This is a genomic window from Ruoffia tabacinasalis, from assembly GCF_005864045.1.
GTDB lineage: Bacteria > Bacillota > Bacilli > Lactobacillales > Aerococcaceae > Ruoffia > Ruoffia tabacinasalis.
This window is the reverse complement of sequence record NZ_VBSP01000003.1, coordinates 1-57,671: the sequence shown is the minus strand read 5'-3', so window position 1 is coordinate 57,671 and position 57,671 is coordinate 1. Positions and strand designations below refer to the sequence as shown.

Here is a 57,671-nt window from a genome sequence, read left to right as displayed (position 1 = left end):
TCATGAACAAATATCTCGAAACCTTCGACAGATATCGCTTGAACACCCACACCTTTATTGCTTATTACTGTTGCACTAACTTCCTGATTCATCATACGGGCTGGTGCTTTGCGTTTTAATTTATTAAAATCCTCTTCTTGTGCTAGAACACCCCAAAAACGGTCTTTATTATCAACTTGATATGTTAAGTATAACTTATCTCCGTGACGAGGCCATTTTTTATTATCTTCTGGTAAAACATCCAGAGATACTACGACGTCTTTATTAATTAAACCAACATCAACGAAAATTCCAAGACTATATATTGATTGAATGACTCTTCCCCAACCATAATAACCTGGACGAATATCTGGTAATTCTACTTGCAAGATGTTCGTCTCGTCTTTATCTTGATAGATTAATCCCTCTACTATTTCACCATTTTCATAAGTTTCTTCAGTAGAATCCTTTGGGATAGTAAATGTAATCCCGTCTTTTTGGGCAAAATAATTTAGATCATTTTCATCTATAATTTTTGCTTCAATTATTTCTCCAAATTGAACCATTTAAGCCCTCCTTCTTATAATTTTTACTGCTATTTAATTTCTATTTTAACATAAAGTCGACATGGATTTCTTCTTAAACATCCATTATATATCCTTTATAATCTTTGTTACTTGTATTTTATGCGCAAATTCATAAAAAATGAGCACCATCAAATCGAAGTTAAAATACGTAGATTTGATGGTGCTCTTAATTAAAATGTAAGATTAGATACTTACTGTTGCTCCACGGTAAATGCGTCCACGACGAGCATCTACTGTAACTAATTCGTCAGCTTTAATTGAAGATAATGCTCCTTCAACTGCAACAATAACTGGAATTCCACGTTCAAGTCCAACAACTGCAGCGTGAGAAGTAATTCCACCTTCTTCAACAATAATTGCTCCAGCTTTATTGATTGCTTCAGAGTAATCAGCATCTGTGTTTTTAGCAACTAATACTGAACCAACAACTGTTTTAATATTTGCTTCTTCAGCAGAGTTTGCAATAACAGCTTTACCGATGTAGTTTCCGCTACCAACACCTTCACCTTGCGCTAACAATGTTCCGATTAATTGGATCTTCATTAAGTTAGTTGTACCAGATTCAGTTACTGGAACACCTGCAGTGATGATAATTAAGTCACCTTCACTTGCAAAACCTTTTTCTTGAACCAATTGAGTTGCTGAGTCTAACATCTCATCTGTTGATCCTGGTGCTTCGATTTCGAAAGCTTGTACTCCCCATGTTAATGTTAATGAACGACTAATTTCGTTATCGAATGTCGCTGCAATAATATTAGCTTGTGGACGGTATTTAGAAATCATTTGAGCAGTATGTCCAGAACTTGTCGCTGCTACAATTGTATTAATAGATAAGTTACGTGCAGTATGTCCTACAGCTTGACCAATCGCTTCAGTTAAGTCACGTTTGTCATATTCTTTAAGAGTAACCGCATCTTGACCAACTAATGCTTCTTCAGTACGTAATGCAATACTTGACATTGTTTTAACAGCTTCAACTGGGTAATCACCTGCGGCAGTTTCACCTGATAACATGACAGCGTCTGTTCCATCAAAGATTGCGTTCGCAACGTCTCCGGCTTCGGCACGTGTTGGACGAGGATTACTTTGCATTGAATCTAGCATTTGAGTTGCAGTAATTACAACTTTACCTGCTTCATTACATTTTTTGATGATGTGTTTTTGCACAATTGGAACTTCTGGCGTTGGGATTTCTACCCCTAAGTCACCACGTGCAACCATGATACCATCAGAGACTTCTAAAATTTCATCTAAGTTGTCTACACCTTCTTGGTTTTCAATCTTAGAAATAATCTTAACATTAGGACGTCCTTCTTCTTCAAGTACTTGACGAATTTCCATAACGTCTGATGCACGACGTACGAAACTTGCTGCAATAAAGTCAGCTCCTTCGCGTACTCCGAAACGAATATCTTTTTCATCTTTTTCAGTAATACCTGGTAAGTTAAGTGAAACGTTAGGTACGTTTACACCTTTACGAGATTTAAGAATTCCGTTGTTTTGGATTTCTGTTACGATGTCGCCATTTTCATGGTCGATTTCAGTAACTAATAAATCAACTAAACCATCATCTAATAAGATGTGTCCGCCAACTTTAACGTCATTAATTAATTGGTCGTAAGATACAGAGAATCTTTCTTCAGTACCGGCAACTTCTTCCATAGAAATGCGAACTGTTTTACCTTTTTCTAATGTAACAATATCCGTTGCCATTAAATGAGTTCTGATTTCTGGTCCTTTAGTATCTAATAAGATACCAACGTTACGTTTAGTTACTTCACGAGCAGCTTTTAAAGTGTTGAAACGAACTAATTGCTCTTCATGGTCACCATGAGAGAAGTTAAAACGAGCAACGTTCATTCCTGATTCGATTAATTGCTCCATTGTTTCTTGAGCGTCACTTGCTGGTCCTAAAGTACAAACAATTTTAGTTTTTTTAATATTCATTGATATTATTTCCCCTTTTAATTAAATTTAGTTTCCACGATCAGTTAATTCTTGATTTAATTGGAATAGATCTTGTCTAACATGGTGTTCAGTTTTTTCTAAAGTTTCTACAATATCAAATACAGTTAATTGCTCTTCACGAACACCCAAGTAGATAGCTTTTTGTCCTTCGATAAGTAAGTCAACAGATCGAGCTCCCATTAAAGTTGCGAAGACACGGTCACGTGCCGTAGGTGTTCCACCACGTTGAATATGTGATAACGTAACACCGCGAACACTTTGATCCGGCGCTAATTCTTGGAATTGTTCAACGAAATTGTCAACATCCATCGCCCCTTCAGCTAGAACAACAAGTGAATAATCTTTACCTGCTGAGCGTCCTGCTTCTGTACGGCGAACAACATCTTCAATTAAGAATTCTTCTTCGGGGATAATAATTGCATCTGCACCCGCAGCTACACCCGCCCAAATTGCGATATCTCCAGCGTGTCTTCCCATTACTTCTACAACAAATGTACGATTATGTGATGCAGCAGTATCTGAAATTTTATCAATCGCGTCTAAGGCGACACTGACAGCTGAATCAAACCCGATAGTGTATTCTGTTCCAGGGATATCATTATCGATTGTTCCAGGAATTCCTACGGCTGGGAAACCTAATTTAGATAAACTTAAAGCCCCGGCAAATGATCCGTCACCACCAATAACCACTAAAGCATCAATACCAAATTTTTCTAATTGGCTAATTGCTTTTTCTTGATTCTCTTTGTGTTTAAATTCAGGATAGCGTGCTGAATATAACATTGTTCCCCCACGGCGAATGTTATGATGCACATCTGAGAGTGTTAGTAGTCGGAAATCCCCTTCTACTAAACCACGATAACCATAGTATACTCCATAAACTTCTAAACCATGATGAATCCCCTGCTCAACAACTGCACGAACAGCTGCGTTCATACCAGGTGCATCACCACCACTTGTTAAAACGGCAATACGTTTGATTTCCATTTTCCACCTCTAATTCAATAATACAGATTGGTAAGATTTTTACCACTGCCGTTATTTTATCATTATTCATATATAAAGTCATATCATTTCATTTCTTTTTTTATGAAAGCAGCGTTTTCATTTTCATTTCATTGCTTTAACATCAGTAATTCAATGATTTATTTAAAAACTACCCGTTCTTGACCGAAGATTTCTTTCAGTTGTTGTTGCACTCGGTAACTATAACTAATCGTATAGGGCGAATCTAATTGAATTGTTCGTCGATTTCGGTCCACTAAAATGATATCTGCTGGCCCAAAATTGTCCAAGGCTAATTGCTTCACATTCTCAATTTTTGCTTGGTCTTGAGCGAAATCTTCTATTTGTATAAAACAACGACGAATGGTATTCATTTGTTGCGGTGTTTTCTGATTATTTTTATATTCACTGACGGGTTTTAATGCATCAACGACGATTTGTAAATTTTCGCGCCGGTCAACACCTACCGTACCTTCGACAATTAATATATTATTCTCTTTCAGTAATTGCATACTTTTTTGATAAATCGTTGGGAAAACAACCACATCAACAGAGTAGAATTCTTCCCCAATTGTAGAGAAAGCCATTAAATCATTTTTCTTAGTTCGAATTACTTTTACATTTTGAACCATCGCAATCAGTTTTATTTTTTTCTTTAATGGTGACTTCAAGGCTTGGGAAATATTAATAAAATCTGGATCATTTTCAATAATATCTTTATAAGCGTCAAGTGGATGCCCAGAAATCGTAAATCCTAGAGCTTCTTTTTCGTAATTTAATCTTTCTATTAGTGAATAATCTTCTTTCCAATCAATTTTTGGTTCCATTTCTTGAAATAAATTAATATTTTGTCCACTAAACTCAACGGATTGAATCATGGCAGATAAATTGTGTACTAAAGTGGCTCGATTCGCTCCGAAACCATCAAAAGCTCCGGCATAAATTAATGGCGATATCATCTCTGCTTTTAATAACTTGAGTGGTAATCTTTGTAGAAAGTTTAATAGACTTTTATATGTCCCCATTTGACTTCGATCTTCCAAGATGTGGTCAATAAGCTCACCTCTCACACCATTAACTGAATTAAACCCGATACGCAATCCTTCATCAACATTAAATCCTGCCCCACTTTTATTTATATCCAATGGTAATAACTTTTGTAATCTATGTTTGGCTTCTTGAATATAATGATTATAGGATGTTGATTGTGAACGTCCATTGTTCAGTATCGCTTGATAAAATTCTTCTGTATAATTGGCTTTTAAATAAGCTAATTGATAGGCTAATGTTGAGTAAACAACTGCATGTGCTCGGTTAAACCCGTAATTACTAAATTCATATATATAATTGTAAACTTCTTTAGCAGCGTGCTCTGTATGACCTTTATTGATTGCTCCATTGACAAAGTGTTCTCGTTCTTTCTCCATGACATCTACTTGCTTTTTCCCCATAGCGCGACGTAATATATCCGCTTCTCCTAGAGAAAATCCAGCCATATCAACAACAATCCGCATGACTTGCTCTTGATAGACGATAATTCCATAAGTCGTATTCAATATAGGTTCCAGGACATCATTAACGTACTCAATTTTTTCTTTGCCATGCTTTCTTCGAATAAAAGAATCAATTTGTTTCATAGGACCTGGTCGATACAGGGCGTTAACAGCGACAATATCTTCAAAGTTTTCTGGCTTCAGTCGTTTTAAAACATCTTTAATTCCGTCTGATTCAAACTGAAACACACCATTTGTATCGGCTTCTTGAAACAGTTTAATCGTTTCAAAATCATTCATCGGAATGTCCTGGGCTAAGATATCGATGTTTTTATTTGTTTTAATATTACGGATAATATTATCTAGAATTGTTAAGTTTCTTAATCCTAAAAAATCCATCTTCAGTAAGCCCATTTGTTCGACATCGTTCATTGTAAACTGTGTGATCAACAAGTCATTCTCACGGTCTTTAACGGGAATAATCGAATCAAGCGGAAAATCATTAATCACTACTGCTGCCGCATGGGTTGAGTTATGTCGAGGCAACCCTTCGATAGTTTGTGCCGCTTTAAAGATGTCTCGATTAAATTCGCTTTCTGAAACAATTGCTTGTAAGGAATTGGATTCTTTGACTGCTCGCTCTAAGGTCATTAACTGATTTTGATCAGATGGTATGGCTTGCGACCAGCGTTTTAATTGGTCACTATCCGCTCCAATGACACGTAAAGTATCTCGAACCGAAGCTTTCGCACCAAAGGTTCCCATCGTCACAATTTGAGCCACTTGCTCACGCCCATATCTCTTTTGGATGTATTTTAATACTGATTCTCTTTTATTATCTGGAATATCAATATCAATATCGGGCATATTATATCGTTCAGGGTTTAAAAATCGTTCAAATAATAAATCAAATTCGATAGGGTCAACTAGAGTAATTTGTAATAAATAGCTGACTAATGAACCCGCTGCAGAACCCCTACCTGGTCCAATACGAATATTTTTCTCGTGACAATATTTAATAATATCCCATACAATTAAGAAGTAATCACTGAAGCCCATTCGGTCAATGACTTGTAATTCATGATTTAATTGTTGGATATATATTTCATCTTGACCCTTACCAATGGTATCTAGTTGTTTGAAAGTCAATGCTTTGACATATTTTGCTGACGTTAAATTATCAGGGGCTTGATACTTTGGTAAATAAGATTGGCTCGAATCAATAGACACATTCAATGTTGCTACGAGTTTTTCTGTATTATCCCAAACTTCTTGTAATCCGTTATCAACATACATTGATCGAAGTGTTTCTTTTGGAAATAAGAAGTTTGATCCTTTTGAATACCTTAGTGAATGATCAATCGTTTCATTGTCTTTAATGGCTTCAAGGATTTGTAAACTGAAAGCTTCATCTACATTTAATGAATTCACTAATTGAGCTGCCACTTGTTGGATATGATTTGCTTGAGCAAAATGTGACAACATCTCAACTTCGGATTTATTGTATGGATAGATGGTCATTCCCATAAATACATGATTTTTCCCGAATACTTGATTAAGATACGTCACTATTTCTCTGCCATGATTGTCATCTTCATGAATAATGGCTTGTTCCATCTCACTCAGTCTTCCCGATGATATATATACTAAATCAGTGGCTTGTTGTTCAAGATAAGTCCAAACGTCTAAATCATCGATGTGATTATTTTCAACCATTCTTGATATTTTAATTAGATGGTGATAACCCGCTTCACTCTTTGCATAGAGCATAAATGGGTAACGCTCGTCTTGTCTGATACCGCCAATTAATGTAAGGTTTAAACCTATTAAAGGCTTTAAACCCATTTTATTCGCGCGTGTATAAAATTGTAACGCTCCATGAAGCACTTGATTATCAGCTAAACCAATCGCATCATAACCTAACCGTTTCGCTTCTTTAATATAATCATTGATTCTTAACGTACTACTCAAAAGTGAATACTCACTTTGAACATTCAATAACATCGGATCACCTCCTAATCATTCTCGTCAATATCATACCATATCACTCCTATTCCCTCTATCCTCAATCTTTGAGAGAGAAAAAACGCCTTGTTGGTTTTATCCAACAAAGCGCTCTAATTTACTTACAGAATTAACATCGCATCTCCAAAACTAAAGAATCGATATTCATTGTCTACCGCATGTCTATAAGCTTGCAGTGTTCGTTCTCGATTATAGAAGGCACTGACTAGCATAACTAGCGTCGATTGAGGTAAGTGGAAGTTCGTTATTAAATGATCCACCGCTTGAAACTCATAGCCAGGAGTAATAAAGATGGAAGTCCATCCTGAGCCTGCTTTAATGTCTCCATTATTATCGTGAGCAATGGTTTCTAAAGTTCTGACTGAGGTTGTTCCAACCGCAACAATTTTTCCACCGTTGTCTTTTATTTTATTAATGCGTTTAGCACTTTCAGCACTTAAATTATAAAATTCAGCGTGCATTTCATGCTCTTCAAGCTTCTCTACCGATACAGGTCTAAATGTTCCTAAACCAACATGTAACGTTAATGGAATAATTTCGATTCCTTTTTCTTTTGCTTGATCAAATAACTCATTCGTAAAATGTAGACCCGCTGTTGGAGCTGCGGCTGATCCGTTTTCTTTTGCATAAACCGTTTGATAACGATCTGGATCTTCGAGTCTTTCTTTGATATAAGGTGGCAGTGGCATTTGACCTAATGTTTCTAATATTTCTAAAAAGACACCTTCGTATTCAAATTCAATAATACGTCCACCATGATCTAACTCTTCTTTAACTACTGCGCGAAGTTGAGCTTCTTTACCAAATTCGATGACCGTTCCAACTTTAGCACGACGAGCGTGTTTCACTAACACTTCCCATTCGTTCCCTTGAGTATTATTTAGAAGTAATACTTCTAAATGTCCACCAGTATCTGGTTTCACACCAAAGATGCGTGCTGGAATCACTCGCGTCTCATTGACTACTAAAGCATCTCCAGGGTTTAAATAATCTAAGATATGTTTAAAGTCAGTGTCTTCAAGTGTGTCATCTTCTCTATTAAGAACTAAAAGTCGCGAAGCGCTTCGGTCTTCTAGGGGTGTTTGAGCAATTAAATGCTCTGGTAATTCATAATCAAAATCTTTTGTCGTTAACATTCTATTCCTCTTTCGTTTCCATCCATGGGTAGCCTAAGTGTTCATATGTTTTTTTAGTTGCCACTCGGCCTCTGGGTGTTCTTTGGATAAAGCCGTTCTGTAATAAGTACGGCTCGTACATATCAATGACTGTCTCAGTATCTTCACTGATGTTTATCGCAATCGTACTTAAGCCGACCGGTCCACCATCATACAATTCAATCATAGTTGACAGTAATTTACGATCAACTCCATCAAGTCCGTACTCATCAATATCAAGGACTTGAAGAGATTCATCTGTCACTGATTGAGTTATTCTACCATTACTTTTAACTTGTGCAAAATCTCGCACACGTCTAAGTAAACGATTCGCAATACGGGGTGTCCCTCGGCTTCTTAAGGCAATTTCTTGAGCGCCATGATCATCAATCTCAATTTGAAAGACATTCGCTGTTCGATTAACAATCGCTTTTAAATCATCCGTATTATAATATTCCAAATGAGACACAATCCCAAATCGGTCTCTTAAAGGTTGCGAAAGCATTCCTGCTCTCGTTGTTGCTCCAATCAGTGTGAACGGTGGCAATTCAAAGTGGATTGGCTGACTTGCTAAACCTTGTCCAATAACAATATCAACAAAATAATCTTCCATCGCAGAATACAATACTTCCTCTATAATACGAGGCAGCCGATGAATCTCATCGATAAAGAGAACGTCTCCTGGATTTAACTCATTCAATATTGCTAATAAATCCCCAGGTCTTTCTATGGCTGGCCCACTCGTTGTTTGTATTCCGACTTCTAACTCATTCGCAATAATCATCGCTAATGTTGTTTTACCTAAGCCTGGAGGGCCATAAACTAAAATATGGTCTAACGCTTCTTCACGCATTTTAGCTGCTTGTAAATAGACTGATAATTCTTTTTTTAATTTGTCTTGACCAATATAATCTTTGAGTAATTTTGGTCGAAGCAGTAATTGCTCTTGCATTTCTTCTGCTTCATTTAACGGTTCGTTTTGTAAAATACGGTCTTCATGACTCATACTCTGCCCTCCTTGTTAGTTTTTAATTAATAATTTGAAAGCATAACTCAAGCCGTCTTGGGTTGAGTTAAACTGCTCAGCTTTTATCGCTTTCTCAACGCGTTTAATTTCACGTTGCGAGTAACCAAGGCCTTCGAGCGCTTCGATGACTTTCTCATTAATCTCATCTGATGCACTTGTGTTTTGTGTTGTGTCACTCTTAGCTACTTCAGAGGCAAAGTCTAATTGTCCTCTCAAGTCTAGGACCATTTGCTGGGCTGTCTTTTTACCCACACCTGGAAACTTCGTGAGATACTGGCTGTCTCCTGATTCAATCGCTTGAATTAAGCCATCATGATCATCTAAAGCTAAGATAGATAAAGCACTTTTAGGTCCAATCCCGGACACTTTATTCAACTTGTGGAACAATTGTTTTTCATTCGCATCATAAAAACCGTATAAAGTCATTGAATCTTCTCGAGTAACTAACTCAACTTGACATTGAACTGTTTGACTTAAGTAGTCTTGCCAACGAAAAGGATTGGCTGTAATAATTTTATAGCCAATCCCATTAACATTGATAACAATATATTGTGGTGTAACAGAGTATAATATTCCTTCTATAAATTCATACATAGTCTAATTACTCCACCTGGCTTTTGTATTCACTGTAACCCGCTTCATCCATCTCTTCAAAAGGAATGAATTTTAATGAGGCTGAGTTAATACAATAACGTAAGCCACCTTGATCTTGTGGTCCATCGTTAAATACATGTCCAAGATGTGAGTCAGCATCGGTACTTCTTACTTCAGTTCTAACCATTCCGTGACTTAAATCGGTATTTTCGACAATATTTGTCTTTGTGATTGGTTGTGAGAATGACGGCCAACCACAACCCGCATCATATTTAGTACTACTTGAGAATAAAGGTTCACCACTAACGATATCAACGTAAATGCCTTTTTCATAAAAGTCATCGTACTCACCCGTGAAAGGTCTTTCTGTTCCTTCGTTTTGTGTTACTTGATATTGAGTTTCATTTAAATTTTTAATTTGTTCTTGATAATCTAATTTAGCCATTATACTCACTCCTATTTTACATATTTAAGATATTCGCTATATCCTTTTTCTACCATCTCTTCTTCAGGAATAAGTCTTAATGCCGCTGAGTTTATGCAGTAGCGCAGGCCACCCAATTCCTCAATCCCATCTGGAAATACATGACCTAAATGTGAATCGGCATCGGAACTGCGGATTTCAGTACGTTTACGGTTCAAGCTGAAATCATCGTGTTCAGTAACAAATGATTCTTCAATTGGCTGTGAAAATGATGGCCAACCACAACCCGCATCATACTTATCTGAACTTGAGAATAACGGTTTTCCACTGACAATATCGACATATATACCTTTTTCATAGAAATCATCATATTCTCCAGTAAATGGTCGTTCCGTTGCGCTGTCTTGTGTCACCTTGTATTGTAATTCATCTAATTTATTAATGTTTTCATTGTATTTTTCTGCTTTACTCATCTAAATACCCCTCTCTCGTGTGTATCTTGGATTCGTTTGAATAGTTTCTCTAAAGTGTTTTGATCAAATTCGACAAACACTGGGCGTCCATGTGGACAATGATATGGATCTTCTAATCCATCCAGTCCATGAATTAAAGCAATCGCTTGTTTATCATCTAAATAATGATTCGCTTTAATCGCGCCTCGACAACTTTGCATAATAATTGACCGTTCTTTTAATTCTTGAACTGTCAAATCCGGTTGCTTATTCAATAGTTCTACTAAATCCGTTACTAATCCTTCGACCTCTTCATAATACAACCAATCCGGATAACTTTCCAACTTGTAGCTTGTAGGACCCATGAGTTCTAAATAAAGTCCTAATTTTTCAAATTGTTCTTCCAGTTCGCTAATTATCTCCATTTCACTTGTCGTAAAATTTATAATAATTGGCATAAGTAGCTGTTGTTGAATTGAAACATCGACTTCTTCGTTCATTAAGTCTTCATAACGGATACGTTCTTGGGCCGCATGTTGGTCAATTAAATAAAATCCTGTCTCATTTTCTGCAATTAAATAAGTTCCATGAATTTGACCGACATATCTTAAACTGTAAAAATCTAAGGAATATCGTTTGCTTTCTTCTACAGGCTGCTTATTTGTTGTCGAAGGATCGAAGTCAGTCGTTTGAATTGTTTCGTTCGTTGGTTCGCTTCGCTGATAGTTAACTTCAGTCGGTTCTCCAATGGAGCTACTTCGATTTGAGCCATTATTATTGAGTGCATTTTGCAATTGCTCTTTATAATCTGTCAGTTTCGCTTCGGGCTCTGTATCTTGACCCCTGTTTGGTTCGTTATTTGTTGATAATGTTTTTTGCGTAAAGTTAAACTGAACTGGATCATAATTTGTATTGTTTCTATTCACATTGGGCAAATCACTTTCTTCTAAAGAAGGGATTGGATTGACTACATCTAACGTTCTGTGCACCGCTTGTGTAATTAACTCACTTAATTCATCTTCCTTACTTAAGCGCACCGTTTGCTTAGTTGGATGAACATTTACATCGACCAGTCTTGGATCGAGTTGAATGCGAATAATGCCGATGGGGTAACGTCCAATCATCAATTGTCTACCATAAGCTTTGATTAATACTTCATCTAACATATAACTCTTCACTGAACGACCGTTAATAATCCAATGGATATATTGTTTGCTCGTACGAGTTAAAGTAGGTTTAGAAATGAAACCATTGATCGAGAAATCATCCGATTCGCTTTGGATTGGAATTAAATCTCTTGCTAATGCAGGTTGATACACACTCGCAATCACTTGTTGAAGATTATCGTTTCCATGACTGGCGAAAATCTCCTGACCATTGTGAGTCAGTTTAAACCGAATGTTAGGATAAGCTAAAGCAATATTTTGGATGAATTTTAAGGAATGACTTAATTCTGTCTTGATCGTCTTTAAATGTTTAAGTCGCGCAGGTGTATTATAGAATAAACTATTCACTTCCACCGTTGTACCGATCTTCGCTTGAGTCAATCCTTCTTCAATGATCTTAGACCCTTCTATCTCAATAAAATGCCTACTATCGTCATCTTCTGTCATTGACTCGACACGAACTTTACTTACAGAACCAATACTTGCTAGAGCTTCTCCACGGAAACCTAAGGAATTGATATTGAATAAATCTGTTGTTTCGTAAATCTTACTTGTCGCATGTGCCATAAACGCCATAGGTAAATCTTCGGCAATAATCCCTTTACCGTTATCGCTCACTTTAATTTGTTGAATACCTGCTTCGATTAATTCAACAATAATTTGTGTACTTTCTGCATCGATAGCATTTTCCACTAATTCTTTTACTACTGAGGCAGGTCGTTCAACGACTTCCCCAGCAGCAATTTGATTCGCTAAAAAGTCTGGCATTTGCTTGATAATTCCCACAATATCACCTCCAAATAAATACTATAGTTCTTGATGCCATTCATAAAGTTTTTGCATCGCTTCAATGGGTGTCATTTGATTAATATTCAACGAACGTAAATCATCCATAATAGATTGAATATTATCTGGTACCTTTTCTTGTACTAATTCAACTTCTCGCTCAGCGAATAAATCTAATTGGACTGCCCCAGATTCACGTAAGTTTTTCGCATTGGATTCAAGTTCAACTAAAATTTCTTGACTCTCTTCTAAGACGCTCTCTGGTAAGCCAGCTAGTTTAGCTACGTGGATACCGTAACTTTTATCTGCCGGTCCATCCAGCACTTTATGTAAGAAAATTAAATTTCCTTCGTATTCTTGCGCGCCAACGTGAATATTTTTTACTTCATCAATCGACTTATCTAATTCAGTCAGTTCATGATAGTGAGTTGAGAATATAGTCAGTGCTTTAACGTTTTTTGCGATGTATTTAATAATCGCTTCAGCTAAAGCCATCCCATCAAAGGTCGCTGTTCCACGTCCTATCTCATCAAATAATAGTAAACTATTCTCTGTCGCTTCTTCTAAAGCCACATTCGTCTCCATCATCTCAACCATGAACGTACTTTGACCACTTGTTGTATCATCTGAACTTCCAATACGTGTAAAGATTTTGTCTACGATTGGTAGTTTTGCTCGTTTAGCCGGAACAAAACAACCGATTTGGTTTAAAATAATACAAAATGCAATTTGGCGCATAAATGTACTTTTACCAGACATGTTAGGCCCAGTCAGTAAGAATAAAGATCGATCATCATCTGCCGATAACGAATTAGGTACAAAATTGGCTTTCCCAATTAAACTTTCGACAACTGGATGCCGTGAGTCTTCTAATTCAATTCTTTTAGCTTCATGGGTTAATTCCGCTCGCACATAGTCTTCGGACTCACTAATATTAGCAAAGTTGACTAAGACATCGAGTGTAGCTACTTCATGAGCAAGTTCTTGTAAGCCGCTCACATATTTGGCTACGTGTTCTCTCAGTGCAATAAATAAATCATACTCTAAAGACGTTGATTTCTCTTGGGCTCCGAGAATAGTTGCTTCAATTTCTTTCAGTTCTTCAGTAATATAACGCTCGGCATTTGTCAGCGTTTGTTTACGAATATAGCGGTCATCATTAAAGTTCGCTGCTTGGAGGCGACTAATTTCAATATAATAGCCAAATACTTTATTGTAACCCACTTTTAACGTTTTAAGACCTGTCTGCTCGCGCTCTCTCTTTTGTAGCTCTGAGAGCCATTTTTGGCCGTTTTCCAAGGCGTCTCTATATGTATCTAATTGTTCATTGACCTTGTCTTTTATAATATTTCCTTCAGTGATTGAAATGGGAGGATCATCCACTAATACTGAATCGACGTATTCTAATAATGGTTTATATTCATCTAATAATTTAAAAGGCGTACTATTGACATCATGAGCTAAATGATTGTTAATGACTTCTAATATTTTGTTGATTCTAGGAATACCTTGTAATGAATTACGTAATTGATTTAAATCACGTGCAGTTGCATTCCCTAAACTAATCTTTGTTACAAGTCGTTCTAAATCATAGATTTGGCTCAAACTGTCCATTAAGTCTACACGTTCAAAATAAAAGCCCATTAAGTTTTCAACTTTTTGATGTCGATCAGTTAAATCGTTCATATCAAGCAAGGGCTTATCTAACCATTGATGTAATTTCCGGCCGCCCATGGCTGTTTTAGTTTTGTCAATTAAGTCGAGTAACGAACCTTTTTTCTTTTGAGAACGTAATGAGCGGGTCAATTCTAATTGTGACTTCGCATAATAGTTCATTTGCATATAAGAACTGAGTTCGTAACGCTCAACTTCTTTTATATGATCTAAATTAGTAATATAAATACTCTCTAAATAGCCATAAAGCATATTTAAGTTCATTAATTCGTCATTTGTTGGATCAGCTATCTTCCATGAATTTGTTATTTCATGGTTACTTTCGAATAAAGTAAAGAAACTACCTAGATGTTGTTTTAATTTGTCTAATAATTCGGCATCGATTTTTGAATCTACGATCACTTCTGAAGGATTAATTCCTTTGACTTCGTTTACTAATTGATTCCAGATGGTCGTTTTTGTTAAATACAATTCCCCCGTTGAGATATCAATATAGCTTAAATAATAGCCTTTATCACCGATATGGATACATGCAAGATAATTGTTCTCTTTTGTTGGTATCGCATCATCTTCAAGAATGGTTCCAGGTGTGACTACTCGAACAACTTCTCTTTTGACCATACCTTTTGCTTGTTTAGGGTCTTCCATTTGTTCACAGATCGCGACTTTATAACCGGCTTCAATTAAGCGTTTTATATACTCTGTTGAAGAATGATAAGGAACCCCACACATAGGTATCGGATTATCAGCATTTTTATTTCTGGATGTTAAAGTGATTTCTAATATTTTCGATGCTTGGATTGCGTCCTCATGAAATAACTCATAAAAATCACCTAACCGATAAAATAAAAACGCATCCGGATAACTTTCTTTAATCTTTAAATATTGTTCCATCATTGGCGTTTGTTTCGTCTTTTTTGCCATTTACATCTTCCTATCTAATTTGCTGATATATTGTTTTAATTGATTTTGCTAACCCTGTTGATGGATTGATATCGATGACAACTGCACTAATAACTGCTTCATTCGAAATCTCTTGTTCTAATCGTGTTGGCAATTGGCTTGTAAAACGTCGAATGGAATCTTCTTTACGGAAACCAAGCACGCTATTTAAAGCACCTGTCATGCCGACATCTGATATATAAGCTGTCCCTTGTGGAAGGACTCTGCCATCATTTGTTTGAACATGTGTATGCGTTCCGACAAGTGCAGAAATTTGTCCATCAAATAAAAAGCCCATCGCTTGTTTTTCACTCGTTGTTTCACCATGAAAATCAATAAAAATATGGTTTGTTCTTTTCTTAACCGTTTCGATTAACGGCTTCAAGTAATTAAATGCATCGAGTGAGGGTTTCATAAATACATTCCCTATGACATTAATGATAGCCAATTCCTTATCATTCACTCTAACATAGTGAACACCTTTACCTGGTGTTCCTTCTGGCATATTGACCGGGCGCACTAAACACTTTGCGTCCGAAATGAATTCGTAAATATTTCGATTATCAAATGCGTGATTTCCTAGTGTAATCGCATCTACTCCAGATGACATTAGCCATTTATAAAGTGTTTCTGTAATTCCATGTCCGTCTGCAATGTTTTCACCATTTGCAATCGTAACTTGTGGTTTGTGTTCTTGTTTCAGTTGAGTTAAATATTTTTTTATTGCCTCTTGCCCACTTACTCCAACAATGTCGCCTATAAATAAAATTTTCATGCGAGTCCTCTTTCCAGTTAATCTTACCTAGTATCATATCAATATTTCCATGTAAAATAAAGCCGACAGTATTATCCGACTTCTTCTGATTATTGCTTTATATTTATCGTTTTTAGCTTTTAAAAATACATTAATACCAAAAAAAATAAACTACGAGCATTAACGCTCGTAGTTTTAACTCAATTATTTGGCATATTCGACAGATCTTGTTTCGCGAATTACCGTTACTTTAATGTTTCCTGGATAATTCATCTCAGACTCGACACGTTTTCGAATGTCATGAGCCACCTTAGCCGCTTGTGCGTCATTGATTTTGTCTGGTCTAACTGCTACTCTGACTTCTCGTCCAGCTTGAATTGCATAAGCATGAGAGACACCATCAAAACTTGTTGAAATTTCTTCCAATTGTTCAAGTCGACGTATATAATTCTCAAGTGATTCACTTCTAGCACCAGGTCTTGCTGCAGAAAATGCATCTGCTAAAGCAACTAACACTGATATCATTGAAGTTGGTTGAGTATCTCCATGATGGGAAGCAATTGCGTTAATAATAACGTCTGATTCTTTATAACGTTTTGCAATCTCTGTCCCAATCTCAACGTGTGTACCTTCGATTTCATTATCTAATGCTTTACCTAAATCATGTAGTAAACCAGCTCGTTTAGCTACGACAACGTCTTCACCTAATTCACCCGCCATATAGCTCGTTAATTTAGCTACTTCGATTGAATGTTTTAGGACGTTTTGACCATAACTAGTTCGATAAGCTAGTCGACCAATGATTTTAATCAAGTCTGGATGCAGTGAATGAATGCCTAATTCAAATGTAGCTTCTTCACCGACTTCTCGAATTTTTTCATCAACTTCTTTTCTAGCTCTTTCAACCATCTCTTCAATACGAGCAGGATGAATTCGTCCATCTTGGATTAATTTTTCTAAAGCAATTTTTGCAATTTGGCGTCGGATTGGATCAAATCCACTTAATACGACAGTATCTGGTGTATCATCAATAATTAAATCGATACCAGTTAAGCTTTCGAATGTTCGAATATTTCTACCTTCTCTACCTATAATACGACCTTTCATATCGTCGTTAGGTAATTGAACAACACTCACTGAATTGTCTGTGACAATATCGGTTGATGTTCTTTGAATTGCTTGTAGTATAATATTCTTCGCATTACGGTCTGCTTCGTCTTTAGCTTGTTGCTCTGCATCACGAACCATTATTGCTATGTCTTGAGTTAAACCATCTTTTGTTTCGTCAATAATTAACTCTCTTGCATCGTCTCGAGACAATGCTGCGACACGTTCTAATTCATCTTTTTGTTGTTGAATTATTTCATTCACTCTTGCTTCTTTATCAGTAACACTTTGTAGTCGTTTGTTCAAATCATCTTCTTTAGATTCAATATTTAATTCTCTTTTGTCTAAATTATTACCTTTTTGATCTAAATTTTCTTCTTTTTGAATTAAACGATTCTCGGATCTACTGACTTCATTGCGACGCTCTTTTAATTCCGCCTCAATCTCATTACGGTACTTTAGATTTTCTTCCTTCGCTTCGAATAGCGCTTCTCGTTTAAGATTTTGAGCTTGTTTAATTGCATCGTCAACAATGACTTCAGCATTTGCTTTCGCACCCTCAATACGTTTATTGTCTGACACTTTTTTGATTAAAAAGCCGATTATAATTCCAACTATTAAAGCAACGATCGCGAAGGCGATTGACATAAAGTCCATATGAGTCACCTCCTGATCTATGTAATTTTAAAGTATTCATTTTAGTGTTAAAATTAAGTAAAATAAATAGTGTGCAACCACACATACTATCATATGACTATTTTGTCAATTAGTCAATCAATCACAATTATAAAATATAGATATTTTCAAATTATTTTCTAATAGAAATCTCGGAGTAGGTGCTCAGGCCTATGAATGCTTAACTTTGAAGCTACCTGATGTAAATCGCTTACTATATTTTTTAGTTTATAAAATATTATTTAATTATTTTTCCTCGGAACTATCTAAGGGGATTATTCTTATGATTAAATTAAAGACCAGCCAGCCTGCTATAAAGTATAACAGGCTAACTGGTCTAAATTATTGAAATTAATTATCTATTATTATTCTTCGCTATCTAAAGGTAATTCAGTGCTTTCTTCTACTTTTTCTTCGTTAGCTTTTTCTTCTTTAACTTCTTTTGGTGTGAAGTAGTGCTCACGCACTTGAGCTTCAACAACTTCTAGAATATCTGGATTCTCTTCTAAGAATGTTTTCGCATTCTCTCGTCCTTGTCCGATTCGCTCTTCACCATAAGAATACCAAGAACCTGCTTTTTTAATGATTTCTAAATCAGCAGCAATATCAACGAGTTCTCCAATTTTAGAAATCCCTTTACCATAGATAATATCTACCATTGCTTCTTTAAATGGAGGGGCTACTTTATTCTTAACTACTTTAATACGCGTTCTATTCCCTACAAAGTTTCCGCTATCTTTAATTGATTCCGCACGTCTGACTTCTAAACGAACTGATGAATAGAATTTAAGTGCACGTCCACCAGGCGTTGTTTCAGGGTTTCCGAACATAACACCCACTTTTTCACGAATTTGGTTAATGAAAAAGGCAATTGTTTTTGTTTTACTAATTGAACCGGATAATTTTCTCAATGCTTGAGACATTAAACGAGCTTGAAGACCAATATGAGTATCACCCATCTCACCTTCAATTTCAGCTCTTGGAACTAATGCTGCAACAGAGTCAATAACAACGATATCAATGGCTCCAGATGATACTAATGCATCCGCAATTTCTAAGGCTTGCTCCCCTGTATCTGGTTGAGAAAGTAATAATTCCTCTACATCGACACCTAAATTTGCTGCGTAATCTGGATCTAATGCATGCTCAGCATCAATGAAGGCAGCTAAGCCTCCATTTTTTTGAACTTCTGCAATAGCATGTAGTGCAACTGTTGTCTTACCAGATGATTCTGGTCCGTAACATTCAATTATACGTCCTCTTGGGTATCCACCGACACCTAAGGCAATATCTAATTGTAAAGATCCAGTTGGTACAGTTGAAATACGTGTATCCGTACGATCTCCGAGGCGCATAATTGCACCTTTACCAAAGTTTTTTTCAATTCCCTTTAATGCTAAGTCTAGCGCTTTTCTTCTATCTTTATCTACCATTACTTGTGCCTCCATTTCATTTCTATTACATTGTAGCTTTACTTTTATCGTTTTGCAAGCAAAAAAAACGAACATATGTTCTATTTATTTAAAAATTCTTTTACTAAGTTTAAAACTTCAAACTCTGCCACTTCTCTTACAACATTTCTAGGTTTATTTGAGATGTTTAATTCTGCTACTTGGACTGGATGATTTTTTGCTGCTAAAGCAACAAAGACCTTGCCTAGTGGATGGCCATCTAAAGATTTCGGTCCGGCTACACCAGTTAAAGAAATAGCTAAATCACTTCCTGTTAAACTTAACGTTCTTTCAGCCATTTCTTTAGCCACCTCAGCACTAACAACTGTATGTTCTTTTATAATACTTTCCGGTATTCCAAGCATTTTGACTTTTTGTTCTGTTTGATAAGTGACGAACCCACCAACAATAACATCCCCAGCACCAGGTGTGTTCGTTAACTTTTCTAGGACTAATCCACCCGTTAAACTTTCTGCTGCCGATAATGTTTTGTTATGTTTTCTTAATTCGTCGACAATGAATTTTTCAAAAGTTTGCTCAGACCCATAACCAATAAAATTCTTCGTAAAGCGTTGACGAATTTGTTCAGCTAATTCATCTAAAACATCTTCGGACTCTTCATAGGTTTCAGAATTATATGTTAAACGAACCGTAACACGTTTAGGTTTAGCGTAAATAGCTATCGTTGGGTTTGTTTGAGTTTCAATTAAATCACTCAGTTTATCTGCAACGAAAGATTCCCCTACGCTATATAAATTAATGTATTTAGAGCTAATAACACCTTGCTTAGCCATCACACTTCTAATAAACGGTTTGACATGTTCATTTAGCATATGCTTCATCTCAAATGGAGGGCCAGGTAAAACGACGTAATATATCGTTTTATTATCTTTTTCTTTCGTGTAGATTAACCCAGCTGCTAGTCCTACATCGTTAAGAATTGTTTCTCCGCCTTTAATCGTTAAAGCTTGTCTATAATTATTCTTTGTCATCTCACGATTTTGATCTTTGAAATAAGTTTCGACTCTCTCGAGTTGCTTCTTGTCGTGATATAATTCCTCACCTAAAAATTCAGCCAAAACATGCTTTGTAATATCGTCTTCCGTTGGCCCTAAACCTCCAGAAAGAAAAATTAAATCAGATCTAGAAGATGCAATCTCTAAAGCTTCATTTATCCTGTCACTATTATCTCCGACAACAGATTGATAATACGTCCCAATTCCAATATCTAGTAATTCTTGTGCGATATCACTCGCATTCGTATTCACTATGTATCCCATTAATAATTCAGTACCTACAGCTATAATTTCTGCCTTCAAAAAAACTCCCCCTATATATATATACAAGAAAAATGGTCAATTCCATTAATTTATTTTAAAAATAAAACAATTTACCCCAGATAAGATTATCATGAAGTAAATTGTTCTAAAAATAATATGCTGTTGTTTATTTAAAACGAATTAGTTTTTAAAATTTATTGCGTGTCAGCAAAGACATGTCGACCTTTATAAAAATACTCTGCTCCAGAATATACCGTAAATATTAAACAAACGTAAATTAAAATGGTCGAAATAGGGATATTGAATAACGCAAAACCAATATCGTCAAATAAGTAGAATATTATCGCAAACATTTGAGTAAATGTTTTAATTTTTCCTGGCCATGCGGCAGCCATTACTTTACCGCTTTGAGTTGCAAGTAATACTCGCAATCCAGTAACTAGTAGTTCGCGACTTACAATAATCACGACTACCCAACCTGGAACTGTATTTGCTTGAACAAGCATAATTAAAGCAGCAATAACTAATAGTTTATCTGCCATAGGATCAAAAAACTCTCCAAATGATGTAATTAAATTGTGTTTTCTAGCTAAGTAGCCATCTAAATAATCAGTAATACTGGCAATTGTAAATACTAAACCAGCGATAAATTGAAAGACTGGAATACTCGCTCCCAATACATCAATATTGCCATATTGATTTGGTATATACATTAAAATGATGAACACAGGAATTAAAAACATTCTTGCTACGGTCAGTTTGTTAGCAATATTCATTAGCATGATTATTCAACTCCCTCCGTACCATCTTCTGGTGCTAATACAGCGGGTCCTTGAAAGTCTTCTTCAGAAGTAGCTGCATCTTCTTCTGGTATATCTAACTCGATTGTATCCTCTTCAGTTTCCGTATCAGCTTCTTCACTCTCTTCCGCTGCTGTAAAGATCATCGTCTCTGTTAAGTATTGTCCTTGAGGCTCAATTAACGTACCATTAACTGATAAATTAGCTCCCTCAGGATATCCGAAGGAAATTCTAACTTCTTGAGTACCTGGAGTAACAGTATGTTCTAACACTTCATCTTCAACAATGGTTGTATCTTGTACAATCACACCGTCTTCAAATACACCAACCCACACAAAGTTATTTCCTTCAAACTCAAAAGTATACTCTGAGAACGGTGCATTCAATTCATAAGTCGTAGCCTCACCAGGTTGTGAAGTTAATGTTAATACTTGATCTCCAACCATTATATCGTTCTCTCCAAGTGTTGGCTCTTCAGTAGTGCTTTCAGATTCAGCTCCTGATTCTGTTGCTAGCTCATCTTGTTCAACTGATTCCGGTTCAACAACACTCACAATACTTGTCGACGTCTCACTTGATACTGATTCTGCCGGCTGATCACTTTGACCGATACTATTAATCGCAAAGACTAAAGCAATCATTATTCCAATTACAATGGCTACTAGTAAGATGACCGGTAAATAAGCAACGACCGCATCAAAAGAATTATTTTCATTAGTAACATAACGTTCTGCACGACTCGGAATTTTATCGCCTTCCACATCTTCAGAATCGTTTGAATTGTCAGAACTTGAAGACAATTCATCCTCATATTCAATTAATAACTCATCACCATCTAAGCCAACCATATCAGCGTACTGCTTAATAAATGCTCGCACATAAAAACTGCCAGGCATTTCATCGTAATTACCCAATTCAATGGCTTGTAAATATTTTTTTTGAATTTTTGTCATTTGTTGTAATGTATTTAGGGTGTAACCTTTTTCTACACGCGCTTCGCGTAATTTAGTTCCCAATTCGCTCATAAAACAGACTCCTCTTTGTATCTAAATCTATACTCTTGTATTATAGCATAGAATTTAAAGTTAGTAATCTCTAATGTAAAGTATTTTGTCATGTTTTAATCTTATAAATTTAAGACATATATATCATAGAATTGCTTTTGATAATGCAAAAAAACGGCACTACAAATGTAGGCCGCTTTTTATAAGTATTATTTAGATTTAATATAAGTTTTACCATTAGCAGCTGGACCAGATGCTTTACCTACAAAGCTCACAAGTACAATAATTGTAATAATGTAAGGTGCGATTTGTAAGTATACTGGATCGATTGATTCAATGAATGGTATTTGAGAACCAACCACTGATAAACTTTGAGCAAAACCAAAGAATATCGCAGCTAACATAGCTCCTACTGGATTCCATTTACCAAAAATCATTGCCGCCATCGCCATAAACCCTTGTCCTGCAATAGTAGAAACAGAGAAGTTTAATGAAATTGATTGAGATAATACCGCTCCCCCAATTCCACCGAATACACCTGAAAGTAGTACACCAGCGTATTTCATTGCGTAAACATTAATTCCCATTGTATCTGCTGCTTGAGGATTCTCACCAACCGCTCGGATTCTTAATCCAAAGCGAGTTCTCGCTAAGAAGAACCAACAGATAAAGGCAACAATAATACCTACATAAGCTGGTAAAGAAGTTGATTGGAAGAAAATACGTCCAATAACAGGGATATCACTTAAAAGTGGGAAATTAAAATACCCAAATGATTCGCGAATAATGTCTGTTTGTCCTCTTTGTTCAAATAAAACTCGTGTTAAGAACACAGCTAAAGCTGGAGCAGCTAAGTTAACAACTGTACCTGAAATAATATGATCTGCTCTTAAATTTACTGTTGCTAAAGCATGGACTGCAGCAATGAATACACCCGCAAGGGCTCCAACCAATAAACCAAGCCAAGGAGTCCAAGATCCAAATGTTTCAGCATAAAATAGGTTGAAAACTACGGAACTGAAAGCTCCCATCACCATAATACCTTCCAAACCAACGTTTACAATACCACTTCGTTCAGAAAATACTCCACCGATCGCCGTAAATATTAACGGGGCTGAGTATACTAATGTAGATGATACAATTAATGCTAATAAATTGACCATTACTCATCTCCTCCTTGTACAATCACTTCTGTATTACTTAATTTAGATTTCTCACGACGATCCATAAAATAAGTAATAACATAGTTAGCACCTACGAAGAAGATAATTGCCGCCGTTGCAATATCAACAATTTCAGAAGGAACCCCTGCCATAAGTGGCATAATCGTTCCACCTGTTTTTAACCCACCAAATAAAAGACTTGCAAAGATAATTCCGATTGGATTCAGACCACCTAATAATGCTACAGCAAGTCCATCAAAACCAATGGCTGGAGCAACACCGTTCGTTAAGAAGACGTTTCTAAACTCGCCTAAGCCGTTCATAACTCCACCTAATCCAGCTAATCCTCCAGATAATAACATTGCTAAAATAATATTACGTTTCGCATTCATACCTGCGTAATTCGCAGCATGCTTATTGAAACCAACGGATCTCAACTCGAAACCAACGGTTGTTCTTTGAAGTAAAATTGATACAAGAACTGCAAAGATTAAGGCTAAGAAAATACCACCATGAATCGTTGACCCGTTTGTTAAATCAGTTAACCATTGCAAGCGTAATGATGCATTCTCCCCAACGAAAGGCGTTGCATCTGCGCGATCAGTGATTACGTTACGAATAATATGATCAGAAATATAAATGGCTACATAGTTTAACATAATTGTTACGATAACTTCACTGGTATCAAAGAATGCTTTTAAAACTCCGGCAATTCCAGCCCATAAAGCACCAGCAATCGTTCCACCAAGTATTGCAAGCGGTAAGACAAGCCAACCTGGTGAATCAGGTAATGATATACCAATCCATACTGATACTAACCAACCTGCTAAGGCTTGACCAGCTAAACCAATATTAAAGAATCCAGCCGTATAAGCTACCGCAAAACCTAAACCAGTAAAGATTAAGGGAGTTGCTGCACGAATTGTTTGTCCAATATTAAATGGATTTCCTAATGCTCCTGTAAGTAAAGCTTTATAACCTTCAATTGGATTATAACCAAAAACCAACATAATAATTGCACCAAAGACAAGTCCAATAACGATTGATAGTAATGGGACCATAATTTGTCTAATATTTGACTTCACTATACAACACTTCCTTCCTGACGAGCCGCTTCAATTTCTGAAAATGGTGTTCCCGCCATCATCAATCCTAACTCACGTTCATTTGTTTCATGTGTTGGAATGTCCGCAACAATCTTTCCATCAAACATGACTAGAACTCTATCAGTTACATTTAATATCTCATCAAGTTCGAAACTCATTAATAGAACACCTTTATCTTTATCACGTTCGTTAATTAATTCTTTATGAATAAATTCAATCGCTCCCACATCTAATCCACGGGTTGGGTTTGCTGCAATTAAGAATTTAGGATCACTATCTATTTCTCTAGCAATAATCGCTTTCTGTTGATTACCTCCAGATAGTGATCTAGCAAAAGCTTTCTCAGAAGTTGTTCTTACATCGTAAGTTTCAATTAATTTTCTCGCTTGTTGTTCAATTTTACTAAAATGTAATAATCCATTACTTGAATAAGGTTTCGCGTAATAGTTTTTTAATACCATATTACTTTCTAATTGCATATCTAGAATTAAACCATACTTATGACGGTCTTCTGGAATATGTGCAATGCCACTTTCATTCACATCTCTCGGTGAAAGGCTTGTAATATCTTCCCCTTCGAAGAGAATTTGACCTGACTCAACTGGCATTAATCCTGTCATTGCAAGAATTAATTCTGATTGACCATTCCCATCAATCCCCGCAATACCAACAATTTCACCTTTGCGAACATTAAATGAGAGATCCTCAACCGCTTTTATACCGCGTTCATCCAATACATTAAGTGATTTGATATCTATAATAGTATCCGATGGATTTGCAGGTGTTTTTTCAGTAGTAAATGACACCGCACGACCAACCATCATATCAGCTAACTCATTAGATGTTGTTGTTGCTACATCAACGGTATCAATTGATTGACCACGACGAATAACAGTACAGCGATCGGCAACTTGTTTAATTTCATCTAACTTATGTGTGATGATAATAATTGACTTACCTTCTTCTGCTAATTTACGCAATGTTATCATTAAATCTGTCACTTCTTGAGGCGTTAGTGACGCAGTCGGCTCATCAAAAATCAAAATGTCTGCCCCACGATAAAGCACTTTAAGAATCTCAACACGCTGTTGCATTCCTACACTAATAGATGAAATACGAGCTGAAGGATCGACACTCAAACCATATTGTTGAGAAATTTCTTCGATTTTTTTCTGAGCTGTTCCTTTATCAATTGTTAGACCTGAGACAGGTTCTTCACCCAATATAATGTTTTCAACGACCATAAAAGCATCAATCAACATAAAATGTTGGTGAACCATCCCGATTCCAAGTTGGTTGGCTTTGGTTGGAGAATCAATTTGAACAACTTCTCCTCCCATGTAAATATCACCTGATGTAGGTTCTAATAAACCAGAGAGAATATTCATTAATGTTGATTTTCCTGCTCCGTTCTCCCCTAATAAGGCATGAATTTCACCTTTTTTCAACTGTAAATTGATATTTTTGTTCGCGTAGAACTCACCAAATTTTTTGGAAATGTCACGCATCTCAATTACAGGTACATTTGTATCTGTCATAATTGCTCCTCACATTCTATACTTATAATTTTGCAATCGGTTATCATATATAATTATAGACAAGTATACTAAAAAAGCATAGTAAAAATCATATTAAAGTATTCTATAATTGCAATTTTTGTAAAAAAATTAGTGTTTGTACTTATCCAAATTAGTAATTTCACAGTGTTTTTTAATTTTCCATGTTCTATAATGGTAAATCCTCATAAAAAAAGGGCACCTCCGCGAGGCGCCCTTTACTTAAAAAACTATTAGTTTTCAGGAGTTTCTGGGACTTCAATTTCACCATCAATAATTTGTTGACGGTAATCATTTACTGTTGTTAGAACTTCTTCTGAAAGATTTCCTTCAGCTAAGTCAACTCCACCATCAGCTAATCCAAAGACATGTGTTCCAGCTTCGAAATTACCTGCTTTTGTTTCGTTTGTAAATAATTGAATCGAATCACCGATTTGTTTTAACGTAGAAGTTAAAGTTAATCCACGTTCTTCTCCATCGATTTCAATGATCCCCTCAGCGTCTTGATCCATGTCTGCACCGATAACCCAAATATTACGGTCTGGGTCAGCAGAAACTAAGTCTTTTGCTTCTGAGAAGACTCCGTTACCTGAATCTCCAGCTGCTTGGAAAATAATATCAGTATCAGCTGCATACATAGCTGCTGCTATTTGACGACCACGTGGTGCGTCAGCAAAGCTTCCAACATATTCAATTGTAATTTCAACGTCAGGATTTACAGTTTCAGCACCAGCTACAAAGCCAGCTTCGAAACGGTCAATGACAACACCTTCAACTCCACCAATAAATCCAATTTTATTTGTTTCAGTTGTAGAAGCTGCAGCAACACCAGCTAGAAAAGCTGCTTCATTGTCTTGGAAATTAATAGAAGCAACATTTGGTTGGTCCACTACAGAGTCAATAATCGCAAACTGTTGATCTGGATATTGTTGAGCAATATCATTAATCGCTGCTTCTAATTTGAACCCTACTCCATAAATTAAATCAAAACCACTTTGAACCGCCGTGTTTAAGTTAGTAATGTAGTCTGAGTCAGTTGCTGATTCTAAATAATCAAAACCAGAAGTACCTCTTTCTAGGCCATTCTCTTCTCCCCATAGTTGTAAACCTTCCCATGCAGATTGGTTAAATGATTTATCATCTACCCCACCTTGGTCAGTAATCATGATTGCACTAAAATCTTCTTGTGCGTTAGCAAAAATTGGAGAAGCTAATCCTCCGGCAAGTAAAGTAATTGTTGATAATTTAAGTAATTTGTTCAATGTATTTCCTCCCTTAGTTAATGTCTAAAGGTATTATAGGTTATAAAAAACGAGCTCTCAATAGTTTGACGTATTATCTCTTTAATTATGCCGTTATTGTTCGTGTTTTATTCTGGCGTTTCTGGAACTTCAATTTCCCCATTAACAATTTGTTGACGGTATTCTTCAATTGTTTCTTTAACTTCGTCAGTTAATTGACCTTCAGTTAATTCAACTCCACCGTCTGCTAAACCATAGACAGTGTTACCAGCGGTAAAGCCATCGGCTTCAGTTTGCTCAGCGAATTGTTTCACTGCGTCTCCAACTTGTTTTAATGTAGAAGTTAATGTTAAGTGGCGTTCTTCTCCATCAACAGTTACGATACCTTCTTCTGCTTGGTCACGGTCAACCCCGATTACCCATAAATTACGTGAAGGGTCGTTTGTTACTAAGTCTTTTGCCTCTGAGAATACTCCATTCCCTGTATCTCCAGATGCATGGAAGATAATATCTGCATCGTTCGCGTACATTGCTGCTGCAATTTGTTTACCTCGTGAAGCATCACCGAAGCTACCTGCGTATTCAACAGAAAATTCGATATCTGGGTTAATTGCTTGTGCTCCTGCAACGAATCCCGCTTCAAAGCGGTCAATAACAACCCCTTCAACTCCACCAACAAAACCTAGGTGATCTGTTTCAGTTGTTAATGCAGCTGCGACACCAGCTAAGAATGCTGCTTCATGGTCTTTAAAGTTTAATGAAGCCACATTTGGTTGGTCTACAACAGCATCAACGATTGCGAAATGACGATCTGGATATTGTTGAGCCATATCATTAATCGCTGGCTCTAATTTAAATCCAATACCGAAAATTATATCAAAGTTTGATGATAAAGCCGTGTTAATGTTTGTAACAAAGTCTGAGTCACTGTTTGATTGTAAGTAGTCATATCCACTCACTCCACGTTCTTTACCGTGCTCTTCACCCCATGCAGTTAATCCTTCCCATGCTGATTGGTTAAATGATTTGTCATCCACCCCACCAATATCCGTAATCATAATAGCAGAGAACTCTTCTTGCGCTGCCACCATCGTTGGTAATGCAACTCCTGTAGCCATTAATGCTACGGCAGATAATTTAAGTAATTTTTTCATTCAATCTTCCTCCTTTTTTATTCATTTAAGATTATACCGTAAGCTTGTCAAAAAGACAATGTAAGCGATTATGTTTCTTTTAATTTTTCAAATATTTTTATCCTTTTACAATCATTGATTTAACAACATTTCCATAAAAAATTCGCTCAAAATAAAAAAATGCCTAGTAGTAAACATTGATCTACTAGGCATTTTAATTTTAATCTATTAAGACTTGTCTTGGTTTACTTCCATCAGGTTCACTTACTAAACCTAAAGCTTCCATATCATCGATTAATCTCGCTGCTCGATTATAACCAATTCTAAATCTTCTTTGTAATTGAGAGATACTGATTGTTTCTTGTTCTTTAATAAGTGCAACCGCATCTTCAAAGTATTCGTCATCAGATGCATTAGCTTTTTCAAGACTTTCATCTGTCACAACAATCGCTTCATCATAATCAGGCTCACTTTGATCTTTGATAAAGTCTGTAATACGCTCTACTTCAGCATCAGAAATATATCCACCTTGAACACGTAATGGTTTATTCATACCCATTGGTTGGAATAGCATATCTCCTCTACCAAGTAACTTCTCAGCACCGTTTGAATCTAAGATTGTTCTCGAATCAGTCCCACTTGAAACCGCAAAGGCTAACCTTGATGGCACATTTGCTTTTATAATCCCTGTGATAACATCTACGGATGGTCTTTGAGTTGCGATAATCATATGTATACCAGCAGCACGTGCCATTTGAGCTAAGCGAATAATCGCATTCTCTACTTCATTACTAGCTACTAGCATTAAGTCTGCTAACTCGTCAATAAAGACCACAATTTTTGGCAGTCTTTCATAGCCAGTTCCTTCATTTTTGTTTTGCTCTTCAATATAGTCATTATAGCTATCTACGTTTCTTACACCAGATGCTGCAAATAATTCATAACGATGTTCCATCTCTTGGACTACATTGTTTAATGCTTGAGCCGCTTTTCTCGGGTTAGTAACTACCGGAGATAAAAGATGAGGTAATTCATTATACATAGTCAACTCAACTTTTTTAGGGTCAATCATTAAGAATTTCACTTCATTAGGTTTTGCCTTCATTAATAAAGAAGCAATAATAACATTCATTCCCACTGATTTACCACTCCCCGTCGCACCAGCAATTAGTAAGTGAGGCATTTTAGTTAAATCGGCTGTACACACTGATCCTGATATATCTCGTCCTAAAGGCACTTCTAAAAGATTTGGTGATTTTAAGGCCGCATCTACAATTTCCCAAAAAGAAACTGGGCTCACTTGAGTATTTGGTACTTCTATCCCAATTAATGATTTGCCTGGAATGGGAGCTTCCATACGAATATCTCTGGCTGCGAGTGATAATGCAATATCATCAGATAATGAAACAATTTTACTTACTTTCACACCAATAGCTGGTTCAATTTCATATTTCGTAACCGATGGTCCTAAATTTGCTTTAACAACTTTAGCATCTACACCAAAACTTTTAAATGTTCTTTCAAGTTTATCGATGTTTTCATTAATCCGTTTGTATTCTTCAGATTGATCCACCGGCGGAATTTTCGTTAATAAGTTTTTTGATGGTAATTTATACCTTTTATGCTTACTTTTTTTCGATTCTTTTTTCTGAGTTGGATTGGCTTTACTGCTTTGTTCAAGAACAGAATCTAAATCATTATCAGTTGTGTTTTGGATATTATCAGATTGTTGTTGCCAATGAGCGGCATTAGAGTGTTGAACCGTTTCTTGGTTTGTCGGTTCTTCAGGTAAGGTATCCGCAATCTCATGAGCCAATATATCATCATCTGCATCAATTTCTACGTTGTTATAAGATTCTTCTTCATAAGTCGTTGGCGCATCCCAATCAGATGGATTATTGTAATCATAATTAGGTTGCTGTGGCACATCAACAACTGATTCTGACTCATCTTCTTTTGTATGATTAGAAATTTGGTCAAAATAATCTAAATCTAAGACTAAATCTTTATCTCGTTCTAGTCTTGCACGTTCACTAGCTGCTGTTGACGCTAGTGCATCCGTATCATCATATACTTCCCAACTAGGTTCTTTATCTACTTTAATGGAAGGCTGATAACGGGGTTGCCACTGTTCGGTCGTTTCCTCAGCATCGTTGACATTAAATTTGTTCTTTATTTTATCAAATAAACCTCTTCTCTGAGGTCTTTGCTTACTTACATAAGACACTTCTTCTCTTGAGTAATCCTCATATTCATTAAATGAATCATTTTGTTCATAAATAGCTTCATCAACCACAGGTTCGATGTCTTCAGTAATTTCCTCTTCTTCTACGAAAGATTCTTTATATGTAGAACGAACTTCACTAATTGTGTTTCCAACTCGTTTAAATCCTCCATATATTAAAATGAAAAAGTGTTTAATTGCATTAATAAATGCTTCAAAAGTCACACCTGTAGTCATAAAAAGCCCAATAAAGAACACAATACCTACTAATAAATATGTTCCCCATTGTCCAAATAAATAACCAAAACTCGCATAAAAAACTGCACCGAGCATCCCACCACCAAGACTGACTTGGTTTTGACCAGTTACAAATTCATTTTTGAAAATATCAAAAGTAATCGCAAAAATGGAATCAGGTAAAGGTTCTAAAGGATAAAATTGATTAAAATGAAGTAATGTCGTCATCGCTATTAATATAAACAATGAACCCATTAATTTTAATGCGGGGATATTAACAATGGAACGCTTCACAAACATTGCTAATCCAATAAAAGCAATTCCAACTAATAATAAATCATAAGCTTCACCGACAAACAGTCGAAATGTATTTAAGACAAGTGAACCAAAAAATCCCCAATTAAATAAGGCTATTATCGATATAAAAGCGACAATCAAGCCTATAATTAAATATATATAATGTTTTGAATGATCACTTATTTGCTCTGACTTTTTTGTTTGAGCTTTCTTCTTTTTCGTCATGGACCATCCTCCTCGTTCTTCTATTCGCTAAACTTTACGCAACACTAATTATAGCATTGAATGGTGGATATATCGAATTCTTTATTAGAAATTCTGTGTTACAATGTAAACAAAAGAAAGGGAGCGATTACATGAAAACAACTGAATTAATCGTATCAGGACGCGTACAAGGTGTTGGCTTTAGAAATTATGTAAGCCAAATTGCAAAAGATCTTAATATTAAAGGAACAGTAAGAAATTTGTCTGACGGTGATGTCAAAATTATCGCTCAAACAGATGATGATACTTTGAATAAGATGGTTGAGCGAATCAAACAACCTCAACATCAATTTATGAAAATTAAAGATGTCGAGATCCACGATTTGCAACTCGATAAAGTTTATGATGATTTTTCTGTAGTATATTAACTTTTGTTAATTAAATATAGTGAGAATCTGATTGAATTCTTCATCTCTTTTCTATATTATATAAGAGTATGAATTTTAATGGAGTGATAACTTAGATGAAAAAGAAGCAAAAATGGATAAAAATTATTGGACTACTAGCTGTTGTTATACTAGTTATGTCCGGCTGTGTCTCTTACGATAGTGCTGGTAACCCTTCTGGATGGGTTTACGAGTATATTGGTCGACCTGCATCCACTCTAATGGACTGGATTGCTGGGATTTTCGGCGGTAGCTACGGGGTAGCAATCATAATTATTACAATCATCACACGATTACTTATGATGCCATCATCAGTAAATATGACTAAAAATTCAATGATTAGTCAATCAAAAATGAAGATCGCTCAGCCTGAGATTGATGAAATCAATGCTGAAATGGAAGAAACAAGCGATCAAAATGAAAAAGCAGCGTTACAACAAGAACTTATGCAAGTGTATAAGAAATATGATATTAATATGTTTGGTGGTTTAGCAGGATGTCTACCACTACTAATCCAAATGCCTATTATTTCTGCTGTATATACTGCGATTCGTTCGTCTCCAGAAATCTTAAGAAGTAACTTCTTAGGTATTAACTTAGGTGAGCAAAATATTCCACTTGTAATTGGTGTTGTTCTACTTTATGCACTACAAGGCTGGATGATGCAGAAAAATACGCCTCAATCTGATAACCCTCAAGCGCAACAAACATCGCGTACAATGATGTTAATGAATCCGCTAATGATTGGTTGGATTACTTATGCTTCCGCAGCTGGATTAGGAATTTACTTCTTAACCGGTGGTGTGTTCGCAATCTTCCAACAACTTTATATGAATAAAGTGGTAAGACCAAGAATTGAAAAAGATATGGAAGCTGAAGCTGAGAAATACGCACATGTTAAACGTACACCTCGTAAAAAAGCAACTAAAGCTAAAAATACGAACAAAGGTGATTCAAAACGCTTAGTGCCGACGAAGAACAATGTCAATACTTCCAATAAGAAACGCCGTAACGAAGGTAAACAAAGACGTTAATCAATTTTAAAACATAAATTTATACATAAAAAACGGATACGCTAATCTGTTGCACTTCCTTAATTTAGGTAGTTACAACAGACGCATATCCGTTTTTTTTATTATGGAATAAACATTATAGTTTTTTACGTTCGGCGATTTGCTTACTCTTATATATTTGTCGAGTGTCATTCAAGATTGGAAATTCAATATAAAAAATCGAACCGTGATTAATTACACTCTCCACTCGAATCGCCCCTTTATACCCTTCAACTAATTGTTTCGCAATACTTAGGCCTAAACCATTCCCACCTTTATCACGTGATCTTGCTTTATCAATTCGATAAAATCGACCAAATACTTTTTCTTTATCTTCATCAGTCATACCCTCACCAAAATCTTGTATCGCAATCTCAACTTTAGTAAAGCTCTTACTGATAGATACGTGGATTTCTTTACGGTCACGGCTATATTTAACTGCATTATCCAGTAAAATAATGAGAACTTGTTCAATATGATTTCGAAATGCTTGAATATATAAGCTTTCACCATCATCATCGGAATCAAGATAGAAATCAAAATCTTCGTGGATAATTTTAAAGTTATTGAATACTTGCTCGGTCGTCGAATAGACTTCTGTTATCTCATCTTTATAGTCGATATCCACATTTTCCGCTCGAGAAAGATCTAACATTTCTTGCACTAAGCCTTTCATTCTGGTTATTTCTTGTAAGGAAGAGGCGATGGATTCTTCAAGAACTTCGGGATCGTCTTTACCCCAACGATTTAATAATTTCAAGTGACCTTCAACAATCGCAACAGGTGTTCTTAATTCGTGTGACACATCTTCGACGAATTGTTTTTGGTTTGTGACATATTTATCAATTTTGTCTAGTAACTTATTCACGTGTAAACTTAAATCGCTCCACTCATCCTCTGAGACTGGTTTTCTAATTCGAATGTCAGATAAGTTTTCTTCTTCTACCAAATCCAATGAGTTATTAAGATAAGTTAGAGGTCTTAGGAAACGATGACTTAAAATAAACGATAATACGCCAATAATAACGATAATTAATAACAACACTCGCCAAAATAATTGATTTTGGTGTTGAATAACATTTGTATAATATTCTGGTTTCACAATTAATTGGAACGAACCAATTTTTTTACCTGTTGAATCAGAAACCACGGTGTTATAACCCATTAAAAATGTTTCGTCGTTATGTTGCACTTCTTGCAACTGATCTGAATGATTAATAGATGGTAAGTTCAATGTCATTGTTTCATAAATCAACTGATTTGATTCACTAAACAATCGAATTGTCGTATATTCATCTTCAAAATACTCTAAGTTGCTTACTGCATTACTTTGTACTTGATATTGTTCGTCCGATAATGGACGTGCTGTTGTTTCAGATTGGTTGTACACTAAAAATGGAAAAGCAAATTGCTGAAAATATTCATCAATGTTTTCGTATTTATTCTGATACGTATCATAAACCTGCTTACTTAAATTATCATTCACATCTTGATGATACCAAGTTAAACTAATGATGATAACTGGCGCAAAAAATGTAAATAATAAAATTCCCCATTTCCACTTAAGGGAAAGGGGCTGTTTTATTTTTTCTTTAAATGTTTCCATCTTAGTTTCTCATGACATATCCCGTTCCACGAACAGTTTGAATATAACTATCTTGCCCAGGAACGTCAATTTTATTACGTAAATAACGAATATATACGTCAACAACATTTGTCTCAACTTCGGATTTATAACCCCATACTTTATCTAAAAGTACGTCACGAGACATTACCATGTTAATGTTTTCCATTAAGTATAATAATAATTCATATTCACGTTTAGTTAAATCAATAACTTCTTCACCACGTTTAACAATACGGTTGGCCTTTTCTACCGTTAAATCACGATATTTAACCGTTGGTTGTTGTTGTGCACGCTGCTCATCTTCATGGTCTAAACGACGGAATAATGCACGTAGACGTGCTAATAATTCTTCGATTGCAAAAGGCTTAACAATATAATCATCTGCCCCTTGGTCTAAACCAGAAACACGGTCAATAACCGAATCTCTTGCTGTCATAATAATGATTGGTGTATCTTTAACCGGACGAATACGACGGCATACTTCTAGACCGTTTAATTCTGGTAACATTAAATCTAATAGGATGACATCCCAATCCTCATTTAATGCAGCATCTAGTCCACTACGACCGTCATATCTAATCTCAGTTTCATAGCCTTCGTGTTTTAATTCTAAGTCAACGAAGCGAGCTAAGTTTTTTTCGTCTTCAATAATTAGTACACGTTGTTTATTTTCTTCACTCATTCATTATCCTCCTTAACATATTCTAATATCTTCCTTATCAATTCTACACAATATTATCGCATATTGCTACTAATTAAGTGATTAATTCTAATATAATTAGAATATTTTCTCAATTTTTATTAGTAGTTATTAATATGCCCTGAGTTGAATTGATCTGTTGTATTTCTTTCTTTAGAAGAAAAAACGACCGTAAAGTTAATGTTTACGGCCGAAATCTCATGTGATATTAATTTGTAATGAAACATATTACCAATCGATTTCTTCTTCTTTACCTTCGTTCCATAAGAAGTGGAATGTTCCTTCTTTGTCCACACGGTTATATGTGTGTGCACCGAAGAAGTCACGTTGTGCTTGAATAATATTCGCAGGTAAAACTTCTGAACGATATGAATCGTAATATGCAATAGCTGCTGAGAATGTTGGTACTGGAATTCCTGCTGCGATTGCTTTAGAAACTACCCCTCTTACGGCACTGTTATTTTTCGTTACAATGTCTAAGAAGTAATCATCCAACATTAAGTTTTGTAAGTCTGCATTTTTTTCGTACGCATCAGTAATGTTTTGTAAGAATTTAGCACGGATAATACATCCTTCACGCCAGATCTTAGCGATTTCACCGTATGGTAAGTTCCATTCATTTTCTTCACTTGCTGCACGTAATTGAGCAAATCCTTGAGCATAACTCATGATTTTACTGAAGTATAACGCTTTACGAATCAATTCGATAAAGTCTTTCTTTTCTTCTTCAGTCACTTCCATTTCTGCTTCAATCGCAGGAATAATCTTACTTGCTTTAACACGTTCCTCTTTTTGAGCTGAGATGAAACGAGCAAATACAGATTCAGTAATTAATGATAATGGCTCACCTAAGTCTAGTGCACTTTGCGAAGTCCATTTACCTGTCCCTTTGTTTCCTGCACGGTCCATAATCACTTCGACCATTGCTTTACCAGTTTCTGGATCCGTAGTTTTTAGAATATGTGATGTAATTTCCATTAAGAAACTATCTAACTCACCATTATTCCATTCAGTAAAGATGTCACCAACTTCTTGAGCAGACATACCTAAACCACGGTGCATAATGTCATATGATTCTGCAATTAATTGCATATCTCCATATTCAATACCATTATGAACCATCTTCACATAGTGTCCTGCACCATCAGCACCAATGTATGTTACACATGGTTGCCCATCTTCAGCTTTAGCTGAGATTGCTTCTAAGATATCTTTGACTAAAGCATAAGCTTCTTCTTGGCCACCTGGCATGATTGACGGTCCAAAACGTGCCCCTTCTTCACCACCAGAAATTCCTGCACCAATAAAGTTAATGCCTGAATCTGCTAAATATTCATTACGACGAATTGTATCTTTAAAGAACGTATTCCCACCATCAATTAAAATATCGTCTTTATCTAAATGAGGTAATAAATTTTCAATCGTTGCGTCTGTACCTTTACCAGCTTGAACCATTAATAAAATTTTACGTGGTTTTTCTAATGAATTAACGAATTCTTCAATGTCATATGTTGCCACTAAATTCTTATCTGGATTTTCGTCAACAACTTCAGTTGTTTTCCAATCCGTACGGTTATAAAGTGAAACAGAGTAGCCACGGCTTTCAATATTTAATGCGATATTACGACCCATTACGGCCATACCCACTACACCAATTTGTTGTTTTGTCATGTTTATTTGCCTCCTTATGATTCCTTTACTATTTTAGCAAATATCATTAGAATATTAAAGGTTTACATCTATATTTAAATATTTGATGAGAAATATATTATTCAATACTTATTTATAGTCTATTCATAATTGTTCTCTATGATTGATTTGACGTTTTTTATATTTACAATTATAATAATGGCTACAAAAGTGAGGGATATGCAAACATGGCTAAATCGAAAAAAAGAAATTGGAATAAACTTGCGGCTCAATCGAATAAAGGTAAAAAATCAAAGATGGATCGAATTGTTAGATTTGTCGCAATTGCAATGGTAGTAATTATGCTAGCTTCAGTTGTTATAAGCTTAATGGTTAGTTTATCTACATTTAACTAAAGCAAAAGACACGTCACATCTTTTCAGATGTAGCGTGTTCTTTTTCAATAGTCGATTATAGTTCTGATTTAACTTTTCCAGTCCAACTAGAAAAGCCACCTTTTAAGATATAAATCTTATCATAGCCTTCTTTTTTTAAGATATTGGCTGCTCTTGATGCATAATTCAATGCATCATCATATAAATACACAGGTTTATCCTTACGGATTTCTCTGAATCTTTGCTTAAACTGTGACATCGGTATACTTCTTGCTCCTAAGATATGTTTAGCATCAAATTCTGGTGTTTCTCTCACATCAATAATTTGAACTTTACGGATGTTCTCCCTAATCTCATGACTTTCAGCCATTTCTGCGGATTGTTTACGCATCACCCATAATACTAACAAATAAATCCCATAAGCAACTAAACCGATAGCGATTAACGCTAAAAGAAATAATAAAATATTCATTTCCTACCTGACTCCTCTATTTTCATTTATTATCATTTATTTAAAATATTAACTTAAAATCCGATTACGACCGATAAATACTAGTATCAGTGCGATCACGAGCATAGCTAAAATAGCTAGTAGACGATTTGTCCTTGTTAATGTTCGCTTTGATCCAAAACCAACCGCAAACGTCATTAAAGCTCCAAATATCGCCCCACCAAGATGTCCCCAATTATCAATTCCTGATGTAAATAAACCATTCAAGAAATTCAATACTAGTAAAACTGTGAATGTACTCGCCCTTTGTTTAAATATGGGTGAATCGGGGTTTAAATACGCTAACACTAAGTAACTCGCAAACATCCCAAATATTGCAGTAGATGCTCCTGCTGAAATATTCACGTTAAAAGCAAAGGAAAATAAATTTCCACCAATTGCCGAAATTAAGTAAATTAACGTAAATTTACCGTGACCGTGTATCTTCTCTAAATCCATACCTAGAAAATATAAAGATATTCCATTCATTAAAATATGTGAGAAACCGATATGAATAAATGCCGCAGTTAATAGTCGCCACCATTCATTAAAGATAATCACCGCGGGTGAAAAGTTGGCTCCCATCTCAAGTAATGCCATGATATCTGTTGTCGTATGATACTTTAATAGCATAAATACGTAGACAGCGACATTAATACCTAAAAATATATAGGTCATAAATGGTCTATATTGCTTTTGATTATACACTCTAAATTGATTGTTCATCAAACTCTCCTTTTCCTGGAATAATCAACTTTTTAATCGGAATATCGTGCGCCTCAACCTTCCATGATCCATTAGGGTAAAGTTGCTCATTAAAGATGAGTGACACGGTATCGATATTAGCACCTGCAAGGGCTCTATCATAATAGCCTCCACCGAAACCAATCCGATAGCCATTCTCTTGATAAGAAACACCTGGGACGATTAATAAATCAATCTCTTCTATATGAATGCTTTTTGCATCACTTTTCGGTTGTCTGATTTTTCTTTGAACCGTTTCTAATTGAGTTTCGTCTTGATATTCACGAAAGCTTAATTGATAATTAGCTTCTATTCTAGGCAAATATAATGAACTATTTGTTAATTTAAATATTTCTTCCATAATTAGTGGCGTGTTAATTTCAGGATGAAAGCCGTAATAAAAGCCAATCGATTGAAATTGGTTTTCATTTATATAATTAATTAATTGCTCGCATAAATTTGCTTCAAGCTTTTTGCGATGATTCGCATCCATGGCTTTCATTGAAGTGAGCGTCGAACGCCGAATGTTTACTTTTTCACTTATATTATCTTTCATTTGTATCCGCTCTCCTCCCATGCACTCATATATTCTACCATATTTTTCCCCTAGTAAACCATAGTAATTCAGTTATATTAGAAGATGCTCTTAATTTAGTAAAATACAATCAAAAAAATACAGAGATTCTCGATTTCTCGATGAATCTCTGTATCGTGTTATATAGACTTATTTTTTAACTTCTCTGTGAAGTGTAACTTTGCGATCACGAGGGCAATATTTATTTTTCTCTAAACGATCAGGGTTGTTACGACGGTTTTTATTTGTTAAGTAATTACGTTCTCCACACTCAGTACATTCTAAATTAATATTAATGCGCATTATTATCCCTCCAAACTTGATTGAGTTTTGATTTTTAATGTATTCTCTATACAATACCAAAATATTATATCACAAAATGCGCAAGTAACAAATATTATTTTCAAAAAACTCTTTATATTTTGCTCTTTTCCTTATATATTGGTAAAATGAATTTAAATTATTACGAATCTGTAACATGCTTAGAGTTGAATCTTGTTGTAGATTTGATAAAATTGTATGAAGTAAGAATACAAACTCACGGAAAGAGGTGCTTTATGGACATTTGGATTTTAGTCATTGCCCTATTAGTCATTGCAATTATCTTATTAATTGCTTCATTCTTCGCAGGAGATGACCAAGATGTTACTGAGCAAATGAATGAATATACAGTTCAACAATCAGAAGAGTTATATGCAATCAAAACTCGTTTAGCTGAACTTGAAAAATCTCAAAACACACCATATAACGAAACAGTTGTATATAATTCAACTGATGAAGTTTACGATGACGAGCCTGTAGAATCACAAGAGATAGAAGAAGTTTCAGATAATCAACACGAAATGATTATCCGTCTTTACTCTCAAGGTTATACAATGCATGAAATCAGTCAAGAAGTTCAATTGAACTCAGTAACGATTCAAAAAGTTATTGACGATTATATTGAAAATCGTTAGAAAGGAACATTCGATGAAAAAAAACACATTACGTTCATTAGGTATCGGATTTCTTTCTGCCGGCATTTTATCAGGTGCTTTCGCCATATTTGTTCAAGGCCAAGCCCCAGTTGAAGGGTTACAAGTAAACTCTCTTCTCGGCTCCGGCGATCAAGAGCAAATAAGTCAATATGAAGAACAAGTAAGTTCTTTAGTTGCTGAGCGTGATTCATTAAATGAATCACTATCCTCTGGAGATAATCAGGACGAATCATCTGCGCAAGAACAGATAAGTAGCTTAACTGAAGCTAACGAATCACTTGTCGCTCAACTCGATAATACTGGCACAGAAACAAATAACGATGAATCTGATACAGAGACAACGGACAATGGTACTGACACAGATACTGAAGCTGATAATACAGGTTCAGAAACTGGTGAAGTAACCGAAGCTCAACCAGACTTAGAAGGCAGCTTCTCGATTGCTTCAGGCGAAGCATCTAGTGAAATTGCTGCTCGATTAGAATCAGACGGATTTATAGACTCAGCTGACGAATTCCAAAGCTTATTAGATGAGTGGGACTTAAACGCTGTGATCCAAGCCGGAGATTTTGAATTGAATTCTGATATGAGTATTCACGATATCGCTTCAATTATTACAGACGGAGCATATTACTACTATTAATATAATGAATTTAGCTTTGTGGATTTTATTTAATCCACAAGGCTTTTTTTGTACAAGAAAAAACCCACTTCCATTTAGAAAGTGGGTGTGTTTCTATTAGTTAATTTCTTGAGCAGCTGGACTATCTAAGTATGTTTCAATTGTCCCACTTGTTTCAGCTTGCATTTCGAAATAAGCGTTCATAACTTGGTGGGCAACACGAGTACTTTCACGTCCCCAGTTCTCTTCTTCTAAATATGGAATAACTACTGAAATAGCAATTTCTGGATCATCAAATGGTGCAAAACCAATATATGTCGCGTTAGTTACCGGTTGATTTTGTGCATATTGGATCGGGCCAGAATAGAATGCCTCTGTAGTCCCTGTCTTAGATCCAACTTCAATTGGGTAATTCATGAATAGATAACGCGCAGTACCGTCAAGTGTATGTGATACTTGTCTCATCCCTTCATGAATTCGCTCCATCGCTGCTTCATCAATCGGTATTACATTCAAGATTTCAGTTTCATTCGATGATTTAACAGAACCTAATTCTCCATTCGCATCCGTTCCACGTATTTCTTTAACTAGTCTAGGTGCATAACGTATACCGCCATTAGCGATAGTTGCTGCGTATTGTCCTAATTGTAAAGGTGTATACAGGTCAAATTGTCCATAGGATAAATCGAGTGCACTTACAAGTTGATCACTTTCTGGACTAAATCCAGCTGATTCAACAGGTAAGTCAATTCCGGTAGTTGTTCCTAAACCAAACTGAGCTAAATAATCACGTATGATGTTGATTGTGTTATCATGAATAGATAAGCGGTCATTTTCTTCATAAGTCATCTGCCCACCAATCATCATCGCTAATTTAATCATATAAATATTCGATGATAATTGTAAAGCTTCAATATCATCAATTGGCATTTCGCCAGTACGGTTAAATACTGATGTTTTTACTTGTGAGGCTTGGAATTTCAACGGCTCATCCACTAGGATATTATTATCTAAAGAAATAACATTTTCCATGTAACCTGTAGCTACCATGGCAGGTTTTATACTTGACCCCATACCATAACTCGTATTAATCGCTCCAAGTGTATCATCAACGATTTTGTCCGTATTATAAGAATCTGTATCTTCATTGTATTCAAATCGTTTTCCTGAGATACCTAAGATATCCCCGTTTTTTGGATTTGATGCAACGATGTATACACGGTCATTCAGACCTTGTTGTTCCATCGTTCTCAATGAATTTTCAGCAATTTCATCTAGTTTCCTTTGGAATTCAGAATTGATTGTCAGAACCAAGTTATCCCCTTTAGTTCCTTTATATAACATATCATTTTCTAAGATATCATCTGAAGAATCTGTCACAAAATTAAATAATGATTTTGTCCCTTTTAGGGCATTTTCATATTCTTGTTCAAGATAACTCATTCCAACACGGTCATTCATAGCATATCCACGACGAAGCAACTCAGGAGCTAATTCACTTGGAATACCGCCCTGTTCAGTTGAAACTTGACCGAAGATCGATCTAAGCATTTCTCCCATCGGGTAGACACGCTGCCAATCGGTCCCAATACTAATACCAGGTAATTGACTTAATTGTTCAGATACACGTGCAACCTCTTCTTCTGTAACATTTTGATTCTTAACTGTAACAGTTGATAATGCATAGGCACTATTCATTTGTTTGAATAAAGCCGCAATCTTCATTTCAGCGTTACTAAATTGGATGTCTTCTTCAGTAACGCTTTCAAGTTGAACAGTGTATAACTCAGGTCCAGGCAATAATAACTCATCTTCAGTTAAACGACTATTAACTAAGTCTTCATTCTTAATAATGAAATAATCTTTTAAATCACGTTCAGTTAAATTAGACGTTGGAACTTCAATTAATGAAGCAAGTTGTGTTGCAATATCTACTATATCTTGAGCCGACACTCTTGAATCACGATCACGTGTATAAAGAATGGCTTGCTCTGGTCTATTACCCACTAAAATATTCCCATTACTATCGTACATCATCCCTCTGGGTACTGAACCAGTTGATAACGTTGATTCGGTTCGTTCTACCATATTGGAGTAACGTTCACCACTATATAATTGAATATATCCTAATCGGATAAATAACACAGTAAACACCAAAAACGAAATAAAAAACAAGAGATTCAATCGTCCAGGTATATGCGAACGTGTTTTCTTTTGCTTTATTTTGTAGAGTGCCATTTATCTTCTCCCCTCTAATAGTTTAAATTCACCTGATTATTATATCAAACAATTAATCAAAATTGTATCAAACCCAAAGATTAACATCAATCTTTAATTTATCTTCATAAATTTTACTCACTAAAAAGATGATTAGCAGATTTTTCTTTGTTAATATATGATAGGATTATTAATTTCGTTAGGAGTCACAAAATGATAAATAAACTTAAACCGTATTTATTAAATACTATATTTGTATCGATTTTCTTTATCGGGCTTGCAATAATTTTTCAATTTGCGCCTTTTGGTAAAGATACAATGCTTACTGTTGATTTAGGTCAACAATATATTGATTTCTTTAGTATGTATAAAGAAACTTTAACCCATTCGCCTGAAATGCTCCTTTACAGCTTTGAAAAAGCGATTGGCGGAGAAATGATAGGTTTATGGGCATACTACTTGTTGAGTCCCTTTAATTTGATTTTCTTATTATTTAACGAGTCAAACTTTGAAATAGCAGTAACGTTAATTACTTACCTCAAATTACTGGCAAGTAGCTTAACATTTATGTACTTCTCACGTCATAAATATGACTTAAGTACGCTCCCATCAATCATTTTTAGCTTATCCTATACTTTCATGAGTTATACCATCGTGTATCAGTTAAATATAATGTGGTTAGATGGCTTAGTATTATTACCGCTTATTGCCTTAGGTTTAGGTCAATTAATAAGTGGAAAGAGTCGCTTACTTTATGTTGGTTCGTTAGCAATTATGTTAATTGCGAATTATTATATCGGTTATATGATTTGTCTTTTCTTAGCAATATATGCACTCTTTGTCATCGTCGAAAAACAAACTGTATTCAACATTAAAGAAACGATTGTCTCATACTTCCGATTTGGAATTCATTCAATCATCGCAGCTTTAATAGCTGGAATTACCCTTATTCCGACCTATTACTCTCTAACCCAAAACAAAGGCAGTTACTTGGAATTTGAGTTAGATTGGGAAGTTGCTCATACACTTCAAGATATTGCGTCAAAACTATTCGTTGGTAGTTTCAACTTTGATGAAATGTCTTCAGGTTCTCCTAATATCTATGCTGGGATGTTAGTTATCCTCTTTGTAGGTCTTTTCTTTATTAATAAAAAAATTAAATTGTCTGAAAAAATCGTTGCGATATTAATTTTTACAGTGTTTGCACTTTCTTTTAGATTTGATTTATTTAATAAACTTTGGCATGGTGGACAATTCCCAATTTGGTATCACTTTAGATTCTCGTTCACGACAAGTTTCTTTCTACTTGTAATGGCCATTAAAGCCTTTAAGAATCAACCCAAGCGTTTCCCGCTTGGTGTATTAATTACTGCCATTGTTGCGATGGCTTTATTCTCTGGTTATTATTTATGGATTGATGAATATACTTTCTTAAATGATATTAATATCTTTATTTCTCTGGCTTTCTTCTTGGCCTTTGTCATAATTATTCAATTAGAAAGACCTAAAAAAATCATTCTAAACTCGGTACTGTTAGTATTTGTTTTTAGCGAACTATTCATTAATGCGTATATTATTATGTCAGATATTAATTATGTTCAACAGTCGAAATTTGAAGATTATACTGAAACACTTAATCAAAGTTTAGCTGGTTTACGTCATCCAGATAATGATTTCTATCGAATAAACAAAACATTTATGCGTACTAAAAACGAAGCGATGTATACACACTATAGTGGTATGGATCACTTTGGCTCGACCATCGAAGCACATGTCCCTGAGTTATATGGTTATCTTGGCTTACCTGATGGTAATGGCTTTGCAACCTATACTAACGGAACGCTATTCTTAGATGATTTCTTTAATATTCGTTATTTCTTAGCTCCAACGACAAATTCGAGCGAACACACAGCGGATGAAGGTTATGTCTTATATCCAGAAGCCACTGATTTAGATATGGAATTCCACCCTATCTCGACTCAATATTCAAGGGTAAAAGTTTATGAAAACGAAAGAAACTTTGGTCTAGGCATGGAAGTGAGTTCAGATATTGCTAATGATGGAATTGAATTTACATCACATAGACCCATTGAAAACCAAGAATTATTATTAAGTCTTATAGATTATAACGGTAATGGCGCTCCTTACTTTACAGAGCATGACTTTACGGATGTCACTTATGAAAACGTCGAAGTAGCGGATACCGGAGATGGAGATTACTATACATATATTGATAAAACAGAAAACGATGCACAAACACCGAGAATTCGTTGGCATTTTGAAACAACTAATCGAAACCCATACTACTTTAGTATACCAAGTCAGTTCTCAAGTAAGAATGTTTCGTTTGATTTAAACTCTAATCATTATCGATTCTATTCGCCATTTAGGAGACGTCAAGTTTATAACGCCAGTTATGACACTGTTCGTGAAGATCAATACTTTGATGTAGAGCTTGAGGAAGAAGAATTGCAAGCGAATTTACTTGAATTATACGAATTTGACTTAGAGCGTTATGAAAAGATGATGGATACTAAAGAAGATAATAAGTTTAATGTGACCCATTTTAGTCACAATCACATCAAAGGAAATATTACCATTGAACAAGATGACGCTTATGTCTTATTCACAATCCCTTATGATGCAGCTTGGGACATAACTGTGGATGGCACAAGTGTTGAACCGGTAAATGTATTAAGTGATACTTTAATGGCGATACCTATAACGAGTGGTCAACATAATGTTGAATTAACTTACTTCCCTCGTTCGATTGTCTTTGGAGGCATATCGAGCTTGATTGGTATAATCAGTTTAGTCGGTATTATTTATTGGGATAGAAAGACCTCTCAAAAAAATATCAGCTTGGATACTGACTAAATTCAGATCATACATAAATAACTTGAGTACATATTGATTTAATATAAATAAGTTACTATTTAAAGAAAGGCAAAGTCATAAATTTACTTGATAATTCAATTGACTTTGGTATGATAAATTAATGAATTTAATTAGTAAAGGACGGTTCAATGAAGAAAATATTTAATTTACTTAAACTAGGGTTAAAGAACCCTCGCTATTATATTGAATCGATAAATGTGCCGTGGAAATATATTCATTTGGTTGCTTTTGGTTCGATATTAGCAATGACACTAGCGATGTTCGTTAATATTATTCCAGTTTTTTCACAAATTTCAGATGACTTCTCTAACGCTGTTGAGTATATACCAGAGTATTCTTTATCAGAAGGAACTTTGAATATAGCTGAAGGAGAAAAACCACTCTATTATCAATCTGATTCAGTGCAAATCGTCATTGATGATTCAATCAATACAGAAATGGGCTTTGAAACTGAAATTCCAGCTGAACAAAGAGAAATGTTGATGCCTAGTTCCCCTTTTGGGATCTTTATTATTGAGGACTACGCATTTCTAACTGTTGGTGAGGTTGTTCAAGAAATCCCAGGTTATGATTATCTTTTTGCAAACAATCATCGCTTTGAATTATTCTTAAATTATATTGTTGAAGAATCATTTTCAATTAATACAATGATGTTTTTAGTAATGCTAGTGACTGCTTTCTTCGTTTACTGGTTCCAAATTATATTAATCAGTATTATGGCTGGTTTCTTTAATGTTCGACTGACTAGAGCCATTAATTTCAAAGCAAGACTGAAGTTAACGGTTGTAATCTCATTTGTCCCAATTCTATTACTGGAGTTAATGTCTATACTGATTCCGGGATTCGTCGCAACACAGTTTACTTTAGCTGCTATTACTTTATTCCTGTTGTATCTTGCTTTTAAAAACCACACTAAATTTATTCATACTATTATGAATAGCCTTGATGATATTGATACGATCGATTTAAACTTTAAAGATGATACAGATAGTCAAGACAACGATGATGATGAAGAAAAATAATATCAACAAAAAACCAGCATCCATTAAAATTGGAAAGCTGGTTTTTTGTTATTTCTTGCGCTTATTTTGACGTGTTTGTGTTCGTTTGTGTGATTGGATTTGTCGATCTAATTTTTTCTTATAGCCCGGTTTTACTTTACGTTTTTTATTACGTTGAATCATACCTTTAATCACAGTATCTTCATTTTTCTTTTTGTCTTCACGTTTTGCACGAGCATTTCTAGCTTTAACTTCTCTAATTTCACCTTTAACGATGTCAACGTGCTCAAATTCAATCCCTTTTTTCTCTAAAGTATGAATGTCACGTTCATTGTCAGGCTCAATTAAAGTATAAGCGACACCTTTAATATTGTTACGTCCGGTACGACCAACTCGGTGGATAAAGAATTCTAATTCAGTAGGAATTTCCATATTAATAACCATAGACGTTCCTGGAATATCAATACCACGGGCAGCTAAATCTGTCGCGACGACATATTGGAATTCTAAATCACGAATTTGTCGCATCACTCTTTTACGTTCTCTAGGTGTTAGTCCGCCATGAATTGTCGCTACTTTTAGTCCCTTATTTTTCAGGAAATGACTGACTTCATCGGCATATTGCTTTGTGTTACAGAAGATCAATGCTAAGTATGGCTCACCCATTGTTAGTAAGGAATAAGCTATCTCCGCTCTATCTCTGCCCCGCGTATAGATTAAGTAATTCTCAATCATATCGGCGATTACACCTTGATTATCGATTTCGATTACTTTTGGTGCCGTCATATATTTATTTAAGAACACTTCTAATGTTTGAGGGATTGTTGCTGAGAAAACCATGATTTGTAATTCTTCCGGCATTCTTGAAGCAATCTCGTCTACTATCGATAAAAATCCTAAATCCATTGTCATGTCAGCTTCATCAACAACGAATGTTTTGGTTGATTGAACCCAAAGTGCATTTTCAGACATTAAGTCGAAAATTCTCCCCGGAGTACCAATAACTAATTGAGGTTGTTCATTATTTTGTAATTTTTCAAGTTGGCGTTGCTTATCAGTACCTCCAATATAACGCACGACTTTGATTGGTTTTTCTGAAAACTCAGCAATTTGAATTGCTACATTATATAATTGTTCTGCTAATTCTCTACTTGGTGCAGTAACTACTGCTTGGACTTCATTTGCATCAGCATCAATTTGGTTTAAGATGGGCACTAAAAAACTATGTGTTTTTCCTGAGCCGGTTTGGGATTGAACAATTAAACTGTGTCCATCTAAAGCTTGTGGAATCACTTCTTCTTGAACTGGCGTTAAAGTTTCAAAGTGAATGTCTAATAACGCATCTTGAATAAATTGTTTCAATGGTAATTCTTTAAATAATTTCATAATAATCTCCTTTCACTGTACTTTTTACTAACATGTCAAATTATACAAGTATCGGTTAAAAAAAACAAACCATAGTAATATTAAAATAAAATGAACAAATTATTAGATTTTTTTCTCCTTAAATTGTAACTAAGTCATTTTTAAGCTATAATATTGGTTGTTAAAGATGGAGGGATTTCATGGAAAAACATCGTTTACTCATTACATTGTTCGGAGCTACGGGTGATTTAGCTGCCCGTAAGTTATTTCCAGCAATATATCGATTATACAAAAACAATTATATATCTGAACATTTTGCATTAATAGGAACTGCTCGTCGCCCTTGGACAGACGATTATTTGCGTGAGGTAGTCCTAAACAGTATTAAAAATGAAATTGATGACCAAGCACATGCTGAAGAATTTGCATCACACTTCTATTATCAATCACACGATGTGAATGATGAAGATGAGTATCATAATTTACAAGAATTAGCTTTAGAGTTAGAGGAAAAGTATCAAACAGAAGGGAATCGAATCTTCTATATCTCACTCTCGCCTAGTCTATTCCCTATAATTACGCAGCATATTAAAGGTTCTGGCTTAGCTACGGAACAAGGTTATAACCGATTAATTATCGAAAAACCATTCGGAAATGACTTTAATTCAGCCAATGAATTACAAGAACAACTTCAAGTTTCTTTTGAAGAAAATGAAATTTACCGTATTGACCATTATTTAGGAAAAGGTTTTGTTAAGTCACTCCTAAATTTACGCTTTAGTAACATCATGTTAAAGTCAATTTGGAATAAAGAGAATATCGACCATGTTCAAATTACACTTGCTGAAGAAGTTGGTGTTGAAGATCGTGGTGACTACTATGAAAATAGTGGTGTATCTAAAGACATGATACAAAATCATGCACTTCAAATGCTTTCATTAGTTGCTATGAACGAACCAAAGGACGATGAGCCTGAGTCGATTCGTCAAGAAAAAATTCATATCTTAAAAAATCTACATCAATATGATTCTGTTGCTGAATTACAAGAAAATGTCGTTCGAGGCCAATATGGAGCGAGCGAATCCAATGAGTACAAAGCATACCGTGATGAAGATAAGGTAGATGCTGAGTCAACCACTGAAACATATTTCGCAGCCAAAGTTTTAATTGATTTACCAGAATGGGAAGGTACACCTTTCTATATTCGCTCTGGAAAGCGACTAGAAGGAAAATATACAACGATTCACATTCAATTTAAAGCAACTAAAGAAGATGTGCCTGGCAATAGATTAATGATTGAAATTAATCCAGACCTAGCTTATCGACTTTATTTAAATCAAGAAACGATCGGTTATACTAATGAATTAAAACAAATTGAATTGTCATACTCACCAGATGAGGAAGAAATTAACGCAATGCCTGCAGATTACGAGCGTTTAATCTTAGCATGTATTCAAGGGAATTTAAATAACTTTAATCACTGGCTTGAAGTTGCACATGATTGGAAATTTGTTGATAATATTCAGTGCTTATGGAAAGAGGCACCGAAACCTGATTTTCCAAACTATCCAGCGATGTCTAGTGGGCCAAAAGCTGCTGATGATCTCATTAATAAACAAGGCTTTGATTGGTTTGATTAAATAAAATACAAAGTAAAAGACCAAGTTGACTCAAAATCAACTTGGTCTTTTCTCTATTCACTTATATTATCTAAATATGCTTGCGCTGCTTGCCCTAAATCCTCTAATAATTGACTCATTTCCTCTTTGCTATAGACCGAGGCACCACTTGCTTTAGGATGGCCTCCACCATGGTATTTAGCCGCTATTTCGTTGATTGCTGGTCCTTTTGACCGCACACGAACTCTCCAATATGGATGGCTACCTTCTTGTTCAATAAATAAAGCCCAAGTATTCACACCCATTATACTCCCTGGAATTCCGACAGCGACATTCGACTCTTCTTCAGTAATTCCGTAACGTTTTAAATCAGCTTGATTAATTATGATGTGAGCCACACCATTGTCTGTAATTTCTAATTGGTCTAAGACAAAACCTTGAAATTTCGCTTGTTCCATTGATTTTGTATTGAATCGGTCATTGATAATAAAGTGATCAATCCCTTGTTTAAGTAACTCCGCTGCTGTTGTTAGTGTTGTCGCACTTGTTGAATCATATTGAAAACGTCCAGTATCCCCGACAATGCCAGCATATAGCATAAATGCAGCCTCTTTTGTTAGAGGTAACGCCTCTCCCAATTCAAGTGAAATATTTGCGATAATTTCACTACATGAACTTGCTTTTGTATAAACCATTTCTAAATCGCCATAACTATCCACATCAGGATGATGGTCTATTTTTACAAGTTTTGCCCCTTTATTATACCGCTTATCTTCAATTCTAGGATAATTGGCTGTATCAACAACAATGACTAAGGCATCTTCATAATCTGAATCTTCAATTTCGTCCATGTCACCCATCCAAGATAACCCTTTTGACATCGTTCCAGCTGCTAGCACTTTTTTGTTCTTAAAAGCATTCTTAATTAGATACTTTAATCCCAGCTGTGAGCCAAATGCATCTGGATCGGGTCTCACATGTCGATGAATAATAATTGTGTCATGTTTTTTTATGTATGTTAATAATTCTTGTACTTTCTCAGTTTCTAAATACATAGTCTATCCTTTCTATAACTCATTTACTTTGTTTCAATAACTTGGGTCGTAATAATTGCTTTTGAAACTAAAGAATTCTCGTGGAAAACATTGACCTCAATTAGGGCTGTTCGTCTATTCTGATTGAAAATATCAACTTTAAACTGAATTAAATTCCCCATTTGAATTAATTTGAAATAATGCAAATCAATCTTCTCAATAATATGATTTTGATTTGTTGTGTCATAAAATTTTTGATAAGCAGAATGCGAAATTAATTCACAAAGAACACCATAAGAAATCGTTCCTAAACTGTTTAACATTTGTGGCTGGACGACAACGCGGTAGTCATACTTCTGTTCTTGTGACTTTAAGATATATTCTTCAATATGCATAACAATATCATCTTCAAATGTATTCACAATTTGTGGTTGCTTTTGAATCATTTGAATTCCACGCATAATATCTTGACGTGAGACAACGCCTAATAATTCCATATTATCTTCTATAACAGGAATCATCTCAATATCTTCACGCACCATCAGTTGTGAGACGCTTGCGACAGTCATATGTTTCTGAACAGTCACCAAATCTTTAGTCATGACTCTTTCAATTAGGACTGATTCAGATTTTCCTATGAGGTCTTTCGCCGTCACAACTCCGATCAAACGGCTGTTATGATGGACTGGAAAGCGTGAAAGTCCAGATTTACGTGAAAGCTCGTAGAATGTGTTCACAGTATCTTGAGCCGTTAATGCAGGCGTTTGATTAATCGGCGTAAAGATATCGGCAATAGTCATAATTTCTTTCTTTATTTCTTGGTCTGCCATAGACCGGTTAATAATCGTCGCTACTGTAAATGAATCAAAAGGCGTCGAAATAACTGGTAATTTCTTCTCGTTAGCAAGCTTCACGATCTTATCACTCGTATCAAAGCCACCTGTAATAAGGACAGCGACATCATTCTCTAACGCCAATTGTTGAACTTCTTCCCTGTTTCCCACGATGATGAGTGAATTAGGTACAAAGTATTTTTTAACGTCATTTTCTTGCATTGCGCCAATAATGAATTTATTAAGGTGACGATCTAAACCTTCTTCTCCACCTAGAACAGTTCCTTCGATTATTGAAACCATTTCATTAAATCTTAACATTTCTGGTAAAAACTTTGATTTCTTCTCAATACGTATTGTTCCAACTCTCTCGATTGTTGAGACAATACCCAGTGTTTCAGCATCTTTAATTGCTCGGTAAGCCGTTCCTTCACTCATATTTAAATGCTTGGCGATGCCTCGAACGGATATTTTTTTGCCAATGGGAAGTGTTTCAATATATTGTAGTATTTGATTATGCTTTGTAGTCACTAAATCCCTCCAGATAAATAAAAAACTGTTATACTGTAATTCGATATTTACAGTATAACAGTTTAATTACAGATTGAAAATAATTATTAACCTAAGGCCACATCTAATATCATCATTAGGACAAAACCACCAATTAATGCTAAAGTTGCTTCATCCGTATGGTTAGAGGATTGTGATTCAGGTATTAATTGTTCAACAACCACAAAGATCATTGCTCCAGCTGCGAAAGCAAGTGCATAAGGTAATATTTCTTGAACAACTAGAACGGCTGCTGCCCCAATAACAGCTGAAACTGGTTCAACAACCGCTGATAACTGTCCCATTTGAAATGCTTTTCGTTTCGTTCTTCCGTCTGCATATAATGGTAATGATAAGGCTGATCCTTCAGGTATATTTTGTAAACCGATACCAATAGCTAATGCAATGGCTCCAGTTAAAGTCGCTCCAGCATTACCAACGCTTGCTGCCGCGAAGGCAACACCTAAGGCAAGCCCTTCTGGAATATTATGTATGGTTACGGCTAAGAATAACATCATCGTCTTCGATAATTTTCTATTATCTGAGTCTCCATGGTCTTCAGATAAATGCGTATGCGGAACCGTGTAGTCAAGGAGTCTTAAAAATAAACCTCCAACCACAAAGCCGACTGCTACGGGTAACCAAGACGGTAACGATGATGAGCTAGATTCAGCATATTCTAACGCAGGTGCTAGTAACGACCAAAAAGATGCTGCGATCATCACTCCTGCCGCAAAACCTTGCATAATTGCTAAAAAGCGATCATTCACTTCTTTAAAAAGAAAAACAAAAGCAGAACCAAATAATGTACAAAGCCATGTAAATATTCCCGCAACTAGTGCTTGAAAAATTGGATTACTAAATAATGCCATATATAAATTCTCCTATTCTAAGTCAAGTTTAATTGATGTATATAAAGGATGGTCAAAATTTGAAAAAGTCACACCTAATAATCGAATAGTCCGGTCAAGATGTCCATGTTCTTCCCAAATTTCTTTAGCTAATTCTATACTCTTTTCAACAGACTCAATCGATTCAATGGATTGAATTTGTCGAGTAATCGTCTCAAAATTATCGTATCGAATTTTCAAAGTAATCGTATGTGCTCTCATATCAGAAATATGATGTCGATTGTCAACCTTGTGTATCAATTTAACTATATTATCTACTACTTCAGACTCTAATTCAAGAAATACCGAAAAGGTTCTTTCTCTTCCAATTGATTTTCGTTCGCGCTTATTATTCACTGGTGTATTATGAACACCTCGCACTTTAAAATATAAGGAATAACCCATCTTACCAAAGTTTTCAATTAAATCATCGAGGGACTTTTCATATAAATCTTCCCCAGTAAAAATTCCCAAATCATGAAAATGCGGGAGTGACTTCTTTCCTACTCCATGAAATTTATCGATACTTAACTCTTTTAAGAATTGAACTGCATCTTTAGGTTCAACTAAGGTGATTCCGTTTGGTTTATTATAATCTGAGGCAATTTTTGCGATGAATTTGTTATACGATATCCCCACCGAACAAGTTAAACGCGTTCGGCGAAATACTTCTTCCTTTATCTCCATAGCCATGATTGTCGCACTCTTCATATTCTTCTTATTATTAGTGACGTCCAAATAAGCCTCATCTAGAGATACAGGCTCAATTAAATCCGTATATTCATTAAAAATTTCTCTGATTTGCATCGATATTTCTCGATAGTAATTTAAATCTCCTTGGATAAAGACAGCTTTAGGACAGCGCATATAGGCTTCTTGAGCAGACATCGCAGAGTGAATGCCATACTTTCTTGCTTCATAATTACAGGTTGATACGATTCCTCGTCCGCCGGTAAGTTTGGGATGCTTTGCTATAACAACTGGCTTATTCTTTAATTTAGAATTATCTCTCACTTCAACACTGGCATAAAAGGCATCCATGTCGACATGGAGAATTTTTCTAGATATATCGGGTTCAACTTCATCAAAAGATAAAATACCATATTGCACGCAACTCACCTCTCTTTATTGTATATATTATACAAACACTTGTTCGTAAAATCAATCTCTACTGCTTAAGTAATATTTCCAGACGTCTTTATATGTCAACAAAAAAATGCTCCAAGAAATTCCTTATACAGGAATTCTTGGAGCTTTATTGAAATTAAAGAGTGCTTTCAGTTTCATCGCTTTCTTCAGCGATGTCTTCACGGTTTTCTTCGCGAGCAATATCGTTCGCTACTTCAATTTCGTCTTGACGATCTACAATGTTACCACCTTGAGTAACTGTAGCGATAGCACCTAATGTAAATGTTAAATATACACCTTCACAATCAAGTACGACTGTTTGACTACTTTGGCTTACTTCATCTACAACACCATGAAGTCCTCCGATAGTCACTACTGCGTCACCTGGTTTCATGTCATTTAACATCTCTTGTTTTTTCTGTGCCTGTTTCTTTTGTGGTCTTATTAGCATGAAGTACATTACAGCAAATAAAACTATAAACGGCATAAAACTTAGAATAAATTCCATTAACGTTTGTCATCCTTTCATTTTTTAAGCATAAAGACAGTGTATCAAAAATTGAGACATTTAGCCACAATCTAGAAGCTTTTTGCGTTTGGTTTATTATATCCGTATCTTTCGAAGAAATCTTCTCTAAATTCTAGTAATTGATCATCCATGATCGCTTTTCTAACGTTGCGCATTAATTCTAATAAGAAGTAGACATTATGAATTGACGCTAAACGCATACCAAATAATTCATCTGTCTTAATTAAATGTCTTACATAAGCACGCGTATAATTACGGCAAGTGTAGCAATCACAATTCTCATCAATCGGTCTGAAGTCACGGGCATATTGAGCGTTTTTCACAACTAAACGTCCTGTACTTGTCATACAAGTTCCGTTTCTTGCGATACGTGTTGCAAGAACACAGTCAAACATATCAACCCCACGAATAACACCGTCAATTAAAGCATCCGGTGAACCTACACCCATTAAATAACGTGGTTTATCTTTTGGTAATTCGGGTGTTAAGTAATCTAAGACACTATTCATCTCATCTTTTGTCTCACCAACTGATAATCCACCAATTGAATAACCAGGGAAATCAAGTGACACTAGATCTCTAGCGTGTTGAATACGTAAATCTTTATAACCCGCACCTTGAACGATTCCGAATAAAGCTTGGTCATCCGGTCGTTGATGCGCTTTAAGTCCACGCTCAGCCCAGCGGGTTGTTCGGTTAATTGAATTTTTAACATAGTCATAACTATGATGGAAGTCCGGACATTCATCGAAACTCATAATAATATCTGCTCCAAGAGCATTTTCGATTTGAATTGCTTTCTCTGGTGTTAAGAATAATTTCTCTCCACTAATATGATTTCTAAAATGCACGCCCTCTTCTTCAATTTTACGCATATCACTTAGTGAGAAAACTTGGAAGCCTCCAGAATCCGTTAAGACTCCACGGTCCCAGTTCATGAACTTGTGTAAGCCACCCGCCTCTTCAACAATATCTTCACCAGGTCTTAACCATAGATGATATGTGTTACTTAAGACAATTTCTGCACCCATATCTTTTAATTCTTCCGGAGATAACCCTTTGACCGTTGCTAATGTTCCAACTGGCATATATATCGGTGTTTCAAAGCTACCATGAGGTGTATGTAAAATACCTAATCGCGCGCCTGTATTTTTCTCTTCTTTTATTAATTCATATCTAATTGCTGGTTCTGTCATAATATTTCCTTTCTATTATTGCTTTAATTCTATCTCAAAAATAACCGGATACAGTTTCCCTGTAATATAAAACTGATTGCCTTCAATATGTGCAATTCCATTAAGGGAGTCTATTTCATCCAACTCTTGGTCTGTCAAATTCTCTTCGAGAACTTCAGTCAGGTCATACTTATATGCCACAATACCCGTTTTTGGATCGATGACAATGATTTCATTAGTATACCATACATTTGCGTAAATATATCCGTTAGCAAATTCCAACTCATTGATTTCTTCTACTAATTGATCATTATAAGTCACGTCAATTGTGTCGATCACTTCAAAGGTATTTGGATCTCTTTGTTCAAGCACACTCGTTCCATCTGACATCCAAATGACATCTTCTTGGTCATCATAAGCTAGTCCCCAGCCTTCACCTTCATAATCAACGGTATCTATTATTTCTAAAGTATCTTTATCTCTTTTAAATGCAACGCCACTCCGCCATGTCAGTTGCCACACAGCATCTGAAGTGACTGTTAGACCTTCACCGAAAAATTCTTTATCTAATTGATCGACGACGTCATAATGACCTGTGTCTAAATCTAAATAACCAATCTTTGATTCACCGTACAAACCTGTCCCTAGCAGTAACTCACCTGCTTCATTTAATTCGAACCCTTGCGTGAACGCCGTCGAATCACTTGGATGAATTGACAAAAGTTCATATTCATCTTGAGAAGCCACTGGTATTATTGGTATAATACAATGAACGCAAATTAATAATGTTATTTTGTGAATGATTTTCTTCATAAAAAACTCCTTTAACCCAACCTGATAATATAGTAATTTTATCATATTTTTTAATAGAAAGGTCGTTAGTAATGAATCTCTATTCATTTTTATTATTTATAGTCAAATACATTGTTTACATTTTTAACGGAAAACCATATGTCGTTGGTCAAGAAAATTTATCAAAGGATGCTGCAATTATTGCATCAACTCACCGTCATTGGTTAGATCCAATTTTCTTAGCTATGGTTGTTGAACCAACTGAAATTGCTTTTATGGCTAAGGATACTTTGTTTAAAAATAAAATCTTCCGCTATTTATTACCAAAATTAAATGTTTTCCCTGTCAAAAGAGAAAAACCATCACCGAAGTCACTTCGTCGTGGTGTTGAGGTAATGAATGAAGAAAATAAACATCTAGGAATTTTCCCTACAGGCTCACGCTACTCTACTGAAGTAAAAGGTGGAACTGCCTTTATTCAAAGACTGAGTAAGAAGGATATTATTCCAATTGCTTTACAACCGCCAATGAATGCGAAAGAATTTTTCTTGCGAAAAAAAGCAAAAGTAGCCATTGGTGAACCTATTTCTTTCGATGATTCTAAAAAGTATACTCGGGAAGAACTGAAACAAATTGATATTGCAATCGCAGAGGCTTTCGATAAATTAGACAAGCAACTTGATCCTGATTACGAATATATTCCAAATAAAAAAGACTAATAAAAAGACATCTAACTTTCCTTCCAATTTGGGTTCATGAATTTTTGATGTTGGTGGACCGAGGAGCCAGGTGACGCAGTCACCTTGGCTCTTTTTTTATTCCTATGTTTAAGTGTCTCTCTATGCAACGATAGTTTGTGTTGTGTTCTCATCTTTAA

General features: G+C 35.4%; 47 protein-coding genes and 1 pseudogene (1 of these 48 running past the window's edge). 9 read left to right on the top strand and 39 right to left on the bottom strand.

The genetic code is table 11. The features are described 5' to 3' along the window. From FEZ33_RS01940 to FEZ33_RS01830, 23 genes and pseudogenes are all read right to left on the bottom strand, one after another. Positions 1–545, bottom strand: partial view of a S1-like domain-containing RNA-binding protein gene (locus FEZ33_RS01940; protein ID WP_138403705.1) — the 5' portion only. Its footprint begins 316 nt before the window's first position; 545 of the gene's 861 nt are visible here — the first part of the coding sequence; the start codon lies at positions 543–545; its stop codon lies beyond the left edge, outside the window. Positions 546–749: 204 nt separating this feature from the next. Next, entirely contained in the window at positions 750–2,507 is a 1,758-nt protein-coding gene (gene pyk, locus FEZ33_RS01935) for a pyruvate kinase (RefSeq protein WP_138403742.1), read from the bottom strand. A 33-nt stretch (positions 2,508–2,540) separates the two neighbouring features. Next, the gene (gene pfkA, locus FEZ33_RS01930; RefSeq protein ID WP_138403741.1) at positions 2,541–3,515 is read right to left on the bottom strand and encodes a 6-phosphofructokinase; all 975 of its coding nucleotides are present in this window, start codon (positions 3,513–3,515) and stop codon (positions 2,541–2,543) included. 164 nt (positions 3,516–3,679) lie between these two features. Next, positions 3,680–7,036 (bottom strand): DNA polymerase III subunit alpha, encoded by a 3,357-nt coding sequence (locus FEZ33_RS01925; protein WP_138403704.1) that lies wholly within the window; start codon positions 7,034–7,036, stop codon positions 3,680–3,682. 122 nt (positions 7,037–7,158) lie between these two features. Beyond that, positions 7,159–8,193, bottom strand: coding sequence for a tRNA preQ1(34) S-adenosylmethionine ribosyltransferase-isomerase QueA (gene queA / locus FEZ33_RS01920; protein ID WP_138403703.1), 1,035 nt, complete (start codon positions 8,191–8,193; stop codon positions 7,159–7,161). Between the two features lies 1 nt (position 8,194). After that, complete coding sequence (gene ruvB, locus FEZ33_RS01915) at positions 8,195–9,217, bottom strand: Holliday junction branch migration DNA helicase RuvB (RefSeq protein ID WP_138403702.1); 1,023 nt, start codon at positions 9,215–9,217, stop codon at positions 8,195–8,197. 15 nt (positions 9,218–9,232) lie between these two features. Continuing rightward, complete coding sequence (gene ruvA, locus FEZ33_RS01910) at positions 9,233–9,832, bottom strand: Holliday junction branch migration protein RuvA (protein ID WP_138403701.1); 600 nt, start codon at positions 9,830–9,832, stop codon at positions 9,233–9,235. Between the two features lie 7 nt (positions 9,833–9,839). After that, positions 9,840–10,277 (bottom strand): peptide-methionine (R)-S-oxide reductase MsrB, encoded by a 438-nt coding sequence (msrB, locus tag FEZ33_RS01905; protein WP_138403700.1) that lies wholly within the window; start codon positions 10,275–10,277, stop codon positions 9,840–9,842. A gap of 11 nt (positions 10,278–10,288) precedes the next feature. After that, on the bottom strand, positions 10,289–10,729 hold the full coding sequence (gene msrB / locus FEZ33_RS01900; protein ID WP_138403699.1) for a peptide-methionine (R)-S-oxide reductase MsrB: 441 nt from the start codon (positions 10,727–10,729) through the stop codon (positions 10,289–10,291). Further along, positions 10,726–12,660: a DNA mismatch repair endonuclease MutL gene (gene mutL, locus FEZ33_RS01895; protein ID WP_138403698.1), complete on the bottom strand. Its 1,935-nt coding sequence runs from the start codon at positions 12,658–12,660 to the stop codon at positions 10,726–10,728. The genes msrB (FEZ33_RS01900) and mutL overlap by 4 nt, the downstream gene beginning before the upstream one ends. A gap of 21 nt (positions 12,661–12,681) precedes the next feature. After that, positions 12,682–15,258 carry a DNA mismatch repair protein MutS gene (gene mutS / locus FEZ33_RS01890; protein WP_138403697.1) on the bottom strand — a complete coding sequence of 859 codons (2,577 nt, stop codon included), beginning with the start codon at positions 15,256–15,258 and terminating at the stop codon, positions 12,682–12,684. Between the two features lie 10 nt (positions 15,259–15,268). Continuing rightward, a complete protein-coding gene (locus FEZ33_RS01885) occupies positions 15,269–16,051 on the bottom strand; it encodes a TIGR00282 family metallophosphoesterase (protein WP_138403696.1) in 783 nt (260 codons plus the stop codon). Positions 16,052–16,234: 183 nt separating this feature from the next. Further along, positions 16,235–17,794: a ribonuclease Y gene (rny, locus tag FEZ33_RS01880; protein WP_138403695.1), complete on the bottom strand. Its 1,560-nt coding sequence runs from the start codon at positions 17,792–17,794 to the stop codon at positions 16,235–16,237. A gap of 383 nt (positions 17,795–18,177) precedes the next feature. Continuing rightward, complete coding sequence (gene recA, locus FEZ33_RS01875) at positions 18,178–19,245, bottom strand: recombinase RecA (protein WP_138403694.1); 1,068 nt, start codon at positions 19,243–19,245, stop codon at positions 18,178–18,180. A gap of 80 nt (positions 19,246–19,325) precedes the next feature. Further along, positions 19,326–20,582, bottom strand: coding sequence for a competence/damage-inducible protein A (locus FEZ33_RS01870; protein WP_138403693.1), 1,257 nt, complete (start codon positions 20,580–20,582; stop codon positions 19,326–19,328). A 155-nt stretch (positions 20,583–20,737) separates the two neighbouring features. Further along, on the bottom strand, positions 20,738–21,319 hold the full coding sequence (pgsA, locus tag FEZ33_RS01865) for a CDP-diacylglycerol--glycerol-3-phosphate 3-phosphatidyltransferase (protein ID WP_138403740.1): 582 nt from the start codon (positions 21,317–21,319) through the stop codon (positions 20,738–20,740). Positions 21,320–22,160: 841 nt separating this feature from the next. Further along, positions 22,161–22,368 (bottom strand): annotated as a pseudogene (locus tag FEZ33_RS13040) (helix-turn-helix domain-containing protein); the annotation flags it as partial. Positions 22,369–22,556: 188 nt separating this feature from the next. Beyond that, positions 22,557–23,510: an ABC transporter permease gene (locus FEZ33_RS01855; RefSeq protein WP_138403691.1), complete on the bottom strand. Its 954-nt coding sequence runs from the start codon at positions 23,508–23,510 to the stop codon at positions 22,557–22,559. Then, the gene (locus tag FEZ33_RS01850; RefSeq protein ID WP_138403739.1) at positions 23,510–24,571 is read right to left on the bottom strand and encodes an ABC transporter permease; all 1,062 of its coding nucleotides are present in this window, start codon (positions 24,569–24,571) and stop codon (positions 23,510–23,512) included. The genes FEZ33_RS01855 and FEZ33_RS01850 overlap by 1 nt, the downstream gene beginning before the upstream one ends. Positions 24,572–24,594: 23 nt before the next feature. Continuing rightward, positions 24,595–26,154: an ABC transporter ATP-binding protein gene (locus FEZ33_RS01845; RefSeq protein WP_138403690.1), complete on the bottom strand. Its 1,560-nt coding sequence runs from the start codon at positions 26,152–26,154 to the stop codon at positions 24,595–24,597. Positions 26,155–26,405: 251 nt separating this feature from the next. Beyond that, positions 26,406–27,434 (bottom strand): BMP family lipoprotein, encoded by a 1,029-nt coding sequence (locus FEZ33_RS01840; protein ID WP_235888745.1) that lies wholly within the window; start codon positions 27,432–27,434, stop codon positions 26,406–26,408. 107 nt (positions 27,435–27,541) lie between these two features. Further along, entirely contained in the window at positions 27,542–28,567 is a 1,026-nt protein-coding gene (locus FEZ33_RS01835) for a BMP family lipoprotein (protein WP_138403689.1), read from the bottom strand. A gap of 199 nt (positions 28,568–28,766) precedes the next feature. Further along, on the bottom strand, positions 28,767–31,529 hold the full coding sequence (locus tag FEZ33_RS01830) for an FtsK/SpoIIIE family DNA translocase (protein ID WP_138403688.1): 2,763 nt from the start codon (positions 31,527–31,529) through the stop codon (positions 28,767–28,769). A 131-nt stretch (positions 31,530–31,660) separates the two neighbouring features. On the opposite strand from FEZ33_RS01830, the gene FEZ33_RS01825 reads away from it, so the two are divergent. Next, positions 31,661–31,936, top strand: coding sequence for an acylphosphatase (locus tag FEZ33_RS01825; protein ID WP_138403687.1), 276 nt, complete (start codon positions 31,661–31,663; stop codon positions 31,934–31,936). A gap of 95 nt (positions 31,937–32,031) precedes the next feature. Then, positions 32,032–32,988 (top strand): membrane protein insertase YidC, encoded by a 957-nt coding sequence (gene yidC, locus FEZ33_RS01820; protein ID WP_138403686.1) that lies wholly within the window; start codon positions 32,032–32,034, stop codon positions 32,986–32,988. A gap of 115 nt (positions 32,989–33,103) precedes the next feature. Here yidC and FEZ33_RS01815 read toward each other — a convergent pair whose 3' ends face one another. The 3 genes from FEZ33_RS01815 to gnd form a co-directional block, all read right to left on the bottom strand. Next, complete coding sequence (locus FEZ33_RS01815; protein WP_138403685.1) at positions 33,104–34,612, bottom strand: sensor histidine kinase; 1,509 nt, start codon at positions 34,610–34,612, stop codon at positions 33,104–33,106. 1 nt (position 34,613) lies between these two features. Further along, a complete protein-coding gene (locus tag FEZ33_RS01810) occupies positions 34,614–35,315 on the bottom strand; it encodes a response regulator transcription factor (protein WP_138403684.1) in 702 nt (233 codons plus the stop codon). Positions 35,316–35,561: 246 nt separating this feature from the next. Further along, positions 35,562–37,004 (bottom strand): NADP-dependent phosphogluconate dehydrogenase, encoded by a 1,443-nt coding sequence (gnd, locus tag FEZ33_RS01805; protein WP_138403683.1) that lies wholly within the window; start codon positions 37,002–37,004, stop codon positions 35,562–35,564. Between the two features lie 206 nt (positions 37,005–37,210). On the opposite strand from gnd, the gene FEZ33_RS01800 reads away from it, so the two are divergent. Beyond that, positions 37,211–37,378, top strand: a complete 168-nt coding sequence (locus tag FEZ33_RS01800; protein WP_138403682.1) for a DUF4044 domain-containing protein — start codon at positions 37,211–37,213, stop codon at positions 37,376–37,378. A gap of 55 nt (positions 37,379–37,433) precedes the next feature. Here the strand turns inward: FEZ33_RS01800 and FEZ33_RS01795 are convergent, their stop codons facing one another. From FEZ33_RS01795 to rpmG, 4 genes are all read right to left on the bottom strand, one after another. Continuing rightward, positions 37,434–37,829: a rhodanese-like domain-containing protein gene (locus tag FEZ33_RS01795; RefSeq protein WP_138403681.1), complete on the bottom strand. Its 396-nt coding sequence runs from the start codon at positions 37,827–37,829 to the stop codon at positions 37,434–37,436. A 48-nt stretch (positions 37,830–37,877) separates the two neighbouring features. Then, positions 37,878–38,573 carry a rhomboid family intramembrane serine protease gene (locus FEZ33_RS01790; RefSeq protein ID WP_138403680.1) on the bottom strand — a complete coding sequence of 232 codons (696 nt, stop codon included), beginning with the start codon at positions 38,571–38,573 and terminating at the stop codon, positions 37,878–37,880. Next, positions 38,557–39,147: a 5-formyltetrahydrofolate cyclo-ligase gene (locus tag FEZ33_RS01785; RefSeq protein ID WP_171031247.1), complete on the bottom strand. Its 591-nt coding sequence runs from the start codon at positions 39,145–39,147 to the stop codon at positions 38,557–38,559. Before FEZ33_RS01785 ends, FEZ33_RS01790 begins: the two co-directional genes overlap by 17 nt. A 168-nt stretch (positions 39,148–39,315) precedes the next feature. Beyond that, positions 39,316–39,468, bottom strand: a complete 153-nt coding sequence (rpmG, locus tag FEZ33_RS01780; RefSeq protein WP_138403678.1) for a 50S ribosomal protein L33 — start codon at positions 39,466–39,468, stop codon at positions 39,316–39,318. 254 nt (positions 39,469–39,722) lie between these two features. Between rpmG and FEZ33_RS01775 the strand changes: the two genes are divergently transcribed. Together FEZ33_RS01775 and FEZ33_RS01770 are read left to right on the top strand one after the other, a co-directional pair. After that, positions 39,723–40,121, top strand: coding sequence for a DUF6115 domain-containing protein (locus FEZ33_RS01775; RefSeq protein ID WP_138403677.1), 399 nt, complete (start codon positions 39,723–39,725; stop codon positions 40,119–40,121). A gap of 13 nt (positions 40,122–40,134) precedes the next feature. Further along, positions 40,135–40,785 (top strand): endolytic transglycosylase MltG, encoded by a 651-nt coding sequence (locus FEZ33_RS01770; protein ID WP_138403676.1) that lies wholly within the window; start codon positions 40,135–40,137, stop codon positions 40,783–40,785. A 96-nt stretch (positions 40,786–40,881) separates the two neighbouring features. On the opposite strand, the gene FEZ33_RS01765 is transcribed toward FEZ33_RS01770, so the two are convergent. Then, positions 40,882–42,852, bottom strand: coding sequence for a peptidoglycan D,D-transpeptidase FtsI family protein (locus tag FEZ33_RS01765; protein ID WP_235888744.1), 1,971 nt, complete (start codon positions 42,850–42,852; stop codon positions 40,882–40,884). Between the two features lie 342 nt (positions 42,853–43,194). Here FEZ33_RS01765 and FEZ33_RS01760 point away from each other — a divergent pair, with 342 nt between their 5' ends. Both FEZ33_RS01760 and FEZ33_RS01755 read left to right on the top strand, forming a co-directional pair. Continuing rightward, a complete protein-coding gene (locus tag FEZ33_RS01760; protein WP_138403674.1) occupies positions 43,195–45,858 on the top strand; it encodes a YfhO family protein in 2,664 nt (887 codons plus the stop codon). A 149-nt stretch (positions 45,859–46,007) separates the two neighbouring features. Beyond that, complete coding sequence (locus tag FEZ33_RS01755) at positions 46,008–46,901, top strand: DUF1189 family protein (RefSeq protein WP_138403673.1); 894 nt, start codon at positions 46,008–46,010, stop codon at positions 46,899–46,901. Positions 46,902–46,949: 48 nt separating this feature from the next. Here FEZ33_RS01755 and FEZ33_RS01750 read toward each other — a convergent pair whose 3' ends face one another. Continuing rightward, complete coding sequence (locus FEZ33_RS01750) at positions 46,950–48,266, bottom strand: DEAD/DEAH box helicase (RefSeq protein WP_138403672.1); 1,317 nt, start codon at positions 48,264–48,266, stop codon at positions 46,950–46,952. Positions 48,267–48,445: 179 nt separating this feature from the next. Here FEZ33_RS01750 and zwf point away from each other — a divergent pair, with 179 nt between their 5' ends. Next, a complete protein-coding gene (zwf, locus tag FEZ33_RS01745; protein WP_138403671.1) occupies positions 48,446–49,885 on the top strand; it encodes a glucose-6-phosphate dehydrogenase in 1,440 nt (479 codons plus the stop codon). A 53-nt stretch (positions 49,886–49,938) separates the two neighbouring features. On the opposite strand, the gene FEZ33_RS01740 is transcribed toward zwf, so the two are convergent. The 7 genes from FEZ33_RS01740 to FEZ33_RS01710 form a co-directional block, all read right to left on the bottom strand. Then, positions 49,939–50,919, bottom strand: a complete 981-nt coding sequence (locus tag FEZ33_RS01740; protein WP_138403670.1) for a DHH family phosphoesterase — start codon at positions 50,917–50,919, stop codon at positions 49,939–49,941. Positions 50,920–50,942: 23 nt separating this feature from the next. Next, the gene (locus FEZ33_RS01735) at positions 50,943–52,262 is read right to left on the bottom strand and encodes a DRTGG domain-containing protein (RefSeq protein WP_138403669.1); all 1,320 of its coding nucleotides are present in this window, start codon (positions 52,260–52,262) and stop codon (positions 50,943–50,945) included. 86 nt (positions 52,263–52,348) lie between these two features. After that, complete coding sequence (locus FEZ33_RS01730) at positions 52,349–53,152, bottom strand: ZIP family metal transporter (protein ID WP_138403668.1); 804 nt, start codon at positions 53,150–53,152, stop codon at positions 52,349–52,351. Between the two features lie 12 nt (positions 53,153–53,164). Next, a complete protein-coding gene (dinB, locus tag FEZ33_RS01725) occupies positions 53,165–54,280 on the bottom strand; it encodes a DNA polymerase IV (RefSeq protein WP_138403667.1) in 1,116 nt (371 codons plus the stop codon). A gap of 154 nt (positions 54,281–54,434) precedes the next feature. Continuing rightward, positions 54,435–54,806 (bottom strand): preprotein translocase subunit YajC, encoded by a 372-nt coding sequence (gene yajC, locus FEZ33_RS01720; RefSeq protein WP_138403666.1) that lies wholly within the window; start codon positions 54,804–54,806, stop codon positions 54,435–54,437. 71 nt (positions 54,807–54,877) lie between these two features. After that, on the bottom strand, positions 54,878–56,023 hold the full coding sequence (gene tgt, locus FEZ33_RS01715) for a tRNA guanosine(34) transglycosylase Tgt (protein WP_138403665.1): 1,146 nt from the start codon (positions 56,021–56,023) through the stop codon (positions 54,878–54,880). 15 nt (positions 56,024–56,038) lie between these two features. Then, a complete protein-coding gene (locus FEZ33_RS01710; RefSeq protein WP_171031246.1) occupies positions 56,039–56,815 on the bottom strand; it encodes a glutaminyl-peptide cyclotransferase in 777 nt (258 codons plus the stop codon). Between the two features lie 71 nt (positions 56,816–56,886). Between FEZ33_RS01710 and FEZ33_RS01705 the strand changes: the two genes are divergently transcribed. Next, a complete protein-coding gene (locus FEZ33_RS01705; protein ID WP_138403663.1) occupies positions 56,887–57,513 on the top strand; it encodes a lysophospholipid acyltransferase family protein in 627 nt (208 codons plus the stop codon). Positions 57,514–57,671 lie beyond the last annotated feature (158 nt).

Bases quoted from the DNA above. Each gene is read 5' to 3' on its own strand.
- FEZ33_RS01825 (WP_138403687.1), top strand. From the start codon at position 31,661: ATGAAAACAACTGAATTAATCGTATCAGGACGCGTACAAGGTGTTGGC.
- FEZ33_RS01845 (WP_138403690.1), bottom strand. From the start codon at position 26,154: ATGACAGATACAAATGTACCTGTAATTGAGATGCGTGACATTTCCAAA.
- FEZ33_RS01795 (WP_138403681.1), bottom strand. From the start codon at position 37,829: ATGAATATTTTATTATTTCTTTTAGCGTTAATCGCTATCGGTTTAGTT.
- FEZ33_RS01835 (WP_138403689.1), bottom strand. From the start codon at position 28,567: ATGAAAAAATTACTTAAATTATCTGCCGTAGCATTAATGGCTACAGGA.
- zwf (WP_138403671.1), top strand. From the start codon at position 48,446: ATGGAAAAACATCGTTTACTCATTACATTGTTCGGAGCTACGGGTGAT.
- pgsA (WP_138403740.1), bottom strand. From the start codon at position 21,319: ATGAATATTGCTAACAAACTGACCGTAGCAAGAATGTTTTTAATTCCT.
- msrB (WP_138403699.1), bottom strand. From the start codon at position 10,729: ATGAGTAAAGCAGAAAAATACAATGAAAACATTAATAAATTAGATGAA.
- FEZ33_RS01785 (WP_171031247.1), bottom strand. From the start codon at position 39,147: ATGAAAGATAATATAAGTGAAAAAGTAAACATTCGGCGTTCGACGCTC.
- FEZ33_RS01770 (WP_138403676.1), top strand. From the start codon at position 40,135: ATGAAAAAAAACACATTACGTTCATTAGGTATCGGATTTCTTTCTGCC.
- yajC (WP_138403666.1), bottom strand. From the start codon at position 54,806: ATGGAATTTATTCTAAGTTTTATGCCGTTTATAGTTTTATTTGCTGTA.
- FEZ33_RS01885 (WP_138403696.1), bottom strand. From the start codon at position 16,051: ATGAAAATTTTATTTATAGGCGACATTGTTGGAGTAAGTGGGCAAGAG.
- ruvA (WP_138403701.1), bottom strand. From the start codon at position 9,832: ATGTATGAATTTATAGAAGGAATATTATACTCTGTTACACCACAATAT.
- FEZ33_RS01790 (WP_138403680.1), bottom strand. From the start codon at position 38,573: ATGAACAATCAATTTAGAGTGTATAATCAAAAGCAATATAGACCATTT.
- FEZ33_RS01760 (WP_138403674.1), top strand. From the start codon at position 43,195: ATGATAAATAAACTTAAACCGTATTTATTAAATACTATATTTGTATCG.
- FEZ33_RS01800 (WP_138403682.1), top strand. From the start codon at position 37,211: ATGGCTAAATCGAAAAAAAGAAATTGGAATAAACTTGCGGCTCAATCG.
- FEZ33_RS01855 (WP_138403691.1), bottom strand. From the start codon at position 23,510: ATGGTCAATTTATTAGCATTAATTGTATCATCTACATTAGTATACTCA.
- msrB (WP_138403700.1), bottom strand. From the start codon at position 10,277: ATGGCTAAATTAGATTATCAAGAACAAATTAAAAATTTAAATGAAACT.
- FEZ33_RS01755 (WP_138403673.1), top strand. From the start codon at position 46,008: ATGAAGAAAATATTTAATTTACTTAAACTAGGGTTAAAGAACCCTCGC.
- FEZ33_RS01810 (WP_138403684.1), bottom strand. From the start codon at position 35,315: ATGAGTGAAGAAAATAAACAACGTGTACTAATTATTGAAGACGAAAAA.
- FEZ33_RS01750 (WP_138403672.1), bottom strand. From the start codon at position 48,266: ATGAAATTATTTAAAGAATTACCATTGAAACAATTTATTCAAGATGCG.
- FEZ33_RS01830 (WP_138403688.1), bottom strand. From the start codon at position 31,529: ATGACGAAAAAGAAGAAAGCTCAAACAAAAAAGTCAGAGCAAATAAGT.
- FEZ33_RS01925 (WP_138403704.1), bottom strand. From the start codon at position 7,036: ATGTTATTGAATGTTCAAAGTGAGTATTCACTTTTGAGTAGTACGTTA.
- yidC (WP_138403686.1), top strand. From the start codon at position 32,032: ATGAAAAAGAAGCAAAAATGGATAAAAATTATTGGACTACTAGCTGTT.
- tgt (WP_138403665.1), bottom strand. From the start codon at position 56,023: ATGACAGAACCAGCAATTAGATATGAATTAATAAAAGAAGAGAAAAAT.
- FEZ33_RS01710 (WP_171031246.1), bottom strand. From the start codon at position 56,815: ATGAAGAAAATCATTCACAAAATAACATTATTAATTTGCGTTCATTGT.
- recA (WP_138403694.1), bottom strand. From the start codon at position 19,245: ATGGTAGATAAAGATAGAAGAAAAGCGCTAGACTTAGCATTAAAGGGA.
- FEZ33_RS01765 (WP_235888744.1), bottom strand. From the start codon at position 42,852: ATGGTAGAACGAACCGAATCAACGTTATCAACTGGTTCAGTACCCAGA.
- FEZ33_RS01815 (WP_138403685.1), bottom strand. From the start codon at position 34,612: ATGGAAACATTTAAAGAAAAAATAAAACAGCCCCTTTCCCTTAAGTGG.
- FEZ33_RS01705 (WP_138403663.1), top strand. From the start codon at position 56,887: ATGAATCTCTATTCATTTTTATTATTTATAGTCAAATACATTGTTTAC.
- rny (WP_138403695.1), bottom strand. From the start codon at position 17,794: ATGGACTTTATGTCAATCGCCTTCGCGATCGTTGCTTTAATAGTTGGA.
- gnd (WP_138403683.1), bottom strand. From the start codon at position 37,004: ATGACAAAACAACAAATTGGTGTAGTGGGTATGGCCGTAATGGGTCGT.
- FEZ33_RS01730 (WP_138403668.1), bottom strand. From the start codon at position 53,152: ATGGCATTATTTAGTAATCCAATTTTTCAAGCACTAGTTGCGGGAATA.
- mutS (WP_138403697.1), bottom strand. From the start codon at position 15,258: ATGGCAAAAAAGACGAAACAAACGCCAATGATGGAACAATATTTAAAG.
- rpmG (WP_138403678.1), bottom strand. From the start codon at position 39,468: ATGCGCATTAATATTAATTTAGAATGTACTGAGTGTGGAGAACGTAAT.
- FEZ33_RS01775 (WP_138403677.1), top strand. From the start codon at position 39,723: ATGGACATTTGGATTTTAGTCATTGCCCTATTAGTCATTGCAATTATC.
- ruvB (WP_138403702.1), bottom strand. From the start codon at position 9,217: ATGAGTCATGAAGACCGTATTTTACAAAACGAACCGTTAAATGAAGCA.
- queA (WP_138403703.1), bottom strand. From the start codon at position 8,193: ATGTTAACGACAAAAGATTTTGATTATGAATTACCAGAGCATTTAATT.
- FEZ33_RS01850 (WP_138403739.1), bottom strand. From the start codon at position 24,571: ATGGTCCCATTACTATCAATCGTTATTGGACTTGTCTTTGGTGCAATT.
- FEZ33_RS01740 (WP_138403670.1), bottom strand. From the start codon at position 50,919: ATGTATTTAGAAACTGAGAAAGTACAAGAATTATTAACATACATAAAA.